The organism is Rhodococcus sp. BP-349 (genome assembly GCF_019835845.1).
GTDB lineage: Bacteria > Actinomycetota > Actinomycetes > Mycobacteriales > Mycobacteriaceae > Rhodococcoides.
In genome coordinates this window covers 747,115-804,785 of the sequence record NZ_JABUDR010000003.1, presented here as the reverse complement: position 1 = coordinate 804,785, position 57,671 = coordinate 747,115, and the positions used below count along the sequence as shown (strand labels likewise).

Genomic DNA, 57,671 nt, shown 5'->3' with positions numbered 1-57,671 from the left:
GCCGTACTGCCAGAACACGATTCCGCCGAAGATGATGGCGATCGTGATGTAGACGACGGACCACGTCGCCGACTCCTTGAAGGTCGGCTCGTGGGGTGTCTTCACGTGGGCGAAGAAGTCGAAGACGAAGAGTCCCAGGATCACCACGATGGTGACGATCCAGACGGTGGACGAGACATTCATGTGAGCAACTACCTCCGGTAGTCCATGGGCGGGCTCCGGAGGTCTCTCCCACAGATTCAGTGGTGATGTCTCGTGTGACCACTGTGTCTGCCGATGACCCGGATCGAGGCAGGGCTCGATCGTGCTGACGGGTCCTTCGCAAGCTGGGGATACTCCCCTCCTGTGGACAACCATGCCACAGCATCGGCCGTATCGAGACCCGCGAAGGGTAATGCACAGGTAAAACTCAGTTAGCGTGAGAGTCAATTCACAACGGGGCCACCGCTACTCGTCCGTATTGTCCGACTCTCCCGGATCCCCGCCCTTGATCGACCACAGCAGACCGTCCAACTCGTCGGGCTTGACCAGGACGTCCCTGGCCTTGGAGCCCTCGCTCGGGCCGACCACCCCGCGCGTCTCCATCAGATCCATGAGCCTGCCCGCCTTGGCGAAGCCGACGCGGAGTTTGCGCTGCAACATCGACGTGGAGCCGAACTGGCTGGTCACGACGAGCTCGACAGCCTGGAGCAGCACGTCGAGATCGTCGCCGATGTCGGCGTCGACGTCCTTCTTCTCCGCGGCCTTCTGCGCGGTGACACCCTCCTGGTACTCCGGCTCCGCCTGGTTCTTGGCGAAGTCGACGACCGCGGTGATCTCCTCGTCGGTGATGAAGGCGCCCTGCAGACGGGTGGGCTTGCCCGCGCCCATCGGCAGGAACAGGGCGTCGCCCATGCCGATCAACTTCTCCGCACCCTGCTGGTCCAGGATCACGCGCGAGTCGGTCAGCGACGACGTCGCGAACGCGAGCCTGGACGGGACGTTGGTCTTGATCAGTCCCGTGACGACGTCGACGGACGGTCGCTGGGTCGCGAGCACGAGGTGAATGCCGGCCGCGCGCGCCTTCTGCGTGATGCGGACGATCGCTTCCTCCACGTCCCGCGGTGCAGTCATCATCAGGTCGGCGAGCTCGTCGACGATCGCGAGGATGTACGGGTAGGGCTTGTAGACGCGCTCGCTGCCGAGCGGTGCGGTGATCTCTCCCGACCTCACCTTCTTGTTGAAGTCGTCGACATGGCGCACCCGGTTGGCCTGCATGTCCTGGTAACGCTGCTCCATCTCCTCGACCAGCCACGCGAGCGCCGCGGCAGCCTTCTTCGGCTGCGTGATGATCGGAGTGATGAGGTGGGGAATGCCCTCGTACGGCGTGAGCTCCACCATCTTCGGGTCGATGAGGATCATCCGGACCTCCTCCGGTGTCGCCCTCGCGAGCAGCGACACCAGCATGGAGTTGACGAAGCTCGACTTACCCGATCCCGTCGAGCCCGCGACCAGCAGGTGCGGCATCTTCGCCAGGTTCGCGCTGACGAAATTGCCCTCGATGTCCTTGCCGAGGCCGATGACCAGAGGGTGATGATCCTTGCGCGTCGAGGACGCGGTCAGCACATCCGCCAGGCGCACCATCTCGCGGTCCGAGTTGGGCACCTCGATGCCCACGGCGGACTTGCCGGGGATCGGGGCCAGCAGCCGGACGTTGTCGGTGGCCACGGCGTAGGCGATGTTACGAGCCAGGGCGGTGATCTTCTCGACCTTGACGCCGGGGCCGAGCTCGACCTCGTAGCGGGTGACCGTGGGTCCACGGGTGAAGCCGGTTACGGCGGCGTCGATCTTGAACTGTTCGAGGACCTCGGAGATGGCCTCGATCATCGCGTCGTTCGCCTGGCTCCGAGTCTTGGGCGGATCCCCGGCGATGAGCAACGACAACGACGGAAGGACGTAGTCACCGTCGACGACGCGGTCCACGACGAGCTTGTCGTCCTCCGCCGGCGTCGGCGGAGTCGCCGCGACGACCGGAGCGGGTTTCGGCGTCGGCTCGGCCACCGGTGCCTTCGCACGTGTGCGGACAGGCGGAGCCACCGGGACGTACTCGGTGGGAGCATCGCCGACCGGTGCCGACTCCTCCACCGGGTAGGCATCGGCCGGCGCGGACGACCGGCGGCGGCGCGGCGTCGTCGGCTTCTCGTCGACCGGGTACCCGTCGGCGTCGAACAGGGCGGGGTCGTACTCGTCGTACGAGGTGCCGTAGCCCGTGGAGTCGTACCCGTCCGGTGCGAAGTCACCGAGGTGCGACTCCTCCTCCCAGTCCTCGTAGTCGCTGTACTCGTCGCCGCGGTTCGCCGTGCCGAACAGGGTCCGCAGACGCGCGGGGATGTCGCGCACGGTCGTGCCGGTGAGGAGGAGGACGCCGAAGAGGACGGCGAGCAGCAGCAACGGCACGGCGAGCCAGACGGTGACACCGCTGCTGAGCGGACCGCCGACGACGAAACCGACGAAGCCACCGCCGGACGCACGCCCGGCAAGATCGTCCGGAGACCCGGAGCCCAGATGCCAGAGCCCGAGCATCGGCAGCCCGACGAGTAGCGATCCGAGGACGAGCCGGGGGCGATCGTCGGGAGCGGGTTCGGTCCGCATCAGGGCGACGGCGACCCCGATTCCGAGCAACGGCAGCAGGATGGCCGCGCTGCCGACGACGGCGCGCAGCCCGATCTCGATCCATTCCCCTACCGGTCCACCGGCCGAGAACCAGAGTCCGGCGGCGACGACGACGCTGATCGCCAGGCACCCGAGGGCGATGCCGTCGCGGCGGTGGCCGTGTTCGATGTCGGCGGCCTTGCCGACGGTGCGAGTGGTGGCACCGAGTCCCTTGGCGGCGAGGCCCCACCCCTTGCCGATGCCGCGACCGACGGAGTTCAGAGCGGCGCGGCCGGGCGAGATCGTGCGCTTGGGGGCGCTGCGAGGTCGGGCTCCGGACGACGACCGTGCGGTACCGGACGCGCGAGTCGCCGGGGTGCGCCCGGTGGACGATCGGGGGGCGGTGGGCTTGCGCGGCGTCGTGACCGTCCGCCCGCGTCCGGTGGAGGCACCACTCGTGCCGGTGCCTGCCTTGCTCGATCCGGCCGCGCCGGATCGGGACGCGCGCGTACTCGTCTTGCCTGCCATACCCGTCAGGCTAGTCGGTCGACCCCATCCGGACCATCCGCAACACCAGTAACAGCTCTACCGCTGTCACACGCCGCGGTCGAGGCCCTTCACCGCGGCGACGTCCGCCGGGTCGCCGTCGAACTCCAGCACCACGGCATCGCGACCGAACGCGTGCAGCACCAGCTCCGACGGCTCCCCGCGCAGCGCCACCCGGCGCGAGGCCGACTTCTTCCCGAACGTCCGCCGACGACCGTCCGGGGTCTCCACGTCCACGGCCACGGGGGCTCCCCGGTAGGCGACACGGCCGAGCAGACCCAGCAGACCCCACAGGGCGGTCTGCATCTCGGCGCTCAGTTCTCGCGGCGTCGGTGCGGATCCGTCGGCCCGCCGGACGTCCTCGTGGTGGACGAACATCTCCCCGAGGTTGATCTGCGCGTCGAGGAGCTTGTACGGCGACCACACCGGAGGTCCCGTGCGCACGTCGTCGACGAGGCCCACCCACTCCCCCGCGGCGACCGAATCCTGCACGCGGCGCGTGTACTCCGCCAGGGGCGGCAGGAAGATGCCCGGAGCCGCATCGAGGCGGCGTTCGCGGATCACCAGATGCGCCGCGAGATCCCGGACGGTCCAGTCACCGCACAGGGTGGGAGCGTCCGGACCGACCTTCGCCATCGTGTCGGCCAGTTCCAGACGTTCGTCGTGCGCAAGGCTCATGACACACGAATCTAGCCGTGTCGTACGGTCGCCGGTGTGCCCGTCTCCGAAATAGTCCTCGTGCTGCTCGCGGGGTTCGCCGCCGGTGGCATCAATGCCGTCGTCGGATCAGGAACGCTCATCACGTTCCCCACCCTCATCGCCTTCGGCTACCCGCCCGTCACGGCGACCATGAGCAACGCGATCGGGCTGGTGGCGGGAAGCGCGTCGGGTGCCTGGGGCTACCGACGCGAACTGCGCGGCCAGTGGTCGCGGTTGCGCTGGCAGCTACCGGGTTCGCTGCTCGGCGGCGTGCTCGGTGCCTGGCTCCTGCAGCACCTGCCCGAGAAGACCTTCACCGCGGTGGTTCCGGTGCTGCTGATCCTGGCGCTGGTCCTGGTGGTCACCGGCCCCCGCATCCAGGCCTGGGCCCAGAAGCGCTCCGAGCCGGACACCGCCGCCGGGATCGGCCGCGGACGCTTCGTGCTGCTGGTGATCGGCACCTTCGCCGTAGGTGTCTACGGCGGCTACTTCACCGCGGCCCAGGGCATTCTGCTCATGGGCGTCATGGGTGCCCTGCTGCCGGAGAACATCCAACGGATGAACGCCGCCAAGAACCTGCTGTCACTGGTGGTCAACATCGTGGCGGCGGCATCGTTCATCATCTTCGCCTTCGACCGGATCAGTTGGGCGGCAGCCGGTCTCATCGCCGTCAGCTCCCTGATCGGCGGCGCCGTGGGGGCACGGTACGGTCGGCGCCTGTCGCCACGGGTGCTGCGCGCCTGCATCGTCCTGCTCGGCCTCGTCGGTCTGTACAACCTGCTCGCGTAGCACCCCGACACGGCACGACAGGCCGGCGCCGGGGTGTCCCGGGGCCGGCCTGTCGAGTGCGACCGTGTCAGCTCGGCGTGACCTCGAGCACGGTGGGCACGATCATCGGCTTGCGGCGGTACTTGTCCGCCACCCAGCGACCGACGATGCGACGGACCGACTGCGCGATGCGGTGTGTGTCCCGCACACCCTCGCCGGCGAGACGCACCAGCTCCGCCTCGACGAGCTGAGCCGCTTCCTTGAGTGCCGCGGGATCGTCGGAGAAGCCACGACCCGAGACCTCGGGAGTACCGACGGACTTGCCGGTGGTGGTGTCCACGGCCATGGTGATGGCGATGAAGCCGCCCTCACCGAGCACGAGGCGGTCGGACAACGTCGAGTCGCCCACGTCGCCGACGGACAGTCCGTCGACGTACACGTGGCCCACCGGCACCTGGCCGACGATCTCGGCGAGACCGTCGACCATGTCCACGACGACGCCGTCCTCGGCCAGCACCACGCGCTCCTCCGGCACACCCGTCGACACCGCGAGGGCGGCGTTGGCGCGCAGGTGCCGCCACTCGCCGTGCACGGGCATCGCGTTGGTGGGACGGACCGCGTTGTAGAGGTACAGCAGCTCGCCGGCCGACGCGTGGCCGGAGACGTGCACCTTGGCGCTCTGCTGTGTGACCACTTTGGCGCCACGCTTCGCGAGCCCGTTGACGACGGCGAACACGGAGTTCTCGTTGCCGGGGATCAGCGACGACGCGAGGACGACCAGGTCGTCGGCGCGGATGTTGATCTGACGATGCTCACCACGCGCCATCCGGGACAGCGCCGAGAGCGGCTCGCCCTGCGATCCGGTGGAGACCAGGACCAGCTTGTCGTCCGCGAGTTTCGTCGCGGTGTCCATGTCGACCTCGACACCCGACGGCACCGTCAGGTACCCGAGCTCCTGGGCGATCGCCATGTTGCGCACCATCGACCGCCCGACGAAGGCGACCTTGCGGTTGTAGCGGTGTGCGACATCGATGACCTGCTGGATGCGGTGCACGTGGCTCGCGAACGACGCCACGATCACGCGGTTCTTCGCCTTGCCGATGACCGTGTCCAGGACACCGCCGATCTCACGCTCGGGCGTGACGAATCCGGGCACCTCGGCGTTGGTGGAGTCCACCAGGAAGAGGTCGACACCCTCGTCGCCGAGTCGCGAGAACCCGCCGAGATCGGTAAGGCGGCCGTCGAGCGGCAGCTGGTCGAGCTTGATGTCGCCAGTGTGCAGCGCGACACCGGCATCGGTACGGATGGCGACGGCGAGCGCGTCGGGGATCGAGTGGTTGACCGCGAAGTACTCGAGCTCGAACGGTCCGTGGTTCGTGCTCTCGCCCTCGCGCACCTCGACGAGCTTCGGCTTCTGGCGGTGCTCACGGCACTTCGCCGCCAGCAGCGCCAACGTGAACTTGGAGCCGATGACCGGGATGTCCGGGCGCAGGCGCAGCAGGAACGGCACGGCACCGATGTGGTCCTCGTGACCGTGGGTGAGCACCAGGGCGACCACGTCGTCCATCCGGTTCTCGATGTGCCGGAAGTCCGGGAGGATCAGGTCGACACCGGGCTGCGCGTCCTCGGGGAACAGAACGCCGCAGTCGACGATGAGCAGCTTGCCCTTGTGCTCGAAGACCGTCATGTTGCGGCCGATCTCGCCGATGCCGCCGAGGGCGACCACGCGGAGACCGTTCTTCGGCGCCTTGGGCGGTGCTCCGAGTCGCTGCGTCTTGTCCACGACGGTGCGCGCATCGGGCCGCTGGATGGCGGCGGAGTTCTGCGGGGTGCGCGCGGGACGCGACCGCGGACCGCGGCCCCCGCCCGAGCCCGAGTTACCGTTCGAGGAACGCGAGCCGCCCGACTGTCGATCGCGGCCGGTCGGCGCGTCCTTCACGGGCGCCTCCTTCGCGGGCGCGGCTCTCACCGGCGCTTGCTTCGCCGGGGCGTCCTGCACGGGCGCGACCTCGGCCTTCGGTGCGGGAGCAGCGGGCTGCTCTGCCTGCGGAGGAAGTTCCGCGGGCGGTCCGGCACTACGGGTGGCACTGCGCCGCCTGGGCGGTCGAGTCATCAAAGAACTCCTGCACGGTGGAGATCGGCTGCCAGAGCATCGATCTGGTCGGTGGACGGTGGAACTTGCGGCAGACGGGGCTCTCCCACGTCGATGCCGAGAAGACGAAGGCCCGCCTTGGAGCCCGTGACGCCGCCGAGTCGGGCGAACGACCGGACGATCGGGAGCAGACCGACATTGATGGCCTGCGCCGCGGCGATGTCGCCCGCAGCCCAGGCGGAGTGGAGATCGCGGAGCTTGCCGGGCACGAGGTGCCCGATGACGCTGACGAAGCCGACAGCTCCGACGGACAGCCAGGGCAGGTTGAGCGGATCGTCGCCCGAGAAGTACTCGAGGCCGGTCGAGGCGATGAGTTCGGCTCCCGCGGCGAGGTCGCCCTTCGCGTCCTTGACGGCGAGGATGCGCGGATGATCGGCGAGACGACGCAACGTCTCCGTCTCGATCGGCACGACCGAGCGGGGCGGGATGTCGTAGAGCATGACGGGCAGATCCGTCGAGTCGGCCACGGCGACGAAATGGGCGTACAGGCCGGCCTGCGGCGGACGCGAGTAGTACGGGGTGACGACGAGCAGTCCGTGCGCTCCGGCGTCGGCAGCGGCGCGGGCCAGCTCGATGCTGTGCGCGGTGTCGTTGGTACCCGCACCGGCGACGATCCGAGCGCGGTCTCCGACCGCGGCGACGACGGCGCGCAGCAGGTCGGCCTTCTCGCGGTCCGTCGTGGTCGGCGACTCGCCCGTCGTTCCCGAGATCACCAGACTGTCGCACCCGCTCGAGACCAGATGAACGGCCAGGGCGACGGAGGCGTCGATGTCGAGAGCGCCGGCCGGAGTGAACGGTGTCACCATCGCGACGGAGACGGCACCGAACGGCGAGGGCGTGCTGCTCGTCTGCACTCGTGCCGCAGTGTCGACAGTCCCCGCAGCGTCGACAGTCCTCGCGGTGTCACCGATGGTCATGGTCAGGAAGGTTACCCGGTCCCCGTCCGGTCGCCGGACCCCCACGACCCGCGCGGCCTATTCCCCCGCGTACGAGCTCCTGGCGACTTCCGTCCCGTCGGCCAGTGTCTCGATCTCGAAGTCCGCGAAGACGTCGGGGGCGACCTCGACGAGCCGCCGCAGACAGGCCACCGCGAGCCGTCGGATCTCGAGATCGGCGTGCTCCGAGGCCCGCATGGTGACGAAATGCCGCCACGACCGGTAGTTCCCGGTCATCACCAGTCGTGTCTCCACGGCGTTCGGGAGCACCGAGCGCGCGGCCTGCCGCGCCTGCTTCCCGGCGACGACCGCAGCCGAGTCCGCACCGGTCTCCGCTTCGAGTGCGGACAGCAGCGCGTCGTACGCGGCACGGGACGAGTCGGTCGCATTCTGGAACAACTCACGCAACGTCGCGTCGGACTCGAGGGCCGGGGGCACGACCATCGACGCGTCGCGCTCGGACACCGAACGCTGGGAGAGTTGCGAGAAGGAGAAATGTCGGTGCCGGATCAACTCGTGGCTACAGGAACGTGAGATACCGGTGATGTAGAAGCTCGCCGACGCGTGCTCGAACACCGACCAGTTCCCCACAGCCAGTAGATGGTTCAGGTACCCGGAGTTGGTCGCGGTGCGCGGATTGGGCTTCGACCAGCTCTGGTAGCAGGCCCGGCCGGCGAACTCGACCAGCGCCTGACCGCCGTCGGCGTCGGTCTCCCACGGCACGTCCGACGGCGCGGTGAAGGACGTGGCGGCCACCAGCTCGACGGACAACGGGGCACCGGCACGATGCTCGGACACTGGACGCTGGGACATTCGACACAGACTATGGGGTGGCGGCGTCATTCAGGGACGGCGCGTACCTCGCGGCGCAGGTCGGCCGCGAGATCACCACGGTCACCGACCACGACGTCCGCCACGTCCAGCCATCGCGCCATCTCCGTCACCGACGCGGCCAGCGCCGACGCCACCTCGCCGCGGCGACCACGGGCGTCGACGGATGCCTCGGTGAACGCACCGGGCACCGTGAGCACTCCCCCGGCGCGATCGACCCGGACGTCGACCCGGGCGACGAGCTCGTCGTGCAGCAGGAACGGGAAGACGTAGTACCCGAACGTCCGCTTCGGCTCCGGCGTGTAGATCTCGATGCGGTAGCGGAAGTCGAAGAGACGCTCGGTGCGCGGACGGCCGAAGATCAGCGGGTCGAACGGGCACAGCAGTGCGGCCGACTCGACGGACCGCGGTATCCGGGTGTCGCGATGCAGGAAGGCCTGATCCCGCCACCCGGTGACGGCCACGGGCACCAGCACGCCCGCGTCCACCAGGTCGGCCACGGCCCGAGTGGTCTGGGCCGCCGACAGTCGGTAGTGATCGCGCAGGTCGGCCGCGGTGGCGACCCCCATCGCCTCGGCGGACTTCTCGACGAGCTGACGCACCGCGTCCACCTCGTCCACCCGTCGCGACACGACGTCCGCGGGCAGTACGCGCTCGGCGAGGTCGTACAGCCTCGTGAACCGTTCCCGGCGCGGTACCGACAACACGCCACCGGCGAAGAGCTGTTCGCACACCACCTTGACGTCACTGTGGTCCCACCACGGCCCCTTCGGGCCGGGTCTGCGGCGATCCAGCAGAACTTCGAGATCGCGCGCGGTGACGGGCCCCTGGTCGCGGATCGCGTCGAGCACGTCCTCCACCAGTCCGGGACTGCGCGCGGCGACCCTCGCGGCGCCGCCCCACCGGCCGTGCTCGTACTGGTCCATCCGCCACCGCATCAGCGGCCAGTCGGCGACGGGCAGGAATGCCGCCTCGTGCGCCCAGTACTCGACGAGCAGGCGCGGCGATCGCGCCGTGTCGGTCCACGCCGCATCGTCCAGCGCCTGACGGTCGTAGGGGCCGACACGACTGAACACCGGCGCGTAGTGCGCACGCACTGCCGCGGAGACCGAATCGATCTGCAGCAGCTTCGTCGAGCGCACGACACCCGCCACCGCGCGCCTGCCGGAGACCGCGCCGGATCGCGCCCGACCGAACCCCTGGGCCGCGACGGCCGTGCGACGCGCTGCCGCAGCGGACAGCTCACGCACGGGCACCGCCTGCTTTCGTCCGGGCGTGGGTCACTCCGGCGTCGACGACGGACACCGGGAGCAGCACCGCACCGACGGCGCCCACCGCCGTGAGTCGTTCGTCCAGCAGGATCACTGCCAGGACGGTACCGGTGAGAGGTTCGAGGAGTGCGACGACCGCCGAGACGCCGGTGGACAGTGCGGCTCATTCCGGCGTAGCGTACTTAACAGTACGAGCGTACTGCTCACCGGTTCGTCGAAGGAGCCATCATGTGGAGCCCGTCCGACTACCTCACCTTCGCAGATCAGCGCACCCGCCCGTTCGCGGAACTGCTCGGGCGTATCGCTGCCGAGAGCCCCCGGCGAGTCGTCGATCTCGGCTGCGGCCCCGGCAACGCGACGGCGTTGCTCGCGCACCGCTGGCCGGACGCCGTCGTCGAGGCCTCGGACAACTCGCCGGCCATGGTCGAGGCCGCACGCGCCGCCGGTCTGGACGCCACGCTGCTCGACGTACGGGACTGGGTGCCGTCGCCCGACACCGACGTCGTCGTCTCCAACGCGACTCTGCAGTGGGTGCCCGAACACCGGGAACTGCTGGGACGCTGGCCCGGCCAGTTGCCGGACGGCGCCGTGATCGCCGTGCAGATGCCCGGCAACTTCGATGCGCCGTCGCACCGCATCATTCGGGACCTCGCGACATCGGACGCCTGGGCGCCGCGACTTCCCACCCTCGAGCTGCGGCACGCGGACGCCGTGGACGATCCCGAGCAGTACGCCGACCTGCTGGCCGCTCGGGGATGCACCGTGGACGCCTGGGAGACCACCTACGTACAGCAACTCCGGGGTGCCCGGCCCGTTCTCGACTGGGTCTCCGGTACCGCCCTCACGCCGATCTTCGACCTCCTCGACGAGGGGGGTCGGGACGAGTTCCGCGACGACCTCGCTCCGTTGTTGGCCGACGCCTACCCAGCACGTCCCGACGGGACCACCTTCTTCCCCTTCCGACGCGTCTTCGTCGTCGCGGTGGTGCGGAACGGCTGACGAGCAGGACGGTGCGGCCGGACGGATACTCTCGGGTCATGCATCGGTCGGCGCTCGTTCCCCTGATCCTGTCGGCCGCCCTCGTCGCCGGTGGCTGTGGCTCGGCTGTCGAGGGACGTCCGACGGCCGACGCGTGGGTGCCCACCGTCGACGATCCCGACCCCTCTCTCGCGCTCGACGGCATCGAGGTGGTCGACTATCCGCCCGCCTACCACGTACTGCCGAATTACCGTGTGGCGTACACCTTCTCGCCGCCGATGGGCGGTCGACACGACAACGCGTGGGCGACGTGCACCGGCGTGGTTTATCCGGAGGCCGTGCGCACCGAGAACATGGTGCACTCCCTCGAACACGGTGCCGTGTGGATCGCGTACGACCCCGCCGCGCTCGACGACGCCAAGATCGCGGCGCTGGCCGCACGGGTGGAGGGCGAGCCGTACCTGATGATGTCGCCGTATCCGGGCATGGACCGCCGGATCTCGCTGCAGTCGTGGGGGCATCGCCTGGCAGTGGAGAGCAGCGACGACGAGCGCATCGACCGCTTCGTGTCGGCACTGCGCCTGAACCCGAACACCTTCCCGGAGCCCGGCGCGACGTGTGCGACCCTGCCCACCACGTTCGACACCGCGAACCCGCCGGCATTCGTCGAGAGCGCACCGGATCCCGCGTCCCCCCTGACCCTTCCGGAGTGATCAGGCAGGCATGATCGTCGCGGCCAGCGTGCCGCCGAGTTCGACGAGGCGTTCGCGCGCAGCGGCGTCGAACCCCGTCACCTCGACGGGCGCCGCGGCCGGCTCGAGGCCCCATCCGCTCACGATGCTCGTCAGTGCGCGCGTCGCGCCCGCAGTGTCGTTGTTGCCGTACACCCAGGCGCCCCAGGGCTTTCCGTTCATCGACCCGAGCGTCGGGTAGTACACCGTGTCGAGGAAATGCTTGAGAGCACCGGACATGTACCCGAAGTTCGCGGGAGTCCCGAGGAGGATGCCGTCCGCGTCGACCACATCGGTGATCGTGGCACCCAGAGCCGGGCGCACCCGGACATCGACACCCTCGATGTCCGGATCCCGAGCGCCGGCCAGCACCGCCTCGAGCATCTCCGCCATGGGCGGTGACACCGTGTGGTGCACCACCAGCAGGACGGTCACGCGCTCTCGGTGCGCTCGAGTTCCACGGCGCGCCGCATGATCTCGCGCGCCCGGCCGCGATCGCCGGCGTAGTCGTACGCGCGGGCGAGACGGTAGTTCGCGCGCCAGTCGTCGGGCGACTCCTCGTACTCCGCCTTGACGTCCGCGAACAGCGAATCCGCCGCGGCGCGCTCGATGCGTCCCGACGGCATCCGCGGAAGGTCGTCGACGTCGAGTTCGAGATTCTCGTCGTGGATCCGGCGGGCGAGGTGCTGGTGCCGGAAGCCCGCCCGCAGCGTCGCCGCCACGATCCACAGGCCCAACAGCGGCAGGATCAGCACACCGATACCCAGGCCGATGTTCACCGGACCGCCGAGTTGGATGAAGTCGATGCCGCGCCCGCCCAGGATGACGAAGTAGACGCCGAGAACCAACACCATCACGGCGATGATCGCGACCACCCGCGAATACTTGCTCACTCCGACCGTCCTCCGGACTTCCCGCTGCTCATCACAGATCCATCAACGGTTCGATGCCCAGCGTCAACCCGGGCCGCGCCGCGATGGATCGAACACCCAGCAGCACACCGGGAGTGAACGAGGTGCGGTCGATCGAGTCGTGTCGGATGGTGAGAGTCTCGCCCTGTGTTCCCAGAAGCACCTCCTGGTGCGCCACCAGTCCGGCGAGGCGCACGGAGTGCACACGCACTCCGTCGACGTCGGCGCCGCGCGCACCGTCGAGTTCGGTGGTGGTGGCGTCGGGACTCGGACCCACGCCTGCAGCGCGCCGCGCGTCCGCGATGAGCGCCGCCGTGCGGTACGCGGTGCCGGACGGAGCGTCCGCCTTGTTCGGATGGTGCAGCTCGATCACCTCGACCGAGTCGAAGAAGCGCGCCGCCTGCTGCGCGAACGCCATCGAGAGCACGGCGCCGATGGCGAAGTTGGGAGCGATCAGCACTCCGGTCCCGGGCGAGCCCGCCAGCCAGGACCGCACCTGATCGAGTCGCTCGTCGTCGAACCCGGTGGTGCCCACGACGGCATGGATCCCGGCGCCGATCAGGTACTGCAGGTTGTCCATGACGACACTGGGGTGGGTGAAGTCGACCACGACCTGCGCGCCGTTCTCGGCGAACGTCTCGAGCCGGTCGTCCTTGTCCACGCGAGCGACGAGCTCCGTGTCGGCCGCAGCCTCGACGGCCTCGCACACCGCCTGGCCGACCTTGCCGGCCGCGCCGAGCACTCCGACACGTATCGCCTCTGTCACCTGTTCACCCCTCACCTGAATCCGTCGGGGACAGCCTAGTGGTCGAACTCGATGACCTGACGAATCGCCTTGCCGTCCGCCAGTTCGTCCATCGCCCGGTTGATCCCGTCGAGAGTGATGCGTGAGGACACCAGTTTCTCCACCGGGAAGCGGCCCTCGCGCCACATCTGCTCGTACGTCGGGATGTCCCGTTCGGGAACGGCGGATCCGAGGTAGCTTCCGACGATGGTCCGGGCCTCGGCCACCAGGGTGAGGGGTGAGATCGACGCTCGGGCGTCCGGTGACGGCAGGCCCACCGTCACGGTGGTGCCGCCGGGGGCAGTGGCGGCGAGAGCAGTCTCGAACGCGCGCGCGTTGCCGGCGGCCTCGACCACGATCTGAGCACGCACGCCGGACTCGGCCAACTCCTGCGGGGTGTACACGGCTGTCGCGCCCAACTCGCGCGCCGTCTCGAGCTTCTCCGGCATCGAGTCGACGCCGATGACGTCGCCCAACCCGAGCGAGGCCGCAGTGAGCACCGCCGCCATGCCCACTCCGCCGAGCCCGACCACCATGATGGTGTCTCCCTCGGCGGGTGACGCGGCGTTCAGCAGTGCGCCGCCGCCGGTGAGGACCGCGCACCCGAGCACCGCGGCGACGGCCGGCGGGACGTCGTCGCCCACGGGCACCACCGACCGGCGGTCCACGACCGTGTGTGTCGCGAAACCGGACACCCCGAGGTGGTGCTTGATCTCGACGCCGTCACGCCGCAGCCGCACGTCTCCGCCGAGCAGGGTGCCGGCGTTGTTGGACGCGCTGCCGGGGATGCACGGTGTACGTCCGTTCGACAGGCATCCCGAGCACTCCCCGCATCGAGGCAGGAAGGTCATCACCACGCGCGTGCCGAGAGCGAGGTCGACCCCGGGACCGACGCCTTCGACGATGCCGGCGGCCTCGTGCCCCAGCAGCATCGGGACGGGTCGTACCCGGTTGCCGTCGACCACCGACAGGTCCGAGTGGCACAGTCCCGCCGCCTCGATGCGGACGAGGATCTCCCCCTCGCCGGGAGGGTCGAGCTCGAGTTCGGACACCGTCAGGGGACGCGACTCCGCGAACGGCCGCGCACGGCCGATCTCTTCCAGGACAGCTCCGCGAATCTTCATGCCGTCACGTTAGCCCGGTGGTGTCGGCGGTTGCGGCACTCTCGGATTGAGAAGATGCGCGACCAGTGCCGTCCACCCTGTCTGATGGCTGGCGCCGAGCCCCTCCCCGGTGTCCCCGTCGAAGTACTCGCTGAAGGTCGGGTGCTGCGACCACAGCGGATCGTCCGAGGACTCGATGCGATCACCGTCCGACGGCCGCGAGGATCCGCGCACGCGGAAGAGGTCCGCGAGACCGTTCTCGATGATCGCGGCGGCCTCGACCAGGGTCTGCTGCACGCCGGACCCGGTGGGGATCTCGATGGTGAAGGTGTGACCGAAGTAGCGACCGTAAGCGCGGAGTTTGTCGGCGAGCAGCACGTTGACGGGGAACCACACCGGGCCTCGCCAGTTCGAGTTCCCGCCGAACATCGACGTGCGGGACTCCCCCGGCTCGTACTCGATGGACAGTGACCGGCCCTCGACCTCCATCGTGACGCCGTCGCGGTAGGACGCCGAGAGCGACCGGATGCCGAAGGACGACAGAAATTCCTCACTGTCGAACATGCGCTCGAGGATGCGGCGCAACCGGTCCGGATCCACGAGAGCGAGCAGCATGCGCCACGTTCCGTCGTCGTTGCGCGACATCATCGGGGACACCAGATCCGGCCGCCGGTGCTGCAGCCAGCGCAGCCGCGACGTCAGGTCCGGGCACTCCTTCGGCACCCACGACGGGATCTCGGTGGCCCCGAGGATCGGGAGGAGACCCACCATCGAGCGCACCCGCAGGGGTACCGCGTCACCGTGCGGTGGGGCGAGGACGTCGTAGAAGAAGCCGTCCTCCTCGTGCCACAGCGACATCTGCGCGGAACCGAACGATCCGACTGCCTCCGCGATGGACAGGAAGTGGGCGAAGAACTTCGTCGCGACGTCGTCCCACGCGGAGTCGTGTCGTGCCAGTTCGATCGCGATCTTGAACATCTGCTGGCAGTAGAACGCCATCCAGCTGGTCGCGTCGGACTGCTCGAGTCGGAATCCCGGCGGCAACGGTTCCGAGCGGTTGAACATCCCGATGTTGTCCATCCCGAGGAACCCGCCCTCGAAGATGTTGGAGCCGCCCGCGTCCTTGCGGTTGACCCACCAGGAGAAGTTCAGCAGGAGCTTGGTGAACACCCGCACCAGGAACTCGCGGTCGCGGTGTCCGTCGATGCGGTAGACCTGCCACACCGCCCAGGCGTGGACGGGCGGGTTGACGTCCCCGAACTCCCACTCGTACGCGGGCAGTTGGCCGTTGGGGTGCATCGCCCACTCGCGGCACATGAGAACGAGCTGTTCCTTGGCGAAGTCCGGGTCGACGTGCGCCAGCGGGATGGTGTGGAAGGCGAGATCCCAGGCGGCGAACCACGGGTACTCCCACTCGTCCGGCATGGAGACGACGTCCGCGAGCGAGAAGTGCGACCAGGCATGGTTGCGGGCGGACGCGTCGAGTCGCGACTGCGGCGCCGATGCTCCCACCGGATCACCCTGCGCCCACTCGCGTACGTCGTAGCGGTAGAGCTGTTTGCACCACAGCAGGCCGGCGTAGGCGCGCCGTGCGACGTGGCGGTCGGCCGCGGACAGATCCGGGCCGATGACGTGGTCGTAGAACTGGTCCGCCTCGTACCGTCGGTCGGCGAGCACCGCGTCGAACCCGGGTCCGAAGGTGAACGAGTCCGGCACCGCGGTGCTCAATCGGAGACGGATGCTGCGGGTCTCACCGGGCGCCACGTCGTCGAGCGAGTACCAGAACGCGCTCTTCGTCCCCGTGCCGTCCGGATTGACGGCCGACTCGTCGCCCTCGACGATGCGCCGCCCGATGCCGTCCTTCGTCCAGGCCGAGAGGTTCTCCGCAGCGCCGAACAGTTCCACCGCATTGGTCTCGTTGTCGCAGAACAGCACTCGCGCATCACCCTGAGCGGCGAGGTGGTACCGGCCGAGGAAACCGTGCTCCGCACGCACCACGGCCATGTCACCCGGAAGCGCGTCCGCCGTGACGTCGACGATGGAGGCGGTGCGATCGTCGCGTCCCCAGGACCACGTGTTGCGCAGCCACAGGTGCGGCACCACGTCCACGGATGCGGCCTCGGGCCCGTGATTGGTGACATCGACGACGATGCACACGTCGTCGGGCGACGCCTTGGCGTAGGTGACGACCACGTCGAAGAACCGGTTCTCGTCCAGCACCCCGGTGTCGGCCAGTTCGAACTCGCGGTCCATGCGCGTCCGCGCGCGGCTCGCCTCACGCAGTCCTTCGTAGGGGTACTCGGCCTGCGGGTACCGGTAGAGCCAGGTCATCCAGCTGTGGGTGGGCGTTCCGTCGAGCGCCCACCAGTACTCCTTGGCGTCCTCGCCGTGATTGCCCTCACCGTTGGTGAGTCCGAACAGCCGCTCCTTGAGGATGGGATCGCGCCGGTTCCACAGTGCCACCGAGAAATTCAGGAAGCCGAAACGGTCGCAGATACCCCCGAGTCCGTCCTCACCCCACCGATAGGCCCGCGAGCGGGCGTGATCGAAGGGGAAGGACTCCCAGGCGTTGCCGTCCTCGGAGTAGTCCTCGCGCACGGTGCCCCACTGACGGCCCGCGAGATAGGGCCCCCAGGTACGCCAGGCGCTCTGCGCTCCGGGCGATTCGGCGAGCCGAGAGTGCTCGACGGTGGGGTGTGCAGGCTGATCTGCGGCGTCGGTCACCGCCACAGTGTGCCCCGGCGGACGCGGACGTGCATCGCGCCGGACACCCGGGGCATCACACCGCCGCGGGAAATCCCCGTCCGGTCGCACTGACGGTGCAGCCGGTGACCAGACCGGCAAGAAGCCCCACGAGACCGGCGACCGAGGCGGACGGGTGAGACAGGTCGAACCGCGCGCCGGGTGTGAGTCCCGCACGGACGGCGAGATCGGACACCGACGCGGTCAACTCCTCGTGCGTGACGGTGACACGTCCGGTCGCTCCCGGACCGAGCGCGACCAGTGCGGGCCGCCACGCATCGAGGGCGGTGGGCCGACCTGCTTCGGTCATGCCCTGGTCCCAGGCGGGCGACTCCCACCAGACACCCTCGTGGTGCACGACGGCGTCGCGACGAGCATCGAACGTCACGGACGCAGCCGGCACGGCGCCGACCACTGTGGAGGCGTGCGCGCGGAGTACGTCCGGGAGGTCGGCGTCGACGGCGAAGAGAGGATGTCCGGAGGCGAGGACGGCCAGGACCGAGATGAGCGCGTCGACGGAACCGTCGGCGAGGACGGCGAGCGGGACGCGGTCGCCGTCGTGGACACGGCGCAATGCCGCGCCGCGGTTCCTGCTCGCCACGGCGAGCTCGCCGTAGGTGATCGACTCGGTGGACGACACCAGCGCGAGACTCGACGGTTTCCGCCGTGCCACCGCATCGATCGCGGCGACGACACCACTCTCGAGCGGCACCGAGGACGGCGGTGCATCGAGCACACCGCGCGAGTGGAGACCGGTCATACCGCAACACCGCCAACTGCCGAGAAAATCACCGGCGTTCAGGTCAAGGACGACGTAACCATACCTGAAGTATGTTTCTCCTCGTCACTGTCACCGCGAACGTGATGAACAGTCACGACGTCAGTCGCCGCCGTACCCCAGCTTGCGACCGATCTCGAGAGCCGCGCTCATCGCGTCGGCCGCGACGGACTCGAAGTCCTCGGGTTCGAGCCGATAGGCCGGACCCGAGACGCTGAGCGCGGCCACCACGGCCCCGGTGTGGTCACGGACAGGCGCGGACACCGCGTTCAGACCGATCTCGAGCTCCTCGCGCACCGAGGCCCAGCCTCGCGAGCGCACTGCCTCGAGTTCCTGCTCCAGCGCTGTCAACGAGGTCACGGTGGTCTCCGTGAAGGACTCCAACCGGGACGGGAGCCGCCGGCGTACCTCGTCCCGCGCCACTCCGCTGAGGAGGATCTTCCCGCTCGACGTGGCGTGGACCGGACTACCCTGGCCCACCCAGGTACGCAGCGCGACCTCGGACTCCGACCGAGCCTTGACGATGTTCACGGCGCGGTCCTCGTCGAGCACTGCGAGGTTGGTGGTCTCCCCCACCTTCTCGGCCAACATGTCGCAGATCCCCTGCGCTGCCTTCGCGAGGTCGCGTTCGGCCGTCGCGGACCCGGCGAGACGGACGATGGTGAACCCCAGCCGGTACTTGCCCCGTTCACCCACCTGCTCCACGAAGCCGCGGGCGTCCAACACCCCCAGCAGGCGCGAGACGGTGGACTTGTGCACCCCGAGTTCGTCGGCGATGGCCGTGACACCGGCTGTCCCGAGTCGAGCGACGATCTCGAGGACCTCGAGAGCGCGGTCGACCGACTGCACGGCGTTGCCGCGTGTCACGGCTCTTCCCGCGTCGTCGGTGCCGGACGTGCCGCGATCGGGAATCTCGGAAGAAGCCATGATGGTGTCCGATCGTATCGGGCACCGAATCTCAGCGGTCGCGCACCGCGCGCGGAACGGGCACACCGACGGTCGCGGCCACGTGGCCCACCCGTCGCTGTACCGAGGCGATCTCGCGGATCGCGTCCATCACCATGCTGCGCTCGAGGGGTGCCAGCTCACCGAGGGCCACGACGTCGGTCGGAGTGCGCCCGTCGCTCAGGCACTCCACCTGGTGGCCGAAGCGCAGGTGCTGCAGCCGCTCGAACACGTCGACGAGCACGCGTGCATCCGGTTCCGACAGCAACCCGTTGCCCGCCGCCGCGGTCAGCCGCGCGGGTGTCGACGCGCAGGCGACTCCGACGCTCATGCCGCCCCATCGCGCCAGGTTCACGATCGGCGACACCGCGTGCGACTTGAGATCCACCGTCGTCCCGCGCCGCGCGAGCACGTCCCGTACCGAGCGCACCCGTGCGCGGGTTGCCAGCGCATCGCGGAGCTGGAGCCGGAGAGCCTCGGGATGCTCGACGGCCATCTCCCGGTAGGCGTCCGGAACCGAGTGGAGATCGGGATCGCCCCACACCACCCGACCGTCGACCAGGAGCGAGGACATGACGATGCCGCGGTCGCCGAGGGGATCGTCGAGCCAGCCGCGCGCGGCCGCGCGCCAGGCGGGGGCCGACCGTGCGAAGCGAGGGCTGGACGCGATCGCGTTGTTGGTGTCGGCGGGCAGTCCGCAGGCGTCGAGCGTGCGGTGCACGGCGCGGGCGAGGTCGCGGAGCGCCTCCTCCCGGCCGACGAGACCGTCGCTCCAGGACAGTGCGCTGTCGACGTCGGACGACGGCATCGCCTCGCGCCGTCCGACGCTGCCCAGCGACAACCAGGCGAGGTCCCGGCCTCGCAGCGTCGTCGACGATGCGGCGATCGACAGCTCCACCGCACGACGGACGAGGGCGTCCACCACCACCGACAGGATCCCGGACGCGGCTGCCGCGGTGGTTCCGGTGCGCCACAGGTCCACGATCAGGGGACGCAGACCGGCACTCACCTCGATCAACGCGTCTGCCGACTCCGCGGACTCGACGTGCCGACGCAACGAGAAGCTCCGGGTGGTCGAGTTGGCCAGCAGATCCGCGCTCTCGAGCACGCCGATCAGCCCGCCACGGACATCGACGACCGGCATGTGTTGGACACCGAGCTCCAACATCTCGAACAGGACGCCGGTGGGGGTCCGGTCCGCGTCGACCACCGCCGCCGGCGCTGTCATGACGGATCCGATCCGTGTGTCCACCGGCACACCCGCCGCGACGACTCGGGTCCGCAGGTCCCGATCGGTGAAGATGCCGTACCGACCCCGCGTCGTCGGGATCACCACGCACGACGTCCCTCGCTCCGTCATCAGACAGACGGCGTCGCGGATCGAGGTGTGGGCGTCCACGGTCGCCGCCGCTCGACGCACCAGGGCGGCCACGGTGCCGCCGGGCGCCGATGACAGACCCGCGCCCTCGGGGCTCGGCGAGGCGATCGACCGTCCGCCGAAGGACTGCGCGATCGTGCGCGCCAGGTACGTCACACCCGCGGGGCTCGCGAACACCGGTCGCACCGACGGACCCGGCAGGCGCACGACGACCGACGGCCGCGCCGCCGTCGCCGTGAACGCCGTGCGCAGGCCGACGAGCATGGCCGAGAAGCCGAACAGCCCACCCGGCTCGATGGTGTCGAGCGGCGCGGCGCCGTCGACGTCGTCGGGATGCAGCAGGTCGACGCCGCCGGACCACACCACCCACACCGCGTCGATGTCGTCGACACCCGGTCCGACCACGACATCACCCGCCGCGTACTCCGCGGTGGACGCCGTCGCCGCCAGATCTGTGAGCTCGCTCCTGGTCAGCGAGTCGAACGGTGGGAGACCGGCGAGAAAGTCTGCGAACGTGTCAGCCGGTGACGAGGTCGGCACACCGTTCCGCCATCGTCATCACCGTGATGTTCGGGTTCACCGCCGGCAGTTTCGGCATCGCCGACGCGTCGACCACACGCAGATTGTGCACGCCCTTGACGCGCAACTCGGGGTCGAGCACCGCCATCGGGTCCGACGCGGCACCCATCTTCGCGGTGCCGGCCGGGTGGTACACGGTGTTGTGGGTGCGATGCACGTAGTCGAGGAGATCGTCGTCGGTGACGGCGTCCGGCCCCGGCGCCAACTCGCGGGCGATCCAGTCCTTCAGCTGCGGCTGGTCGGCGATGCGCCGAGCGAGCTTGAGGCCCGCGAGCATCACGCGGTCGTCGTGCCCCTCGCTGTCGGTGAAGTACCGCGGATCTACCTTGGCACGATCACGGAAATCGCGTGAGCGCAGTCGGACGGTTCCGCGTGAACGGCCCTGTGTCACATTGGGAGTCAGGCAGAAGCCGTTGTCCGTGGTGGGGTAGCCCCAGCGCAGGGTGTTCATGTCGAACGGCACGCTGCCGTAGTGCATCATCACGTCCGGATACGTCAGATCGTCCTCGGTCGTGGCGAACAGGCCGATCTCCCACCACTGCGACGACGTGGTGACCATCGGCTTCGATGCCTCCCAGAACACCAGGCCCTCGACGTGATCGTCGAGGTTCGCACCGACGCCCGCCGAGTCGACACGCACCGGAATCCCCATCTCGCGCAGGTGCACCGAGGGCCCGATTCCCGACAGCATCAACAGTTTCGGGGTATCGATCGCACCCGCGGTGACAATGACCTCACGGCGTGCGGAGACGACGTCGTGCCCCGTCAGATCAGGACGCTGGTACCGCACTCCGGTGGCGGTGAGTGAGTCGTCGATGACGATCTCACTGACCCAGCACCCCGTGCGGACCTCGAGGTTGGGGCGCGTGGCCATGATCGGATGCAGGTACGCGTGCGAGGTGGACATGCGCACACCGTCGTCCGACGAGTTGATCTGGAACCAGCCGGCCCCGTTGAGCACCGTCTCACCGCGATTGAACTGCACGGTCGGCAGTCCCACGCCGGCCGCGGACTCGAGGACGGCGGCACCGCACGGATCGAGTGGCGGAACGTCCCGCAGCGTCACCGGTCCGGTGACCCGCGAGACGTACGGGAGGATCGACTCCGCGTTCCAGCCCACGGCGCCCATGGCCTCCCAGTCGTCCAGGATCCCGGCAGGTGGGTGGAACGCGATGCACGAGTTGTGAGACGAGCAGCCGCCCAACACCTTTGCCCGGGCGTGGCGCATGAAGCTGTTGCCGCGTTCCTGCGGCTCGACGGGATAGTCCCAGTCGTAGCCGGAGTCGAGCAGGTGCATCCACCGGTCGAGCACCAGGATGTCGTCGTTCCCGACATCCGTGGGTCCCGCCTCGACCAGACACACGGTCACGCTGGGGTCCTCGCTGAGGCGTGCGGCGAGAACACATCCCGCGGTACCGCCGCCCGCGATGACGTAGTCGAAGATCGCGTCCGTCATACCTTCTCGCCTTCCGCCGTACCCGCCGTGCTGGTCGCTGCGTGCGACTCCAACGTACCGATGTGTCCGCGTCCGACGGTGAAGTACCACAGATACCCGAGCCCGAGGATGACACCGATGTAGACGAACGCTCCCCAGGTGTTGTACCAGGGCGTTCCGTAGACGGCCTCGCGCGGCCACGCCAGATTCAACGCCATGCCGACGCCCCACACGACCGCGACGATGTTCACGGGCAGACCCCAGCGACCCATGGTGAAGTAGCCACCCTCCTTCAGGTCCTTCGGCGGCCATTCACCCTTCAGTCGCTTCTTCAGCAGCGGTCCCGTGACCATGAGATACGCCAGATAGATCATGATGATCGCGATCGACGTGAGCACCGTGAAGATCTTGGGCTGCCCCACGTTGATCACCAGGATCAGGATCGAGAGCAGACCGATCACGACGGCGGGCACCACGGGCGTCTGATACTTCGGATGCACGGTGGCCAGCCGCTCGCCGAACGGCAGCGCGTTGTCGCGCGCCATCGCGAAGGTGAGGCGGATCGCCGCCGTGTGCACCGCGAGCGAGCACACCGTGACGGCCACCAGGATGCAGATCAGGAACACCGTTCCCAGCGGTCCGGACAGCACCGACGTGACGATGGACTGCAGTCCACCCTGCGGCGTGCCGAGCTCGGGATCGTTCAGATCCGGCGCCGCCATGACGGCGAACACGAGGATGGCACCGCCGATGACGAACGACGCGAGAATGGCCCGCAGGATCGCCTTGGGGGCGGTCCGCCGCGGTTCGACGGTCTCCTCGCCGAGCGAGCTCGCCGTGTCGAAGCCGTACATCACGTAGCCCGACGCCAGCGACGCCACGAGGAACGCGCCCAGGTACCCGGCACTCTCCTCGGTTCCGTACCCGTTGGTGGAGAAGAAGATCTCCGGCCCGCGCTGGATGTTGAACGCCAGAATCACGGCGATGAGCACCGCTGCGACGAGTTCGATGAAGACGCCGGCGCTGTTGATCCGCGCCATCAGCCGGATGCCCGCGGCGTTCACCAGAGTCGTGAACGCGATCATGATGGTACCGAGTACGACGGCATTGGTGGCGTAGTCGTACTCCCCCGTGCCGTCCCCGATCAACTGGAACCCGGACCACAGCCGAGGCAGGTTCACCTGCAGTGCGAGCACCACCGCCGACAACGTGACGATCGACGCGGTGAGCATGAGCCATCCCGACGACCAACCGACGATGCGGCTGCCGAGCAGCTTCGCCCAGTTGTAGACCGATCCCGCCACCGGATACTTCGCCGCGAGTTCCATGAAACACAGCGCGACGGCCATCTGCCCGACGAAGACGATGGGCCAGGACCACAGATAGGCCGGGCCCGCGGACCCGAATCCGAAGTAGAACAGCTGGAACGTGCCGGTCAGGATCGAGATGTAACTGACGCCCGCCGCGAAGCTCGCGAACTTGCCCAGACTGCGGTCGAGCGATTCCTTGTACCCGAAATCGCCGAGACCGCCGTCCTCGACGTCGGAAGTGGAAGACACCATGTCGCCTCGCTGACGTGAGAAGGGAAGAAACTAGCTCGTCGGACCCCGGCCGGCCTCCGGCCTACCCGTCGACCCCGGCCGGCCTCCGGCCTACCCGCCGATCCTCGACCGGCCTCCGGCCTACCCGTCGACCCCGGCCGGCCTCCGGCCTACCCGCCGGTGCCGAACCACTCCGCCCGAGGTGCTGCGGTGTTGTTCCAGATGTGCTTGGTCTCCTGGTACTCGTGAAGCCCCGCGGGCCCGAGTTCGCGCCCGTTGCCCGACTTCTTGAAACCGCCCCACTCGGCCGCGGCCGTGTAGTACCCGAAGTCGTTGAGCCACACGGTTCCGTGTCGCAGCCCGCGCACCATGCGTTCGCCGCGTTCGGGATCGGTGGTGCGCACACCGGCCGCGAGACCGTACTCCGTGTCGTTGCCCAGTCGCAGCGCCTCCGCCTCGGTGGTGAACCGTTCGACGGTCAGTATGGGCCCGAACGTCTCGAGCTTCACGATGTCCATCTCACGAGAGCAGTGATCGAACACCGTGGGCAGGAAGTAACTTCCGTCCGCCAGAGCCGGATCGGACGGTGCGCGGCCGCCCGTGCGCAGGACTGCACCCTCCGCGAGGGCGGTCTCGACGAACGCCTCCATCTTGTCGCGCTGAGTCGTGGAGACCAGTGGCCCCGTCTCGCTGGCCGGGTCCGTTCCCGGTCCCATCCGGATGGCTTCGGCGCGGCGCACGATCTCGTCGACGAACCGATCCGCCACCGAGTCCTCGACGATGAGACGTGTTCCGGCCGAACACACCTGGCCGGAGTGCAGGAAGACGCCGGTGAGCACCTGGTCGACGGAGGCGTCGAACGTGTCCTCGTCGGCGGCGTCCGCGAACACGATGTGCGGATTCTTGCCCCCGAGTTCCACCGCCACCTTGGTCACGTGCGGCGCGGCACTCGCGAGGATCGCGCTGCCGGTCGCCAGTCCACCGGTGAACGACACGAAGTCGACGTCCGGATTGTCCGTGAGCGCCGGCCCGATGGTCGCGCCGCTGCCCTGCAGCAGATTGACGACACCGTCCGGCACCCCCGCTTCCTCCAGCAGACGGGTGAACGCGATGGTGCTCAGCGGGGTGACCTCGCTCGGCTTGAGCACCATCGTGCAGCCGGCAGCCAGCGCAGGCGCGATCTTCCACGAGATCTGCAGCAGAGGGTAGTTCCAGGGCGCGATCATCACGCAGACACCGATCGGCTCGTGCACCACGCGCGAGATGACCGCAGGATTGCCCACGTCGACGAGACGATCGCTCGAGACGGCGGCGAGCTGAGCGTAGTACCGGAACACCGAGGTGACGTCGTCGATGTCGATGCGGCTCTCCGCCAACGTCTTCCCGGTGTCGAGGGTCTCGATGACCGACAGTCGCTCCTTGTCGCGCTGCAAAAGATCCGCCACGCGGTCGAGCACCGCACAGCGTTCCGCGACCGGGGTGGCGGGCCAGTCGCCGCTGTCGAAGGTGGCACGGGCCGCGGCGACGGCGGCGCGGGCGTCGTCCGGCGAGGCCTCGTCGACCGACACCAGGACGCGACCGTTCGCGGGGTCGATGCAGTCTCGGGTCTCCCCCGAGGTGGCGGGGACCCACTCACCCCCGATGAGGAGAACTCGCTCGAACAGTGTCGGATCGACGTCGTGCCCGGTCTGTTGATTCACTGCCCCACCCTCTCACCGATCGGTCACCCCTGCAGGCGCCCGTCCTCCCGCAGGCGTTCCGCCAGCCAGTCGTGGAAGAGCCCGATGTGATGCTCGGCCGGCACCAGAACGCCACCGTCACGGTATGCCCGCGAGCTCATCGCCGGTTGGGTTCGCTCACATGCGTCGAAATCCTGCACGTTGACGCGATGGAACAACTCGACCGATCGGCTGACGTCGCGGCCGGACGCGACGACGTCCCGCGTGTACAGCCAGTCGCACTCGACGACGGTGCGGTCCGCGGACACCGGGTACATGCGGTGCAGGATCACGTGGTCGGGAACCAGGTTGACGAAGACGGTCGGCTTGATCGTGATGGCGTAGTACCGCCGGTCCTGATCCTCCGAGAGCGTCGGCAGGGCGCCGAACCCCGCGGACCCGTCCACGGTGAATCCGTCGATCTCCGCGCCGAACTCCGCACCGTGGCCGACGAAGTACTGGGCCGCGAGCCCGTCCGCGAACTCGGGGAGGACCTCGGTCAGCTCCGGGTGGATCGTGGCGCAGTGATAGCACTCCATGAAGTTCTCGACGATCAGCTTCCAGTTGGCCGCCACGTCGTAGACCTCGCGGCGACCGAGTTCGAGAGACGGCATGTCGTACCGGTCGATGGCCGTCGGGTCGCCGAGCCGCTCGGTGACCGCGCCGATCACCTCGTCCTCGAAGGACGGCGGCTCGTCCGCAAGGCACAGCCACGCATAGCCGAGCCACTCCCGGAGCGCGACGGGGATCAGACCCCACTCCGTCCGGTCGAGCGGGGCACCGGACCCGTCCGACAACGCGGACAGATCGGGAGCGGCCACGAGCTTCCCGTCCAGCCCGTACGTCCAGGCGTGGTACGGACACTGAAGATTACGCTTGACCTGGCCCGACTCCTCAGTACAGATCTGTGCGCCGCGGTGACGGCACACGTTGAGGAACGCGCGCAGAGCCCCGTCACGCCCGCGCACCACCAGCACGCTCTCGCGGCCCACGTCGACGCGGCGGAAAGCGCCGGGTGCCGCGAGATCGGCACTGCGGACGGCGCAGAACCACATTGTCTCGAACACGTGCTCCTGCTCGGCCAGAAACGTCTCCGCGCTGGTGTACCAGGATCCGGGAAGAGTGGGGATCAACGACTGAGTGCGGGGCGCGGTGCTGGTCATACGGTCACCAATCGGCGGGGATCGAAGAGGGTGATGGGGTGCGCGGTCGTCCCGGTGGTCGCGAGGTCGGCCAGGATCTCACCGACGACGGGGACGAACTTGAAGCCGTGGCCGGAGAACCCGCACGCGACGGTGACCTTGGTGGCGTCGGGGTGCCGCGCGATGACGAAGTGCTCGTCCGGAGTGTTGGAGTACATGCACGTCGCGGAGTGCACGCTCGGCCCGTCGAGGCCGGGCACCGTCTGCCGCACCCGGGTCTGCATCGCCTCGATCTCGTGCGCGTGCACCGTACGGTCGATGGTGTCCGGCGTGCACTCGATGCCCTTGCGGAAGAAGGCCACCTTGACGCCGCCGTCGGGACCGTCGATCGCCGGGAAACCGTAGTCCTGCATACCGTCCGCGGCCTCGTGGATGAAGATCGGGTTGTTCTCGTACGCGGCGGTACCGGCGCTCGCGCCGAACCAGTGCAGTACCTGGCGCTCGACGACGATCGGTACCGCGAACTGCTCGAGCAGCTGCGGCGCCCAGGCACCGGGGCAGATCACCACCTGGCCCGCCGTGTAGGTCCCCTTGTCGGTGGTGACGGTGACGCCGTCCCCCGCCTCCTCCCAGCCGAGCACCGTCTCACCGAACTGCAGTGTCGCACCGCGATTCTCGGCGAGGTCGAGATGAGCCTGAACGGTGAGTTCGGGCCGCGCGAAACCGGCGGCGGCCTCGAACAGCGCCACCTCGTCGGGGTCGGGATCGACGGTGGGAAACGCCTCGCGCACCTGCGCGGCGTCCAGGATCTCGTGCGGCAGCGACCATTGCCGTGACGCCAGCAGCGAGCCCGAGAACGTCATCGAGCTCTCGCGGCCGAGGAACAGTCCTCCGGTGATCCGATGCACCTCCTTCCCGGACATGCTCCTCAGTTCGTCCCACAGTTCGTAGGACCGCAGGAGGAGCGGGACGTAGGCCGGGTCCTCGAAGTAGGACTGCCGGATGATCCGCGATCCGCCGTGGCTCGATCCCCTGTCGTGCGCGGGGGTGAACCTCTCGAGCCCCAGCACCCGCTGTCCGCGGTCCGCCAGATGGAAGGCGGCGGCGCTGCCCATGCCGCCGAGTCCGATGACGATGACGTCGTAGCTCACGTGGCTCATCTCCTGATCAGCTGTCCGGCGGGATCGACGACCGCGTCGTCGGACACCGTCGCACCCAGTGCGGCGGCGAAGTAGGTCACCGACACCGCGGCGCCGAGTGGGGTGTCCAGCGGAAGCCAGGCGTACGCGACGCACCGCCCGAGGGTCGCCGACCATCCCGCGCTCGTGACGTACCCGACGACGGTGCCGTCGATCGAGACCGGCTCCTTCCCGAGCACCACGGCGTCCGGGTCGTCGAACACGAGGGTCCGCAGCCGTCGCGTCGCGGGCCGAGCGGCCAGGGCCGACCGACCGACGAAGTCCGTGGCGTCCTTGACGGCGAACTCGACGCCCGCGTCGGCCGGGGTGTCCTCGGAGGTCATGTCGTGCCCCCACGCGCGGTACCCCTTCTCGAGTCGCAGGCTGTCGAACGCGAGCCGGCCGGCAGCGATCACCCCGTGGTCGGACCCGGCCTCCCACAACAGGTCCCACAGGGCGCCGCCGTACTCGGCGTCGGTGTAGATCTCCCACCCGAGTTCGCCGACGTACGACACCCGCATCATGATCACGGGGATCGCACCGAGGTACGTCCGCACCGCGCGGAAGTAGCCGAAGGCCTTGTGTCCCAGGTCCGCGTCGGCCAGCGGTGCCACCATCGCGCGGGCACGGGGGCCCCACACTCCGACACAACACGTCGCTCCGGTGACGTCCCGCACCGTCACCGGACCGTCGGGCGTTCCCGACCTGGCGCGGCGCAGCATCGCATCGAGGTCGAGTGGACCGTTCGCTCCGACGCGATAGTGATCGGCGCCGAGTCGCGCGACCGTGAGGTCGCTGCGGATCCCGCCTCTCTCGTCGAGCATCAGCGTGTAGGTGACACGGCCGATCGCGGTGTCCACGTCGTTGGTGGTGAGGTGCTGCAGGAAATGGGCTGCGCCGGGTCCCTCCACGTCGTACCGGGTGAGCGGTGTCATGTCGTACATCGCGACCCGGCTCCGCGTCACCGCGGCCTCGGCCACGGCGATGTCGGAGAAGTGACGCGTGGACCACTCGTCGCGGACCGGGAGATGGAACCCGGTCTCGAGGAGCGCCGCGAGTTCCCCCGCGTTGCTCTCGTACCAGGCGGGGCGTTCCCAGCCTCCGCCCTGGACGAAGCGGGCGTCCAGGGCGACCTCCGCGGCGTGGAACGGGCTGCGCCGCAGTCCTCGCAACGCCGTGCGCTGCTGGCGGGGGTGCACGATGTCGTACACCTCCACGAACGCCTGCGCGCTGGTCGCGGCGATGAAGGCGGGACTGCGCTCGACCGATTCGAAGCGATAAAGATCGGACTCGTGGAGGTCGATCTCCGAGGCGCCGTCGATCAGCGTCTGGGCGAGGGCGCGCGCGATACCGGCGGAGTGCGTCACCCACACCGCCTCCGCCACCCAGAAGCCGGCGAGATCCCGGTGCTCCCCGACGATCGAGTGACCGTCGGGGGTGAAGGAGAAGATGCCGTTGAACCCGGATTCGACCTTCGAGTCCCGCAGCGCCGGGAGCACTCTCGCGGACTCCCGCCAGGCCGGTGCAAAATCGTCCTCGGTGAACGGCAGCATCGACGGCATCGGTGCGGGCGCCACGGACGACGCGTCACCGTCCGCGTCCCACGACAGCGCGCCCATGTCCGCGGGCATCGGGTCGTGGCCGTAGTAACCGATGCCGAGGCGATCCCCGTGCTCCCGGTAGTAGAGGTCGCCGTCCTGATGACGGAGAATCGGCAGACTCGCGTCCGATGCTCCGGCGTTCCGGCCGACCAGCGCCTCGATCTGTCCGGTGTAGGCGTACTGGTGCGCCATCGGGACCAGAGGAACCGTGAGTCCGACTGTGCGTCCGAGCTCGGCACCCCAGAAGCCCGCGGCCGAGACGACGATGTCCGCCGGCACGTCGCCGTGCGGGGTCCGCACTCCGGTCACGCGCCCACCCGAATGGAGAATCTCGGTCACCGGGCTGTCCCCCCGGAACACCGCCCCGCGCGCCTGCGCCGCACGAGCCTGCATCTCCGCGGCTCGCACCGCACGGGCGAGACCGTCGGTCCGAGTGTGGAACGCGCCGAGCACGACGTCCGGATCCACGAGCGGGTGCAGCGCGGCCGCGGCGGCGGCATCGACGAGCCGCCCGTCGACGCCCCACGAGCGCGCCCACCCGGCCTTGCGTTGCAGATCCGTCCACCGGGCCTCGGTCGTCGCGATCTCGAGACCCCCGAGGGTGTCGAAGCACGGCCCGTCGTCGTGTGTGAGTGCGCGGAACTTGTCGGCCGTGTACGCGGCGAAGTGGGCCATGGAGCGGGAGGGGTTGGTCTGGAACACCAGCCCGGGGGCATGTGAGGTGGATCCGCCGGTGGAGAACAGCGGCCCCTGGTCCAGCACGACGACGTCCGTCCACCCGCGGGCGGTCAGTTCGTCCGCCAGGGAGGTGCCGACGATGCCGGCACCGATGACGACGATGCGAGGTGTCACGAGCGTCCCCTCGAGATTGTTGCGATCAGCGCAACGACGGGTGGATTACGCAACACAGACTCGGCGCCTGGGGCCGGGCTGTCAACCCGGCACGCGGTGGTCCGACACACCGGTTCAGCGATTGACGTCGTACGTCGTCTGGTGCATCCTGTTGCGCAGATCGATCATCGTTGCGATCGACGCAACACCGTCACACTTGCGGGAGGCATCATGCCGGACACCGTTCATCGCGTCGCCGTCTGTTCCGCATCGGCACTCCCCCTCGGCGAGGTCGCCACCGTGACACCGCCGGGTCATACCGCGATCTCCGTCTTCCACACCGAGGAGGGCCTGTTCGCGATCGACGACACGTGTACGCACCAGGACGCCTCGCTCGCCGACGGATGGGTGGAGAATTGTGCGGTCGAGTGTCCGCTCCACGAGTCGTGCTTCGATCTGCGGACCGGCGCCCCCTCCGGCACACCGGCGAAGACCCCCGTTCGGACGTATGCGGTCCATGTCGTCGACGGCGCGGTCGTGCTCGACCTCCCCGGCTCGTGACGACCCTCGACGGGTCGGACCGGGAGACAGTGGACTCCGTCCTGGTGGTCGGGGCGTCCCTCGCGGGCTCGACCGTCGCGACCGCTCTCCGGGAGGACGGGTTCACGGGACGGGTCACCGTCGTCGGCGACGAGCCCCATCCGCCGTACGACCGCCCGCCCCTCTCCAAAGCCTTCCTGCAGGGGTCGGCCCCGGACCCGTGGCTCGTTCCCGAACCCGATGCGCTCGACGTCGACTGGCTTCTCGGGACACCGGCCGTCGGGATGACCGGTCGGAGTGTGGAACTCGCGGACGGGCGAGAGCTGACCGCCGACGTCGTCGTCATCGCGACCGGCGCGCGTGCCAGGACCCTGCTGGGCGCCGACGACCTCCGCGGCGTCCACACGCTGCGCACGTTGGACGACGCCGCTGCTCTGCGCTCGTCTCTGGCCACGGCGACCACCATGGTGGTGATCGGTGCGGGCTTCATCGGAGCCGAGGTGGCATCCACGGCAGCCGGCCTCGGTATAGCGGTCACCATCGTCGAGGCGTCCACCGCTCCCCTGTCCGGCCCGCTCGGTCTGACCATGGCGGAGGTCTGCGTCGATCTGCATCGTGCGAACGGCGTGGCCCTCCTCCTCGGCGCGGCCGTCGACTCTCTCGAGGGACGCGACGGGGCCGTCACCTCCGTCCTGCTCGGGGACGGCAGCGTCCTGCCCGCCGACGTGGTGGTGATCGGGATCGGTTCGATCCCCAACACGGAGTGGGCGGCCGCGTCCGGTCTCGCCATCGACGGTGGTTTCGTCACCGACGCCCACTGCCGCACCACCGTGCCGGGCGTCTACGCCATCGGGGACTGCGCTCGCGCGTTCGACGAGGTGTTGCAGGACCACCATCGCAGCGAGCACTGGTCGCACGCGGTCACCCAGGCTCGGCGAGTGGCACGGTCCGTCGTGGGGGCGCAGCCCGTACCGTCCGGCGTACCGTATTTCTGGTCGGACCAGTACGGTTCCCGCATCCAGTTCGCCGGCCGTCGACAGTCCACCGACTCGGTACGCGTCGTGGAGGGTGGTCCGGAGTCCGGCTCCTTCGTCGCCGTGTACGAGCGGGCCGACGAGGTTGTCGCCGTCCTGGCCGTGAACAACGCCCGGTCGTTCACCAGAATGAGGAAGAGCCTCGGACCCTGATTCTCCGGATGCCGATCAGCATTGGGTGCGTATAACAATCTCATGGTCGCTTTTCTGTGATCGACCCGGAGAACGTCGTTGCCACTGCACAGCGCTCGTCGCCGGGGATAGGTTGCGGTCATGACTGCCGAGATTCTGGCCACCGACGCCGTCGCGAACGATCCGACGTTCGACCCGGCACAGCACGCGCTGGACATGGTGGGCTACCACTACCGCGCCGACGACTACTACGAGGTCGGTCGCGAGAAGGTACGTGAGTACGCCAAGGCGGTCCGTGACTTCCACCCGGTGCACTGGACCGAGGAGGGCGCGCAGGAGGTGGGCTACCCGGCACTGATGGCACCGCCGACGTTCTTCTCGCTCGTCGGCATCATCGCCCAGCAGAAGCTGCTCGAGCGTATCGCCACCGGATACGACCTCAGTCGGATGCTGCAGACCGATCAGCACGCGGAGTACTACGCGCCCATCCTGGCCGGGGACCAGCTCACGTGCGACGTCTCGCTCGACTCGTTCCGCAAGGTCGTCGGCCGCGACATGATGGTGACCAAGACCGTCATCACCAACCAGCGCAACGAGCTGGCCCAGATCACCTACACCACCCTGCTCATCGGCCGCGCCGACGACGGGGACGGCGACGGCACCATCGCGGACGTCGCGCGCGGCATGGTCATGAACGGCATGTTCACGCTGTCCACGTCCGACGAGGTGGTCGACGTCAATCCCGGCGGGGACGACCTCGAGACGGTCTACGCCCCGCCCGTCGTCGTACCGCACACCGGTCATGCCCGGCGGCGCTTCGAGGACGTGGCGGTGGGCGACGCGTTGCCCACCAGGACGGTGCTGCTCTCGCGCGGCGATCTCGTGAATTACGCGGGCGTGGTCGGCGACAACAACCCCGTGCACTGGAGCGACCACTTCGCCTCGTTGCTCGATCTCGACACCGTCGTCGCGCACGGCATGCTCACCATGGGCCTCGGGACCGGTTTCGTGTCCGAGTGGCTCGGCGATCCGGGTGCCCTGAAGGACTGCACCGTGCGCTTCACCAGCCCTGTCATGGTGAACCCGGTGACCAAGTCGGAGATCGTGATCAACGGCGCCGTGAAGTCGAAGGACGAGGCCACCCGTACCGCCGTGGTCTCGATCGACGCCCGCTACAACGGCAAACGAATCCTCGGCCACAAGGCGATGGCCACCGTTCACCTGGCCTGAGACGCCTCAGCTCCCGGCCACGGCTCCGCGTACGGAGGCCGGGAGCTTCGTCACCTTCGAGAACGGCCCGACCACCGCAGCCGCCATGGGCCGCGCCAGCAGGGTCCGGGCTACGTCGCGGACCTCGTCGTTGGTCACCTGATCGATGCGCGCGAGTGTCTCCTCGACCGACCTGTGGTCGCCGTAGTTGAGCTCGCTGCGACCGATCCGGTTCATCCTCGAACCCGAATCCTCCAGTCCCAGAACCAGTCCGCCGCGCATGGATCCTTTGGCGCGAGCGCACTCCGCGTCGGTGATGCCATCGGTGGCCACGGACGCGAGCACGTCGCGGATCACCGAGGTGACCTCCCCGAGATTCTCGGGCTGGCATCCGGCGTACACCGAGAACGCGCCCGTGTCGGAGAACGTGTCGACGGACGAGTAGACCGAGTAGGCGAGACCGCGTTCTTCCCGGATCTCCTGGAACAGGCGTGAACTGAGCCCACCACCGATGGCGGTGTTGAGGACCGAGAGTGCCCAGCGGTGACCCTCGTGGCGTCCGAACGCCCGCACCCCCAGGCACAGGTGCGCCTGTTCACTGTCCCGCGTCGTCAGGCTCAGAGCCGGACGCGTGGTGATGCGACCGGCTCCCCCGCGCCGCGGTGCCGGTTCTGCGGCACCGGCGATGCGGTCGGCGAAACTGCGGCGGACCCCCGCCACCACGTCGTCGTGGTCGACGTTGCCGGCGACCGCCACCACCATGCGCGGCGGGGTGTAGCGCCGAGTGTGGAACGAGTGCAGTTGATTCCGCGTCATGGCCTCGATGGACTCCACCGAGCCGATGACGGGACGGCCGATCGGATGATCGCCGAACAGCGCGGTCAGGAACGCGTCACCGAGCAGATCCTCGGGATCGTCGTCGCGCATCGAGATCTCCTCGAGCACCACCTGCCGCTCGACATCGACGTCCTCGGCACGGCAGCGACCGCGGAGCACCACGTCCGCCACCAGGTCGAGTCCGAGGTGCAGGTCCTCGTCGAGCACGTGCGCGTAGAAGCACGTGTGCTCCTTGGACGTGAAGGCGTTGAGCTCACCGCCGACACCGTCCATGACCTGCGCGATGTCCAGAGCCGTGCGGGTGGGCGTGGCCTTGAACAGCAGGTGCTCGAGGAAGTGCGCGGCACCGGCGACCGTGCGGCCCTCGTCGCGCGAACCGACAGCGACCCAGACGCCGACCGAGGCGGACCGCACGCCGGGAACGAACTCCGTGACGACGCGGACGCCGCCCGGCAACACCGTGCGGCGGACGCCGGACGGTTCGGGTGTACGCACACGGCGGCGCGGCCGGGAGCCCGAGAGCTCCGCAGACCGCGCCGCCGCGTTCGTGTACTTCTTACTCAGCGCTGACCTCGTCGGAGGTGGCGACCTGATCGTCGGCCGGCGCGGCGGCTGCCGCGTCGTCCTCGACCGGGACGAGGCTGATCTTGCCGCGGTTGTCGATGTCGGCGATCTCCACGCGGAGCTTCGATCCGACGCTGACGACGTCCTCGACCTTGTTGATGCGCTTGCCGCTGCCCAGCTTGGAGATGTGCACCAGGCCGTCGCGGCCCGGGAGCAGCGAGACGAACGCGCCGAATGCCGTGGTCTTGACGACGGTTCCGAGGAACCGCTCGCCGACCTTGGGCAGCTGCGGGTTCGCGATGGCGTTGATCATGTCGATCGCGGCCTGTGCGGACGGGCCGTCCGCAGCACCGACGTAGACGGTGCCGTCATCCTCGATCGAGATGTTGGCGCCGGTCTGCTCGGTGATCGAGTTGATCATCTTGCCCTTGGGCCCGATGACCTCGCCGATCTTGTCCACGGGGACCTTGATCGCGGTGACGCGCGGCGCGTACGGGCTCATCTCGTCCGGGGCGTCGATGGCCTCGGCCATGACGTCGAGGATCGTGACGCGCGCGTCCTTGGCCTGCGACAGCGCACCGGCCAGAACCTGCGACGGGATGCCGTCGAGCTTCGTGTCCAGCTGCAGAGCGGTGACGAACTCGCGGGTGCCGGCGACCTTGAAGTCCATGTCGCCGAACGCGTCCTCCGCACCGAGGATGTCGGTGAGGGCGACGTAGCGGGTCTCGCCGTCGACCTGGTCGGAGACCAGACCCATGGCGATGCCGGCGACCGGTGCCTTCAGCGGCACACCGGCGTTGAGCATGCCCAGGGTCGACGCACAGACCGAGCCCATCGACGTGGAGCCGTTCGAGCTGAGCGCCTCCGAGACCTGACGGATGGCGTAGGGGAACTCCTCCTGGCTGGGCAGCACGGGGAGCAACGCGCGCTCCGCGAGGGCTCCGTGGCCGATCTCGCGACGCTTCGGCGACCCGACGCGTCCGGTCTCGCCGGTGGAGTACGGCGGGAAGTTGTAGTGATGCATGTAGCGCTTACTGGTCTCGGGTCCGAGCGAGTCGATCTGCTGGGCCATCTTGACCATGTCGAGAGTGGTGACGCCCAGGATCTGGGTCTCGCCGCGCTCGAACAACGCGCTGCCGTGGGCGCGGGGGATGACGGCGACCTCGGCGGAGAGCTCACGGATGTCCGTGATGCCGCGGCCGTCGATGCGGAACTGGTCGCGCAGGATGCGCTGACGCACGAGCTTCTTGGTCAACGAGCGGAACGCTGCGCCGATCTCCTTCTCGCGGCCCTCGAACCGGTCGCCCACGCTCGTCAGGATCTGGTTCTTGACCTCGTCGAGCTTGCTCTCACGCTCGGTCTTGCCGGCGATGGTGAGTGCCTCGTTCAGCGGGATCTGCGCCGCACCCTCGACAGCCTCGAACACGTCGGACTGGTACGCGGGGAAGAGCGGGAAGTCGCCGGTGGGCTTGGCGGCCGCCGTGGCGAGCTGCTTCTGCGCCTCGCACAGCGATGCGATGAACGGCTTGGCGGCCTCGAGGCCCTCGGCCACGATGGCCTCGGTGGGCGCCTGCGCGCCGTCCTCGATGAGGGCGATGACCTTCTCGGTCGCCTCGGCCTCGACCATCATGATCGCGACGTCGGCGTCCGCGCCGGTGCCCGAGACGACGCGGCCGGCGACGACCATGTTGAACACGGCCTTCTCGAGCTGCTCGTTGGTGGGGAACGCGACCCACTGCTTGTCGATCAGAGCGACACGGACGCCGCCGATGGGGCCGGAGAACGGCAGGCCCGCGAGCTGGGTGGACGCCGACGCGGCGTTGATGGCCACGACGTCGTACAGGTCCTTGGGATCGAGGCTCATCACGGTGATGACGACCTGGATCTCGTTGCGCAGTCCGTCCACGAACGTCGGACGCAGCGGCCGGTCGATCAGGCGACAGGTCAGGATGGCGTCGGTGCTGGGGCGTCCCTCACGACGGAAGAACGATCCGGGGATACGGCCGGCGGCGTACATCCGCTCCTCGACGTCCACCGTGAGCGGGAAGAAGTCGAAGTGATCCTTGGGGTGCTTCGAGGCGCTGGTGGCCGAGAGCAGCATGGTCTCGTCGTCCAGGTACGCGACGACGGCGCCGGCGGCCTGCTTGGCCAGCCGGCCGGTCTCGAAGCGGATGGTGCGGGTGCCGTACGACCCGTTGTCGATGACGGCGGTGGTCTCGAACACGCCTTCGTCGACCTCGGTGGCCGCTGCGGTGTTCGTGGTGGTCTCTGACATGGAAGTCTTCTCGTCCTCTCGTCTTCGCCGTGCCCACCCGGGCGCGCACCCGAACCCGGTGGTTCGGTGCGGCGTCCCCGAGTCGACGTGCGAGCGGAGGCGGCCCACGATCGAAGTCCCCCGGGCCGGGTCGCGTTCGCGCGTCCGGAAACCGAGAGACCACTACCGAAGACCGACACCGCGACGTGTGTCGGGGACGAACGGCTGATGGTGCTCACCGCCGAGTCGGCGGCCTACCTGTGGTGCTCCGTACTCCCGGAAAGGGAGTACTGGTGTGACACTACCGGTCCACGACGAACGGCCGACGAGGAACAGCCGTGGGCTGCCTCGCCGGCGCGATCGCGTGAACCATGACGGAAATTATCGACGCAGTCCCAGACGCTCGATCAGCGAGCGGTACCGCGCGACGTCGACCTTCTGCACGTACTTGAGCAGACGACGACGACGACCCACGAGCAGCAGCAGGCCGCGACGCGAGTGGTGATCGTGCTTGTGCACCTTGAGGTGCTCGGTGAGATCCTGGATGCGCTTGGTGAGCATGGCCACCTGCGCTTCCGGCGATCCGGTGTCCGTCTCGTGGACGCCGTACTCGCCGAGGATCTGCTTCTTCTGTTCGGTGGTCAAAGCCACAGTGAAACTCCTGATGCAGTGCCGTCCGCGCGTGGATGGTGCCGCACCCGAGGGCGCGGTGTTGCAGCCGCCGCGGACCGCAGCGAACAACAGTCGTCGATCCTACCTCAGCGTCGTACTTGCGAACGACACGTCGGATTCAGGCCTCCAGGGCAGCGAGGATGTCACGGGCGCGGTCGACGTCGAGATCCATCTGCGCGATCAGCTCGTCCACCGAGGCGAACGTCTCCATGCCGCGCAGACGCTCGACGAAGTCCACCGCGACGTGCTGCCCGTAGAGATCGGCGTCGCCGTCCAGGACGAACGCCTCCACGGTGCGGGTGCGTCCGGAGAAGGTCGGGTTCGTCCCCACCGACACCGCTGCGCGGCAACGCTTTCCGGGAGTCACGGTACCCATGATCGGACCGGGACCGAGCACCGTGAACCACGATGCGTACACCCCGTCCGCCGGGATGGCGGCGTGCATGGGCGGCTTGACGTTGGCCGTGGGGTAGCCGATGGTGCGGCCACGGCCGTCACCGTGCACCACCACGCCCTCGACTCGGTGGGGTCGCCCGAGCGCGTCGGCGGCGGCCGCGACGTCACCGGCGTCGACGCACGCGCGAATGTAGGTGGAGGAGAACGTGACCGACTCCTCGGCCAGGAGCGTGACACCGTCGACCGCGAACCCGAACCGCGTGCCGGCGGACCGGAGCATGTCGACGTTGCCGGCGGCCTTCTTGCCGAACGTGAAGTTCTCCCCCACCACCACCTCGGCGGCGTGCAGCCGTTCGACGAGAATGTCGTGGATGTAGCGATCGGGGGTGAGCTTCATGAACTCGGGTGTGAAGGGCATGACGCAGAAGACGTCGATGCCCAGCTCCTCCGCCAGTTCGGCGCGCCGGGTGAGGGTGGTCAGCTGGGCCGGGTGACTACCCGGACGCACCACTTCCATCGGGTGGGGATCGAAGGTCATGAGCACGCTCGGCACTCCGCGTGCCGCAGCCGATGTCACGGCGCGGTCGATCAATTGGGCGTGGCCGCGGTGTACGCCGTCGAACACGCCGATCGTCAGAACACATCTGCCCCAGTCGGCCGGGACATCGTCGAGACCTCGCCATCTCTCCACGACCTGGAGCCTACGGGCCGACGATCGACCGGTCACGTCGGGCGCACCGACGGCTAAGCTGTCGGCGTGCCAGCCCCTGCCCTCTCCACCGTCGCGCAGGACTACCTCAAGGTCATCTGGACCGCGAGCGAGTACTCCGACGAGCCGGTGAGCACCAAGATGCTCGCCTCCCGGATGTGCGTCTCGCCGTCCACGGTCTCCGAGGCGGTACGCAAACTCGCCGATCAGGGCCTGGTCGACCACGCCCGCTACGGGTCCATCACGCTCACCGAGGCCGGGCGCCGCGCCGCCATCGGCATGGTCCGCAGGCATCGGCTGATCGAGACCTGGCTGGTCGAGGAGATGGGCTACGGCTGGGACGAGGTGCACGACGAGGCCGAGGTGCTCGAACACGCGGTGTCGGACCTGCTCGTCGAGCGCATCGACGCCAAGCTCGGTCGACCGTCGCGCGACCCGCACGGTGATCCCATTCCCACCATCGACGGCACCATTCCGGCGCCGCCGGCGGTGCCTCTCAGCGATTTCGTCGCGGGCCAGAGGGGCCACGTCACCCGCATCTCCGACTCGGATCCGGACATGTTGCGGTACTTCGATTCCCTCGGCATCACCCTCGACCTGTCGATCACGATGGTCGAGCGCCGTGACTTCGCCGGGACCGTGTCCGTGCAGGTGGCCGACACGGTCCTGGACCTCGGTCACGTTGCCGCGGAGGCGATCTGGATGACGACGGACTGACGTCCGAGCTCAGGGTCGCAGCGTGGCCGGCCGCACGACCATCACGGTGCTCGCCCGCTTGCCGCGTTCCTGCACCAGGGCGATGGTGTGGCCGTCCTCGTCCAGTGCCGCATAGATGCCGGGCAACCCGATCGGGTCGAGCCAGCGTCCCTGGCTCAACGACTCGGCCTCGTCCGACGTGACCGTCCGGTGCGGGAACGCCGTGCGGGCGGCGGCATCGATGTCGAGGCTCACGCGCGGGTCGTCCCGCAGCTCGTCGAGGGTGCGGGCGTGTTCCAGCGTGAACGGTCCGACTCGGGTGCGCCGCAACGCGGTCAGGTGACCGCCGACGCCCAGGGCCGCGCCGAGGTCGCGCGCGAGCGCCCGCACGTAGGTTCCGGACGAGCACTCCACGTGCACGTCCAGATCGATCACATCGCTCCCCCGGCGACGCTCCAGGACGTCGAAGCGGGAGACGGTGACAGTGCGCGGTTCGAGCACGACGTCCTCGCCCTCCCGAACGAGAGCGTGGGCACGCTTGCCGTCCACCTTGATGGCGCTGACACTCGACGGGACCTGACTGATCTTCCCGGTCAGCGCGGCGACGGCGTCGTCGATCCCGGAGTCCGTCACCCCACTCGCGTCCGCCGTCGACACCGTGTCGCCCTCGGCGTCGTCGGTGGTGGTGGCGGCACCGAGGCGGATGGTCGCGGTGTACTCCTTGGTGGTCAGCGACAGCAGACCCAGCATCTTGGTCGCCCGCTCGACACCGAGTACCAGCACCCCCGTCGCCATGGGATCGAGCGTGCCGGCGTGTCCTACGCGGCGCGTCTTCAAGGCCTTGCGACAGGCGGAGACCACGTCGTGGCTGGTGACTCCGCCACTCTTGTCCACCACCAGAAGTCCGGCGCCGTCGAGTCCTGTGGGGGGTTTGGGGTGAGCTGGCACGAGGGAGAAGTCTGTCAGATGCGCGCAAAGGCCGGAGGCCGGCCGTCCGAAAGGCGGGAAGGCCGGAGGCCGGCCGTCCGAAAGGCGGGAAGGCCGGAGGCCGGCCGTCAGAAAGGCGGGTAGGCCGGAGGCCGGCCGTCAGAAGACCGTGATCGCAGTGACGACGAGGCCGTCGGAGACGGCCCAGCGCCCGTCGAAGGACGTGAGCGGTGCGCCGCTGGTGGTGTCGCCGGGGACCAGCAGCCGGGAGCGGAAGGTACCGGTGATGGTCGAGCGTCCCGCCGAGTCGGGATCACGCTCGAAGGTGATGTGCGCGTCCTCGAATCCGAGCCACCGCCCTGTCAGCGGGTACCAGGCCTTGTACGTCGCCTCCTTCGCGCAGAACAGCAGTTTGTCCCACTGCACCTCGTCGTCGGTGCGGGTGGCCAGGACCTCACGCTCGGCCTCGATGCTCACGGCTTTCAGCACGCCGTCCGGCAGCGGTTCGTGCGGTTCCGCGTCGATGCCCACCGAGCGGACCTGCAACGCGTAGCCCACGGCGGCGGCGCGATAGCCGTCGCAGTGCGTGAGCGAGCCGACGACGCCGCCCGGCCACACCGGCGATCCCATCTCGCCGCGCAGGATCGGACCGGGCTCGAGTCCGAGCCGACCCATCGCGAGTCGGGCGCAGTGCCGCGCCGAGGTGAACTCGCGCTTGCGCTTGTCGACGGCCTTCTCCACGAGATGCGCCTCGCGGGGGTGCGGGGTGAGACCGGGCGGATCCTCGAACAGCTCCTCGGCGACGACGCCGCGCGCGAGCAGCCCGCCGAGCAGGGAGGTCTCTCGTGCCGTCGTCACAGTCGCTTCTCCGCTCGCATCTTCTCCACTTCCGCTTCCATCTCCGGCGTGACCGTGAAGTGGCCGCCGAACTTGTTCAACGATCCCGGCGGGTACTCGGGGACCGGAAGGATCTGTCGCAGCACCTGATCCGGGAGTCCGCGGCGTTTCCACTCGCGCGGGTAGCCCACCGACACCTCCTCGAACCGGACGCCGTCGTAGTACGTCGTCCGTGGGATGTGGAGGTGGCCGTAGACCGCACACAGGGCGTTGTAGCGGGTGTGCCAGTCCTTGGTCGCCGTGGTTCCGCACCAGAGGGCGAACTCGGGATAGAACAGCACCTCGGTGGGCTGCCGCACCAGCGGCCAGTGGTTGATCAGCACCGTCGGGATCGAGGTGTCCACCTCGGCCAACCGCTTCTCGGTGATCGCCAGCCGCGCCGCGCACCACGCGTCGAGGGACGCGTAGGGCGTCGGGGTGATGAGGAACTCGTCGGTGGCCACCACGTTGCGGCTGCGCGCCAGCGCCAGACCGTCGAGCTTGTTCGTGGTGCCCGCGGGCAGGAACGAGTAGTCGTACAACACGAACATCGGCACCAGCGTGACAGGGCCCGAATATCCCGACCGGCCTCCGGCCTGCCCGACCTCCCCCTCCCACACCGGGAACGGGTCCTCGGGCGTCAGCACACCCAGTTCGCGGCACATCGTGACCAGGTAGTCGTAGCGCGCCTCACCGTGCATCTGCACGGGATCCTTGACCGTGGTCCACAGCTCGTGGTTTCCCGGCACCCAGATCACGGTGTCGAACTTGGACTTCAGCTCGGCGAGCGCCCAGCGGATGTCGTCCGTCTTCTCCGACACGTCTCCGGCGACGATCAGCCAGTCCTCGGGGCTCTCCGGTTCGATGGCCTCGGTGACGGGCCGGTTGCCCTTGTGACCGACGTGGATGTCGCTGACGGCCCACAACTTGGCTGGCACACTCACGACCCTTCTGCGGTTGATGTTCGGCTCCCGACGGTATCGGTCCCCGTTCTGATCCAGGCGCCCGACGCGGTCCGCCAGACCACGGAGACCGCTCTCAGGCTGACGAACACCATCAGGCCCACCCAGATTCCCGGCAACCCCCAGTCGAGGATCGCCGCGAGCCAGATCAGCGGCAGGAATCCGACGACGGCGCTCGCGAGAGTTGCGTTCCGCAGGAAGGCGGCATCACCGGCCCCGAGCAGCACACCGTCGAGAGCGAACACGATGCCGGCGACGGGGATGAGCGCGACGAACAACCACCAGATCCCGTCGATGCTCGTGAGGGTCGACGAGTCGGACGTGAAGAGCGGCGGGATCACCGTGTGGGTAGCGGCGAACAGTCCGGCGAGCACCACGGCGAAACCGACGGACCACGCGGTCACCCGCGAGGCCAGCATCGACGCGGCGCGGCCACGGCCGGCTCCCAGCGCGGCGCCGACCAGGGACTGCGCGGCGATGGCCAACGAGTCCAGCATCAACGCGACGAGATTCCACAACTGCAGGACCACCTGGTGAGCCCCGACCGCACCGGCGCCGAAGCGGGACGCCACGGTCACCGCGGAGAGGAAGCAGGCCTGGAAGGCGAACGAGCGGAGCACGAGATCCCGGCCGAGGACGAGTTGGCGGCGGATGATCGCGAGATCCGGCCGGAGCGAGCGGGTCCGCGGCCCGCGCATCAGGGCGGAGACGAACAGCGTCGCCGCAACCGCCTGACCGATCACGTTGGCCACGGCGGATCCGACGAGGCCCAATGCCGGAACGCCGATCAGACCGTGCACGAGGACGGGGCACAGCACGGCCGACAGCGCGAGCCCCGCCACCACGTACCGCAACGGCCGCACGGTGTCCTGCACGCCGCGCATCCACCCGTTCCCGGCGAGCGTGACGAGGATCAACGGGGTGCCGAGCACGCCGACCCGGAGCCACGTGGTGGCCTCGGCGGTGATCTCTCCCCCGCCGCCCAACACCGACAGGATCGGGTTCGCGAAGAGCTGGACCACCAGGATCAGCAGGAGGCCCAGCACCACTGCGAGCCACGTGGCCTGGACACCCTCGTTGCGAGCGTCGTCGTCCCGGCCGGCACCGTGCAACCGGGCCGCGCGAGCGGTCGTCCCGTAGGAGAGGAACGTCAGCTGCGTGCTGACCTGGGCGAGAACGAGGCCACCGACGGCCAGACCCGCGAGCGGGAGCGCACCGAGTCGACCCACGACGGCGGAGTCGAAGAGCAGGTACAGCGGCTCGGCCACGAGGACGCCGAGCGCGGGGAACGCGAGGCCGAACAGGGTGCGGGCGGACACCCGCCCGTCCACGGCGGAGCGGTCGGTCACCCGAGCGCGGCGACCAGGGCGTCGACGTTGTCCTCGATCGCGCCCGTCGCGGTGTAGCCGGCGGAGAACTTGTGGCCGCCCCCACCGAGCGCGGAGGCCACGACGGAGACGTCGACGGCGCTCTTCGCGCGCAACGACACGGCCCAGCCCGCCTCGTTCTGCTTGAACACTGCGGCCACCTCGGCCTCCGCAGTGGTGCGCACGATGTCCACGACGCTCTCGATCTCCTCGGGACGCAGTCCGCGCGAGTCCTCGAGTCGCACGATCGCGTAGACGAGCCCACGGGAACCGGCCGCGTCCGGCACCAGGCGGGCCGAGCCCAGGACGGCACCCAGCATCGGCAACCAGGCGAAGGGATGCGTGTCGAGCAGGCGACGCGAGATGGCGGCGCCGTCGATCCCGGTCGCGAGAAGTCGCTCGGCCAGCAGGTGGGAGCCCGGCCGGACCCAGCGGAACGATCCGGTGTCGGTCACGAGGCCGGCGAACAGGCAGTGCGCGAGGTCCCGGTCGATCTCGACGCCCCACTCGTCGAACAGCACGGCGACCACCGCGGTGGTGGACTCCGCGCTCGCGTCGATCACGTGATGCGTGCCGTAGAAGGTGTTGGACCGGTGATGGTCGACGACCAGGGACACGGCGCCGTCCAACCGGTCACCGAGTGACCCGAGCCTGCCTCGACTGCCGGCGTCCACGGTGACCACCAGATCCGCGTCCGTCGGGACCTCGGCGGGCGGCACCAGGAACTCTGCTCCCGGCAGGCCGATCATCGATTCGGGCAACGAGGCGGGCGCCGCGAACGACACGGTCGGCTGCGCGCCGCGTCGCGAGAGCGCGATGGCCAGGGCGAGCGCGCTGCCGATGGTGTCGGCGTCGGGTTGCACGTGGCACAGCAGAGTCACCGTCCGGGCGTCCTCGAGAAGACGGACGGCCTTCTGCATGTCTGCGCGCAGCGTGTCGGTCACCGGGGTCTCAGAGCTCGTCGGTGTCGCTTCGGGGCACCTTGTACGGATCCGGATCACCGGCGGGCTGCGCCCCCGCAGCGGCCTGAGCCACCTTGTCGTCGATCTGGCGGGCACGCTCGAGCAGTTCCTCCATGTGGCGCGCGGTGTCGGGCACCGTGTCCGCACGGAAGGTCAGCGTCGGGGTGAAGCGCACACCGGTACCGGCACCGACCTTGGTGCGCAGAGCGCCCTTGGCCTTCTCCAGACCCAGTGCGGCGGCCTGGAAATCGGGTTCCGCGTCGAGTGTCTCGCCGCGCACGGTGTAGTAGACGGTGGCGTCGTGCAGGTCCGGGGTCACCTTGGTGTCGGTGACCGTCACGAACGACAGCCGCGGATCCTTGATCTCGTGATCGATGGCCGTCGCGACGATCGCACCGATGCGCTTGGCCAGTTTACGAGCGCGGGCTTGGTCCACCACGATGCGTCTCCTTCGTCCATCAGTCCTCGGGCCCGAACACTCGGCGCCGAACTGCGAGTAGTTGTAGTTCCGGCCTCTCGGCCACGTGTCGCTCGCACGAGTCGAGTACCTCGTGCAGGTGGGCGACGTCCCCGGTGGCGATGGCGACACCCACCATCGAACGACGGTAACGCTCCTGTTCCCCGGTCTCGGCGGCCGACACACCGAAGCGCTGCAGGGCAGCGACGACGGGCTTGATCACCGAACGTTTCTCCTTCAGCGAATGTACGTCGCCGAGCAGGATGTCGAGTTCGAGAGCACCGAGAAACACGAGCACCTCATCGATAGCAGGGTCGGACACCGTCTTCGACGAACGGGTGTGGCCCGCGGACATGCCGCGGGCCACACCCGTACGTTCTCGTCGATCAGTCGCGCGGCTTCTCGCGAAGCTCGTACGCCTCCACGACGTCTCCGACCTTGATGTCGGAGTACGTCACCGTCAGACCACACTCGTAGCCCTCGCGGACCTCGGTGGCGTCCTCCTTCTCGCGCCGGAGCGACGAGATGGTGACGAGCTCGGCGACCACGTTGTTGTCACGCAGCAGTCGAGCCTTCGCGTTGCGGCGCACCAGACCCGAGGTGACGAGGCAACCGGCGATGTTTCCGACCTTCGAGGAACGGAACAGAGCGCGGATCTCGGCCTGGCCCAGCGTGACCTCTTCGTAGACCGGCTTGAGCAGACCCTTGAGGGCCTTCTCGATCTCGTCGATCGCCTGGTAGATCACCGAGTAGTACCGGATGTCCACGCCCTCGCGGTTCGCCAGTTCCGTCGCCTTGCCCTCGGCACGGACGTTGAAGCCGATGATGATCGCGTTGGACGCCGACGCCAGGTTGACGTTGGTCTCGGTGACACCACCGACGCCGCGGTCGATGACGCGCAGTTCGACCTCGTCGTCGATCGCGATACCGACGAGCGCCTCTTCCAAGGCCTCCACGGTGCCGGAGTTGTCGCCCTTCAGGATCAGGTTGAGCTGCGACGTCTCCTTCAGTGCGGCGTCGAGATCGTCGAGGCTGATCCGCTTGCGCGACTTCGCTGCCAGCGCGTTGCGCTTGCGAGCGTTGCGGCGGTCCGCGATCTGACGGGCGATGCGGTCCTCGTCGACGACGAGCAGGTTGTCACCGGCACCCGGCACCGACGTGAAGCCGATGACCTGGACGGGACGCGACGGGAGCGCCTCGATGACGTCCTCGCCGTGCTCGTCGACCATGCGACGGACGCGGCCGTAGGCATCGCCGGCGACGATCGAGTCGCCGACACGCAGGGTTCCGCGAGCGATGAGCACGGTGGCCACCGGTCCGCGACCACGGTCGAGGTGCGCCTCGATGGCGACACCCTGTGCGTCCATGTCCGGGTTGGCGCGCAGGTCGAGCGCCGCGTCGGCCGTCAACAGCACTGCCTCGAGAAGGGCATCGATGTTGGTGCCCTGCTTGGCCGAGATGTCGACGAACATCGTGTCGCCGCCGTACTCCTCGGCGATGAGGCCGTACTCGGTCAGCTGCTGCCGGATCTTGTCCGGGTTCGCGCCTTCCTTGTCGATCTTGTTGACCGCGACCACGATCGGCACGTCTGCTGCCTGGGCGTGGTTGATCGCCTCGACCGTCTGCGGCATGACGCCGTCGTCGGCCGCGACCACGAGGATCGCGAGGTCGGTGGCCTTCGCACCACGGGCACGCATGGCCGTGAAGGCCTCGTGACCGGGGGTGTCGATGAAGGTGACCAGACGCTCGTTGCCCTCGAGCTCCGTGAGGACCTGGTAGGCACCGATGTGCTGCGTGATGCCACCGGCCTCGCCCTCACGCACGGTGGCGTTACGGATCGAGTCCAGCAGTCGCGTCTTGCCGTGGTCGACGTGACCCATGACGGTGACCACGGGGGGACGCTGTTCGAGCTCGTCCTCGCCGCCCTCGTCCTCGCCGTAGGTGAGGTCGAACGAGTTCAGCAGTTCGCGGTCCTCGTCCTCGGGGCTCACGACCTGGACGACGTAGTTCATCTCGCCGCCGAGCAGTTCGAGCGTCTCGTCGTTGACCGACTGAGTCGCTGTCACCATCTCGCCGAGGTTGAACAGCGCCTGGACCAGAGCCGCGGGATTGGCATCGATCTTGTCCGCGAAATCCGAGAGCGACGCGCCGCGGGCGAGACGGATGGTCTCACCGTTGCCACGGGGCAACCGCACGCCACCGACTGCGGGGGCCTGCATCGATTCGTACTCGGCGCGCTTCGCCCGCTTCGACTTGCGGCCACGACGGACGGCGCCGCCGGGACGACCGAACGCGCCTGCCGCGGCACCGCGCTGGCCCGGACGGCCACCGCCGCCGGGACGACCACGGAAGCCGCCACCGGCAGGTGCGCCGGCACCGGGAGCCCCGGGAGCTCCGCCGCCGCCACCGCGGTAGCCGCCGCCACCGGCACCACCGGGACGACCGCCCGGTGCGCCGCCGGGGCGACCCGGACGGCCACCCGCTGCGGGAGCCGGACGAGCCGAACGGCTCGGCATGGCGCCGGGGTTCGGGCGAGGAGGCATCGAGCCGGGATTGGGACGCGGCCCACCGGGACGCGGTCCACCCTGACCTGCGGGGGGACGACCTGCTCCGCCCTGAGCGGGTGCGCCGCCGGCCGGACGCGGTCCGCCCTGGCCCGGAGCCGGGCGCGGGGCACCGGGTCGAGGACCCGCCTGTCCCGGTGCGGGACGCGGCGCGGGGCGCTCGACAGGTGCGGACGAGTAGGGGTTGTTGCCGACGCGCGGTGCCTTCGGTCCCGGCTTGGGGCCGGGAGCGGCGGGCGCGGCGGGTGCCGACGCTGCGGGTGCCTCGGGGGCGGGGGCCGCAGGAGCAGCCGGTGCCGCGGGAGCGGCCGGTGCTGCGGGTGTCGGAGCCGGGGCAGCGGGTGCCGGGGCGGCGGGCGCCGACGGGGCCGGAGCCTGCGCGGCGGGCGCCTCGGGTGCTGCTGCAGCCGGTGCCTCGGGGGCGGCCGGAGCGGGCTTCGGACCGGGGCGGGGGCCGCCCGGCTTCGGGCCTGCGCCGTTTCCGGACGGACGGGTGCCGGTGGACGGTGCCGCGTCGCCGGACGCGGACGGGTACGACTCACGGAGACGTCGCGCGACCGGTGCTTCCACGGTCGACGACGCCGACTTCACGAACTCGCCCTGCTCTTTCAGCCGAGCGAGTAGATCCTTGCTGGTGACACCGAGTTCTTTAGCCAACTCGTGCACGCGGGCCTTGCCTGCCACTGCTCTCCTCACTGAGAGGTCGAGCGCGGCTCCTATGGCAGGCGCCCGCACGACCTCGGGTTATCTCGAAACGATGTTCATCGTCGGTGCTTCACGGTGTGCTCATGAATTCGTGTACCTGTTCTCCTCGTGGCGCGGCGAGGTGCCGCGACCGTTCGGCCGGTCGATCGAGGGTGGCTCGCACCGTCACGGTGCGAGCTCCCGGGCAAGCGCGGACAGGTCCAGCGGACCGGTCACACGCAAGGCACGCCCGAAGGCTCGACGTCGCTCCGCCTGCTGCAGACAGTTCGCGTCGGGATGCAACCATGCACCCCGGCCGGGCAGTCTGCGGCGATGATCGACCACGGCGCTGATCGTGCCGGTGTCGGAGACGCCGGCGACGATCCGCACCAAGGCGGAAGGCGACTCGCGCTGTCTGCATCCTACGCACGTACGCACCGGTCCAGCAGGTGCGGACGCGGTGTCGTCGGACAACGCGTGTCGAGCCGTGTCACAGTCTAACGCGGATTCGGTCCGGTTCGGAACGTCGCCCGCTCGCGCACGCCGACTCAGTGATCGTCCTCGGTCGGCGCGGCGTCGCTCCGGATGTCGATACGCCACCCGGTCAGGCGCGCGGCGAGCCGTGCGTTCTGACCTTCCTTGCCGATCGCGAGCGACAACTGGTAGTCGGGCACCACCACGCGCGCTGCACGTGCGGCCGCATCGACGACCGTGACGGAGACAACCTTCGACGGTGACAACGCATTCCCCACGAACGCGGCGGGGTCGTCGTCGTAGTCGATGATGTCGATCTTCTCGCCGGCCAGCTCGCTCATGACGTTGCGGACACGCTGGCCCATCGGACCGATGCACGCACCCTTGGCATTGAGACCCGATACCGAGGTGCGCACGGCGATCTTCGACCGGTGTCCCGCCTCGCGGGCCACCGACACGATCTCGACGGACTCGTCGGCGATCTCCGGCACCTCGAGCGCGAACACCTTGCGGACCAGATTGGGGTGCGTCCGCGACAGGGTGACCTGCGGGCCGCGATTACCGCGGGTGACGCCCACGACGTAGCACTTGATGCGATCGCCGTGCTCGTACGTCTCACCGGGCACCTGCTCCGCCGGCGGGATGGTCGCGTCCACGCCCTCGGAGTCGCTGCCGATCCGCACCACGACCGTGCCGCGTGCGTTCAGTCGTGCGTCGGCCTGGATGACACCGCCGACGATCTCGCCCTCGTGCGTCGAGTACTCGCCGAACGACTTCTCGTTCTCGGCGTCCCGGAGTCGCTGCAGGATGACCTGACGCGCGGTGGTCGCGGCTATGCGGCCGAAACCCTCGGGAGTGTCGTCCCACTCGGAGACGAAGTTCCCGTTCTCGTCGGTCTCGCGTGCCATGACGCGGACCTCGCCACTCTTGCGATTCACGTCGATGTAGGCGTCGGACCGGTGACCGGCCGTGTGCTTGTACGCGGTGAGCAGCGCACTCTGCAGCGTCTCGATCACCGCGTCGATGGTGATGCCCTTCTCCGCCTCGATCGCGCGGAGGGCAGTCATGTCGATGTTCACGTCGTTATCGGCTTTCGTCGTCTGTGTCGTCGTCTTCGTCACCGGAGACGGGCTCCTCCGGCGGGTCGAGCGGGTCGAAGCGTCCGGGCGTGACGCCGCCCGCCATCTCGAGCTCCGCAGGGTTCGGCTTCTTGAACTCCACCTGCACCGTGGCCGACGTGACCGCGTCGAGCGGCACGGTGCGCAGCGTAGGACCGGTGCGCGAGCGGAGCACGAGGTCCAGTTCGACTGTCCCGTCCTCCGGGGTCCTGAGCTCCCCGACACGGGCGTCGATCGTCTCGTCCCCGAGCGCGACGGTGACCATCCGACCGCGCGCACGACGCCAGTGGCGAGGGTCGGTGAGGGGTCGGTCGACACCCGGGGTGGTCACCTCGAGGTTGTACGCCGTGTCCCCGAATTCGGTTGCCGCATCCAGGATGTCGGAGATCTCGTGGCTCAGTCGCGCGAGCGCGTCGAGCTCGAACCCGGAATCCCGGTCGACGATCACCTTCACGACACTGTGTGCCCCGGCCTTCGAGACGGTGACGTCCTCGAGGTCGAGGTCGCCGTCCGTGAATCCCGGGCCCGCCACGTGTGCCGAGAGCAGTGCGACGACCCTCTCCCTGGATGGAACCGGCATCGCTCGACCACTCCTCGCTGAAGTTGTACAACTCGCCACCGGCGAACTGGGAAGGTGCAACGATACCGCGATCGGGGCGCGTCGGACGACACGCTGTGTCCTCGCATCGAGCGCCCTCGTGTCCGGCGCGGCGACCATGCCCGTGTCTGGCACGATGACCGAGTGCCACCGACAGTTCCGCACCGACCGGTCGTCCTGCACGGCCGCACCCTCTCGACGCTCTCGCGGCGCACCGTCCTGCGCGGCGCCGGAGCAGCCGTCGTCGGCACCGCGATCCTCGCCTCGACGGTCGCGTGCTCGGACGGGGCGCAGGACGACGACGCGGCGCAGCCCGATCCGCTCGCGGCACACGCCACGCGGGCTCGCCGGGACGCCGCCGCCGCGACGGCCGCGATCGCCCAGAACCCGACGGCAGTCGACACGCTCACCGTGATCGCCGATCAGCGAACCGCCCATGCCGAGGCACTCGACACCGAGGTCGCACGTCTCACTCCCCCGCCCACGGTGTCCGGTACCGCCGCGGCGGCGACCCGCACCGCCGAGCCGGAGCAGGTGCCCGCCCCGGCACTCACCGACTTGTCCGCGTCCCTGTCGGACGCCGGCCGCAGCGCCGCCGACGACGCGCGCGCACTGTCCGGCTACCGCGCGGGCCTGCTCGGGTCGATCAGTGCCGCCTGCACACTGGCGTCCGCGGCGGTGGCCGGATGAGTGATCTCGGCCCCGAACAGCAGGCCCTCGTGGACGCGCTGAACGTCGAGTTCGCCGCCGTCTTCGCGTACGGACTCATCGCTGCATTCTCGAACCCCACCCGCGACCCGATGGTCGCGCAGTACGCCGCCGATCACCGTGCACGACGCGACGGCACGATCGATGCCCTGACCGCGGCCAGCGTCACCGCACCGGAGCCCGCAGCCGGCTACACGGTGCCGTTCCCGGTGACGGACGCGGTGGCGGCCGCCCAACTCGCCGCGCAGGTCGAGGACGATGCCGCGATCGCCTGGCGGTCGGTGATCGAACGCGCCCAGTCCGGACACACTCGTGACATCGGCATCGTCGCCCTCACGGACTCCGCACGGCGCGCCTCGGCGTGGAAGGCCATCCTCGGCATCTTCCCGTCGACGGTGGCGTTCCCCGGAACACCGGCCGTCTGACCCCTCCGCGGGCCGGGTCGCCGGTCAGCGCTGGTCGGTCACCGCGGCGACGATCACGGCATCGCCGCCGGTCCACGACGCCGCCGCCAGCCGTGGGTGACCGTCGACCATGTCGTGCACCGCAGTCCACGTGGCGCCGTCGGCATCCCCGGTGACCACCACGGCCGTCCCGGGTCGACCGAGCACCAGCGCCCACTCCAGGTACTGCACCGCCTCGGCCGCGCTCACCTGCGAGACGTCGGCGGACACCACTCCGAAGGTCGTGTCGTCGTCCGTGCGGAGCTGTGGCAACGATCCCGCGGGTTCCCCGGCGACGATCTCCACCCGACCTCGCGCCACGTTCGTGTCGGCCCGGACGGCCGCGACACTCTCGTCCGCGGCGAGCACCACGACAGATCCGCGCTCGCCGACCGCATCGGCCGCGAGAGCGGCCGACCGGCCGTGCGTCGGCGCGATCAGCAGGACGCGCCGAGCGTCGACGAGCCTGGCCAGGACAGCAGGGAGAGACTCGCTCGACGACGAGGTGCTCACACGGGTCGCCCGACCGCGCGCAGGACCTCCCGGCCCGCCGACTCGGCCGGAACGTCACGCGCCTCACCGGTGAATCGGTCCTTCAACTCGACGGTACCGTCGGCCCAGCCGCGACCGAGGACGACGACGAGCGGAACACCGATGAGCTCGGAATCCTTGAACTTCACACCGGGCGACACCTTGGGACGGTCGTCCAGGATCACCTCGAGACCGTGCGCGTCGAGTTCGACGGCGAGTGCCTCCGCACCCTCGCGCGCGCCCACGTCCTTGTTGGCGATGACGATGTGCACGTCGGCGGGTGCGACGGACGCGGGCCACCGCAGACCCTTGTCGTCGTGCATCTGCTCGGCGATGACAGCCACCAGGCGGGAGACACCCACGCCGTACGAACCCTGGAGCAGGCGGGTCGGCTTGCCGTTCTCACCGAGGACGTCGACCGCGAAGGCGTCGGTGTACTTGGTGCCGAGTTGGAAGATGTGGCCGATCTCGATGCCGCGAGCGGACACCAGGGCACCGCGGCCGTCCGGCGAAGGATCACCGTCGCGCACCTCGGCGGCCTCGATGGTGCCGTCCGCGACGAAATCGCGGCCCGCGACCAGATCGACGACGTGCTTGCCCTTCTCGTTCGCCCCGGTGATCCACGCCGTGCCGTCGACGACGCGCGGGTCGACGAGGTAACGCACGCCGTTGTCCTGCAATGCCTTCGGGCCGATGTACCCCTTGACGAGGAACGGATTGGCCGCGAAGTCGGCGTCGCCCAGCATGACGAACTCGGCGGGGGCGAGAGATGCCTCGAGGCGCTTCTCGTCCACGTCGCGATCACCGGGAACGCCGATGGCCAGCAGTTCCCATTCGCCACCGGGGATGCGCGTCTTGAGCAGCACGTTCTTGAGCGTGTCCGCCGCGGTGACCGTGCGGCCGAGATCGGCGCCGTTCGCCCAGTCGACGAGCGTCGCGATGGTCGGGGTGTCGCCGGTCTCGTACACCGTCGGCTGCGGGAGGCCCTCGAGGGGGATCGACGGCGGAGCCGGCGTCGTGACGGCCTCGACGTTCGCGGCGTACCCGGACTCGACACACCGCACGTACGTGTCCTCGCCGACGACCGATTCCGCGAGGAATTCCTCGGACGCGCTCCCGCCCATCGCCCCGGACGTGGCCGCGACGATGACGTAGCTGACACCGAGGCGCTCGAAGATTCGCTGGTACGCCTCGCGGTGGGCCTCGTAGGACGTCTTCAGACCCGCCTCGTCCAGATCGAACGAGTACGAGTCCTTCATGACGAACTCACGGCCGCGCAGGATGCCGGCCCGCGGACGCTCCTCGTCGCGGTACTTGGTCTGGATCTGGTACAGCGTGACCGGCAGGTCCTTGTAGGAGCTGTACTCCCCCTTGACCGTCAGCGCGAAGAGCTCCTCGTGCGTCGGCCCGAGCAGCATGTCGACGCCCTTGCGATCCTTGAGCCGGAACAGCCCGTCGCCGTACTCGGTCCAGCGGTTGGTCACCTCGTACGGTTCGCGCGGCAGCAGCGCCGGCAGCGAGATCTCCTGGCCACCGATCGCGTTCATCTCCTCGCGCACCACCTGCTCGACGCGGCGCAGCACCCGGAGCCCGAGCGGCAGCCACGAGTACACACCGGGAGCGATGCGGCGGACGTAGCCGGCGCGCACCAGGAGCTTGTGGCTCGGTACCTCGGCATCGGCGGGATCGTCGCGGAGCGTGCGCAGGAACAGGTGGGACAGACGGGTGATCACAGGCGCACAGCCTAGTCCGTGGGTGTGTCGGTACCGTTCCTGCCGTGCTCGTTCTTCTGCCACCGTCCGAAACCAAGTCCGCGGGCGGCCGCGGTGATCCGCTCGATCTCGACCGGCTGTGGCTTCCGCAGCTCACCGACGTCCGATCGACGCTGGTGAACGCTCTCGTGTCCCTCGCCGACGATCCCGCGGCCTCCCGCACGGCCCTGGGACTCTCGCCGAAGCAGGACGACGAGATCGAGCGCAATGCGGCCCTGACGGTCTCGGCGACGAGACCGGCTCTCGAGCGCTACACCGGAGTGTTGTTCGACGCGTTGGACGCGGCATCGTTCACCCGGGCGCAGAAGGCCAAGGCTCGGCAGCGCCTCGCGATCGGGTCCGCCCTCTTCGGTGCGGTGCGAGCGGACGATCCGGTTCCGGCGTACCGGCTCTCGGGCGGGTCCGCACTGCCCGGGCTCCCCACGCTCCGCGCCCTGTGGAAGCCGGTGCTGCCCGCGGCGGTCACCGCCGCGGCCGACGGTCTCGTCGTCGATCTGCGCTCGGGAATCTACCGCGACCTGGGTCCCGTACCCGGTGCGGTCACCGCCACCGTGCTCACCGAGCAACCCGACGGATCCCGCACCGTCGTCAGCCATTTCAACAAGCATCACAAGGGACTGCTGGCACGGGCGCTGACCGTCACCCGCGCGGAACCCACGAGCGCACGGGCCGTCGCCGCGGTCGCCGTCCGTGCAGGACTCCGAGCCGAGGTCGCATCGCCGACCGAGGTGATCGTGCTGACCGAATGAACCCGGTCCCGGAACTGCTGCAGCGCGGCGCCGATGCCGCCGTCGGTCGCACCGCCTCGCAACGCGTGGTGGACGACGTCGCGGACCAGTTGGTCGCCTGCACCGACGCGGATCCCCTCGCTCAGGGATCCGTCACGCTCCTGTCCACGATCACGGCGCTGTACGAGGAGGGGTGGCAACCGCTCGACCTGCTGCACGTCGTCCGCCGCCACTGCACGGCCGAAGTCACCGGACTCGCAGCCGCCGCGCTCCTGCACGAGGCCGAGCTCTCCGACGCCACCTCGCGCGCGCCCGAGAGCTGGGTGCGCCAGGTCGAGGCGATCCGGGCGCTGCGCCCGGACGTCGAGTCGCCCGTCGACGCGTCTCCGAGCCTGCTCGCCGCGCGTCTGCGCCTCGGCGGTGCGTCCGACTACATCGCCGTCAGTGACCAGTGGATCGCCGTGCTCACGCTGCTCGGGCGGTGGCAGAGCCTGCCCCGACTCACCCGGATCGGCGCGCTGCCGTCGCAGTGGCCGTCGGCCCGGACTGCACGCCTGCTGCCGCCCGACACCGTCGTCGGGTCCGGCATGCTCGGGCGCATCAGGGGGCTTCTCGCCAAGGCGGACTCGACCGAATTCGAGGAGGAGGCCGATGCGTTCACCGCGAAGGCGCAGGAACTGATGACGAAGTACTCCGTCGACACCCTCGTGCTCGCCGAGGGCCGGACCGACGTCGTGAGCAGGCGTGTGCACGTCGACAATCCGCACGCGGATGCGCGTGCACAGTTGCTGCACGTGGTGGCGACGGTCAACCGCACCCGGGTGGTCTGGGACAACGATCACGCCCTCGCGACGGTGGTGGGTGCACCCGTCGACGTGGAGCAGACCGAGATGCTCTTCACCTCCCTCTCGGTGCAGGCGGCGCGCGCTCTGGCTCGCGCTCCCCGACCGGCTCGGCGGAAGAAGGCGGCATCCGGGTTCGACACCGCGTTCCTGTGGGCCTACGCCGTGCGGCTGGGTGAACGCCTCGCCGAGTCGGACGCGCTGGCCCTCGAGGAGGCGAGTCGGCGGTCCGGCGATCTGCTGCCGATGCTGGCGACGCAGACGGTGGCCGTCGAGGCCGAGGTCGAGCGACTGTTCCCGGCCACCCGGTCGGTCCGTGGGCCCCGGCTGGACCTCGCGGGATGGGAGTCCGGGCGCGCGGCGGCGAACGAGGCGGACCTGCCCGCAGACCGTCAGCGGTGAACCGCGTCCTGGGCTGCCTTGGCCTGGGCGACGTCGGCCGCGCTGTAGCGGATGAACAACGCCGAGACGGCGGCGACCGCGGCGAGAACGGCGCAGCCGAGAAGAGCGAACGTGTAGCCCTCTCCGAGTGCGACGATCTCCGGACGGGTCATCCCGACGGCAGAGCCCGTCCGACCGCCCAGTGAGAGCGTCTTCGACGCTGCGATGGCGCTGACCACGGCGAGGCCGAGCGGGCCGCCCAGGTTCTGCGCGACGAGCGAGATGGCGGTGAGGGGCCCGATGTTCTTCTGGTCGACATTGGCGATCGCACACAGCGGGAGAGCGATGACGGCCAGTCCGACACCGAAACCGATGCCACCGATGGGCAGGAACAGGTTCTTCCAGTACGTCGACTCCACCGTGATGGTCGACGCGAAGATCAGGTACCCGACGGTGAGAACCGCGCCGGTCGCGATGATCCAGCGTGGTGCGACCCGCGGCGCCAGCCACGACGACGCGACGGCGGCGAGCGCCATGCCGCCACCGAACGGGATGAACGAGATGCCGGCGCGCAGCGGGCTGTAGTCCAACACGTCCTGGACGAACACCGCGACGATCACGGTCATCGCGAACAGGGCGCCACCGGAGAAGAAGATGGCGACGAAGGTGGCGACGCGGTCCCGGTCGCGGAAGAGCTCGAACGGCAGCAGGGGGTTCCTGGCACGCCGCTCGACGGTGAGGAACGCGAGCAGCAGGAACAGACCGAGGACGATCGCGGTGAGGGTGACGACGTCCGTCCAGCCTCGCTCCGGACCCTCGACGATGCCGAACACGACACCGGTGGATCCGAGCGTCGCAAGGATCGCCCCCGGCACGTCGAGGGGCGCCCGCTCGCCGGCGGTCTCGGTGAGCGCGCGCCATCCCAGTGCCAGGATCGCGAGTCCGATCGGCACGTTGATGAGGAAGATCCACCGCCACGAGACCTCGGTGAGCGCGCCGCCGATGATGAGACCGGAGAAGGAGCCGACGCCGGTCATGGCCGCGTAGATGGCGATGGCCTGATTACGGACGGGACCGGGCGCGAAGGTGGTGGCCACCAGCGCGAACGCGGTGGGTGACGCGACCGCGGCGCCGGCGCCCTGGATCACGCGGGCCAGCACCAGCATCGCCTCGTTCTGCGCGAGGCCGCAGGCCGCGGACGCCACCGTGAACAGCGCGACTCCCACCAGGAACATGCGCTTGCGCCCGAAGGCGTCGCCCATGCGACCGCCGAGGAGCATGAGCCCGCCGAAGGCCAGGACGTACGACGAGACGACCCAGTTGCGACCGGCATCGCTGAGGCCGAGTTCGGCCTGCAGCGGAGCGAGAGCAAGGTTGACCACGGTGCCGTCGAGCACGGCCATCAGCTGCATACCGCTGAGCGCGATGATCGCGAGCCCGAAGGCCCGCTCGGTGACGGGATAGGTCATGGGCCGGGTCACGAGGCTGCCCCGATCACGGCCGCGGCGTCGAACCCCGCCACCGGTCCGATGACGATGATGGCCGGTGGCCGCACGTTCTCTGCGCGCACCCGCTCGGCGACGGAGGTCAGATCTGCCCGCACCACCCGCTGCGACCGCGTCGTGCCCTCCTGGACCACCACGACCGGCGTGTCAGCGGCGCGCCCGTTCTCGACGAGCACGTCCGCGAAGGCTCCGATGCGCTCGACCGCCATGAGCAGCACGATGGTGCCGCGCAGCCGGCCCAGGGACGGCCAGTCGATCAGCGAGTCCGGGTGATCCGGGCGCAGATGACCGCTGACGACGACGAACTCGTGCGTGACGCCACGATGGGTGACCGGGATACCGGCGGCGGACGGCACCGAGATGGCGCTGGTGATGCCGGGAACGACGGTGACGGGAATGCCCGCTGCGGTGCACGCCTCGAGTTCCTCGTATCCGCGGCCGAAGACGTAGGGATCGCCGCCCTTGAGTCGGACCACGAACCGGCCGGCGCGGGCATGCGTGATCAACGCGTCGTTGATGGC

At 69.1% G+C, this 57,671-nt stretch carries 52 protein-coding genes (2 of these 52 only partly in view); 11 read left to right on the top strand and 41 right to left on the bottom strand.

Going from position 1 to position 57,671, the window contains the following annotated elements; all coding sequences use genetic code 11:
• The 3 genes from HQ325_RS20130 to HQ325_RS20120 form a co-directional block, all read right to left on the bottom strand.
• Positions 1 to 183: the 5' end (the start) of a TerC family protein gene (locus HQ325_RS20130; RefSeq protein WP_222632017.1), read on the bottom strand. It extends 921 nt beyond the left edge of the window; only the first 183 of its 1,104 coding nucleotides appear in the window; its start codon is at positions 181 to 183; the stop codon falls past the left edge of the window.
• A gap of 264 nt (positions 184 to 447) precedes the next feature.
• Positions 448 to 3,159 carry a DNA translocase FtsK gene (locus HQ325_RS20125; RefSeq protein WP_222632015.1) on the bottom strand — a complete coding sequence of 904 codons (2,712 nt, stop codon included), beginning with the start codon at positions 3,157 to 3,159 and terminating at the stop codon, positions 448 to 450.
• 66 nt (positions 3,160 to 3,225) lie between these two features.
• Positions 3,226 to 3,855: a TIGR03085 family metal-binding protein gene (locus HQ325_RS20120; RefSeq protein WP_222632013.1), complete on the bottom strand. Its 630-nt coding sequence runs from the start codon at positions 3,853 to 3,855 to the stop codon at positions 3,226 to 3,228.
• A gap of 36 nt (positions 3,856 to 3,891) precedes the next feature.
• Here HQ325_RS20120 and HQ325_RS20115 point away from each other — a divergent pair, with 36 nt between their 5' ends.
• Positions 3,892 to 4,665 (top strand): sulfite exporter TauE/SafE family protein, encoded by a 774-nt coding sequence (locus HQ325_RS20115; protein WP_222632011.1) that lies wholly within the window; start codon positions 3,892 to 3,894, stop codon positions 4,663 to 4,665.
• A 67-nt stretch (positions 4,666 to 4,732) separates the two neighbouring features.
• Here the strand turns inward: HQ325_RS20115 and HQ325_RS20110 are convergent, their stop codons facing one another.
• Genes HQ325_RS20110 through HQ325_RS22685 form a run of 5 tightly spaced genes read right to left on the bottom strand, consistent with a single transcriptional unit; the run spans position 4,733 to position 9,927 of the window.
• On the bottom strand, positions 4,733 to 6,757 hold the full coding sequence (locus HQ325_RS20110; protein ID WP_222632009.1) for a ribonuclease J: 2,025 nt from the start codon (positions 6,755 to 6,757) through the stop codon (positions 4,733 to 4,735).
• Entirely contained in the window at positions 6,757 to 7,713 is a 957-nt protein-coding gene (dapA, locus tag HQ325_RS20105; RefSeq protein ID WP_222632007.1) for a 4-hydroxy-tetrahydrodipicolinate synthase, read from the bottom strand. Before dapA ends, HQ325_RS20110 begins: the two co-directional genes overlap by 1 nt.
• A 57-nt stretch (positions 7,714 to 7,770) precedes the next feature.
• Entirely contained in the window at positions 7,771 to 8,544 is a 774-nt protein-coding gene (gene thyX / locus HQ325_RS20100) for an FAD-dependent thymidylate synthase (RefSeq protein WP_222632005.1), read from the bottom strand.
• Between the two features lie 26 nt (positions 8,545 to 8,570).
• The gene (locus HQ325_RS20095; RefSeq protein ID WP_222632003.1) at positions 8,571 to 9,812 is read right to left on the bottom strand and encodes a winged helix-turn-helix domain-containing protein; all 1,242 of its coding nucleotides are present in this window, start codon (positions 9,810 to 9,812) and stop codon (positions 8,571 to 8,573) included.
• The gene (locus tag HQ325_RS22685) at positions 9,805 to 9,927 is read right to left on the bottom strand and encodes a hypothetical protein (protein WP_261778552.1); all 123 of its coding nucleotides are present in this window, start codon (positions 9,925 to 9,927) and stop codon (positions 9,805 to 9,807) included. The genes HQ325_RS20095 and HQ325_RS22685 overlap by 8 nt, the downstream gene beginning before the upstream one ends.
• A gap of 134 nt (positions 9,928 to 10,061) precedes the next feature.
• Between HQ325_RS22685 and HQ325_RS20090 the strand changes: the two genes are divergently transcribed.
• Both HQ325_RS20090 and HQ325_RS20085 read left to right on the top strand, forming a co-directional pair.
• On the top strand, positions 10,062 to 10,832 hold the full coding sequence (locus HQ325_RS20090) for a trans-aconitate 2-methyltransferase (RefSeq protein ID WP_222632002.1): 771 nt from the start codon (positions 10,062 to 10,064) through the stop codon (positions 10,830 to 10,832).
• 38 nt (positions 10,833 to 10,870) lie between these two features.
• Positions 10,871 to 11,524, top strand: a complete 654-nt coding sequence (locus HQ325_RS20085) for a DUF3105 domain-containing protein (protein WP_222632000.1) — start codon at positions 10,871 to 10,873, stop codon at positions 11,522 to 11,524.
• On the opposite strand, the gene HQ325_RS20080 is transcribed toward HQ325_RS20085, so the two are convergent.
• From HQ325_RS20080 to HQ325_RS20015, 14 genes are all read right to left on the bottom strand, one after another.
• Positions 11,525 to 11,977, bottom strand: coding sequence for an NAD(P)H-dependent oxidoreductase (locus tag HQ325_RS20080; protein WP_308014634.1), 453 nt, complete (start codon positions 11,975 to 11,977; stop codon positions 11,525 to 11,527). It lies immediately after the preceding gene.
• Entirely contained in the window at positions 11,974 to 12,396 is a 423-nt protein-coding gene (locus HQ325_RS20075) for a tetratricopeptide repeat protein (protein WP_261778772.1), read from the bottom strand. Before HQ325_RS20075 ends, HQ325_RS20080 begins: the two co-directional genes overlap by 4 nt.
• 70 nt (positions 12,397 to 12,466) lie before the next feature.
• Complete coding sequence (dapB, locus tag HQ325_RS20070; protein ID WP_222631996.1) at positions 12,467 to 13,219, bottom strand: 4-hydroxy-tetrahydrodipicolinate reductase; 753 nt, start codon at positions 13,217 to 13,219, stop codon at positions 12,467 to 12,469.
• A 35-nt stretch (positions 13,220 to 13,254) separates the two neighbouring features.
• Positions 13,255 to 14,361, bottom strand: a complete 1,107-nt coding sequence (locus HQ325_RS20065; protein ID WP_222631995.1) for a zinc-binding dehydrogenase — start codon at positions 14,359 to 14,361, stop codon at positions 13,255 to 13,257.
• 9 nt (positions 14,362 to 14,370) lie between these two features.
• Positions 14,371 to 17,064 (bottom strand): glucosidase, encoded by a 2,694-nt coding sequence (locus tag HQ325_RS20060; RefSeq protein ID WP_222631993.1) that lies wholly within the window; start codon positions 17,062 to 17,064, stop codon positions 14,371 to 14,373.
• Between the two features lie 55 nt (positions 17,065 to 17,119).
• Positions 17,120 to 17,842 (bottom strand): AMP-binding protein, encoded by a 723-nt coding sequence (locus HQ325_RS20055; protein WP_222631991.1) that lies wholly within the window; start codon positions 17,840 to 17,842, stop codon positions 17,120 to 17,122.
• A 120-nt stretch (positions 17,843 to 17,962) separates the two neighbouring features.
• The gene (locus HQ325_RS20050; RefSeq protein ID WP_222631989.1) at positions 17,963 to 18,787 is read right to left on the bottom strand and encodes an IclR family transcriptional regulator; all 825 of its coding nucleotides are present in this window, start codon (positions 18,785 to 18,787) and stop codon (positions 17,963 to 17,965) included.
• Positions 18,788 to 18,818: 31 nt separating this feature from the next.
• Positions 18,819 to 20,723 (bottom strand): putative nucleotidyltransferase substrate binding domain-containing protein, encoded by a 1,905-nt coding sequence (locus HQ325_RS20045; RefSeq protein WP_308014636.1) that lies wholly within the window; start codon positions 20,721 to 20,723, stop codon positions 18,819 to 18,821.
• Complete coding sequence (locus HQ325_RS20040) at positions 20,701 to 22,218, bottom strand: GMC family oxidoreductase (protein WP_222631987.1); 1,518 nt, start codon at positions 22,216 to 22,218, stop codon at positions 20,701 to 20,703. Before HQ325_RS20040 ends, HQ325_RS20045 begins: the two co-directional genes overlap by 23 nt.
• The gene (locus HQ325_RS20035; RefSeq protein WP_222631985.1) at positions 22,215 to 23,759 is read right to left on the bottom strand and encodes an APC family permease; all 1,545 of its coding nucleotides are present in this window, start codon (positions 23,757 to 23,759) and stop codon (positions 22,215 to 22,217) included. Before HQ325_RS20035 ends, HQ325_RS20040 begins: the two co-directional genes overlap by 4 nt.
• A gap of 149 nt (positions 23,760 to 23,908) precedes the next feature.
• On the bottom strand, positions 23,909 to 25,402 hold the full coding sequence (locus HQ325_RS20030) for an aldehyde dehydrogenase family protein (RefSeq protein WP_261778771.1): 1,494 nt from the start codon (positions 25,400 to 25,402) through the stop codon (positions 23,909 to 23,911).
• A 59-nt stretch (positions 25,403 to 25,461) separates the two neighbouring features.
• Positions 25,462 to 26,619, bottom strand: coding sequence for an aromatic ring-hydroxylating dioxygenase subunit alpha (locus HQ325_RS20025; RefSeq protein ID WP_222631981.1), 1,158 nt, complete (start codon positions 26,617 to 26,619; stop codon positions 25,462 to 25,464).
• Positions 26,616 to 27,758 carry an N-methyl-L-tryptophan oxidase gene (solA, locus tag HQ325_RS20020; RefSeq protein ID WP_222631980.1) on the bottom strand — a complete coding sequence of 381 codons (1,143 nt, stop codon included), beginning with the start codon at positions 27,756 to 27,758 and terminating at the stop codon, positions 26,616 to 26,618. The genes HQ325_RS20025 and solA overlap by 4 nt, the downstream gene beginning before the upstream one ends.
• Complete coding sequence (locus HQ325_RS20015; RefSeq protein ID WP_222631979.1) at positions 27,755 to 30,229, bottom strand: FAD-dependent oxidoreductase; 2,475 nt, start codon at positions 30,227 to 30,229, stop codon at positions 27,755 to 27,757. The genes solA and HQ325_RS20015 overlap by 4 nt, the downstream gene beginning before the upstream one ends.
• 210 nt (positions 30,230 to 30,439) lie before the next feature.
• Between HQ325_RS20015 and HQ325_RS20010 the strand changes: the two genes are divergently transcribed.
• From HQ325_RS20010 to HQ325_RS20000, 3 genes are all read left to right on the top strand, one after another.
• Positions 30,440 to 30,769 carry a bifunctional 3-phenylpropionate/cinnamic acid dioxygenase ferredoxin subunit gene (locus tag HQ325_RS20010; RefSeq protein WP_204867777.1) on the top strand — a complete coding sequence of 110 codons (330 nt, stop codon included), beginning with the start codon at positions 30,440 to 30,442 and terminating at the stop codon, positions 30,767 to 30,769.
• Positions 30,766 to 31,935, top strand: a complete 1,170-nt coding sequence (locus HQ325_RS20005; RefSeq protein WP_308014637.1) for an FAD-dependent oxidoreductase — start codon at positions 30,766 to 30,768, stop codon at positions 31,933 to 31,935. Before HQ325_RS20010 ends, HQ325_RS20005 begins: the two co-directional genes overlap by 4 nt.
• A gap of 120 nt (positions 31,936 to 32,055) precedes the next feature.
• Complete coding sequence (locus HQ325_RS20000) at positions 32,056 to 33,144, top strand: fused (3R)-hydroxyacyl-ACP dehydratase subunits HadA/HadB (protein WP_222631978.1); 1,089 nt, start codon at positions 32,056 to 32,058, stop codon at positions 33,142 to 33,144.
• 6 nt (positions 33,145 to 33,150) lie between these two features.
• Here the strand turns inward: HQ325_RS20000 and HQ325_RS19995 are convergent, their stop codons facing one another.
• The 4 genes from HQ325_RS19995 to HQ325_RS19980 all read right to left on the bottom strand — a co-directional run bounded on the left by HQ325_RS19995 (position 33,151) and on the right by HQ325_RS19980 (position 38,537).
• Positions 33,151 to 34,455, bottom strand: coding sequence for a pitrilysin family protein (locus tag HQ325_RS19995; protein ID WP_222631977.1), 1,305 nt, complete (start codon positions 34,453 to 34,455; stop codon positions 33,151 to 33,153).
• 61 nt (positions 34,456 to 34,516) lie between these two features.
• Positions 34,517 to 36,799, bottom strand: coding sequence for a polyribonucleotide nucleotidyltransferase (locus HQ325_RS19990; protein WP_056445309.1), 2,283 nt, complete (start codon positions 36,797 to 36,799; stop codon positions 34,517 to 34,519).
• A 360-nt stretch (positions 36,800 to 37,159) separates the two neighbouring features.
• Positions 37,160 to 37,429, bottom strand: a complete 270-nt coding sequence (rpsO, locus tag HQ325_RS19985; RefSeq protein ID WP_027505086.1) for a 30S ribosomal protein S15 — start codon at positions 37,427 to 37,429, stop codon at positions 37,160 to 37,162.
• A gap of 139 nt (positions 37,430 to 37,568) precedes the next feature.
• On the bottom strand, positions 37,569 to 38,537 hold the full coding sequence (locus tag HQ325_RS19980; RefSeq protein ID WP_222631976.1) for a bifunctional riboflavin kinase/FAD synthetase: 969 nt from the start codon (positions 38,535 to 38,537) through the stop codon (positions 37,569 to 37,571).
• A 66-nt stretch (positions 38,538 to 38,603) separates the two neighbouring features.
• Here HQ325_RS19980 and HQ325_RS19975 point away from each other — a divergent pair, with 66 nt between their 5' ends.
• On the top strand, positions 38,604 to 39,272 hold the full coding sequence (locus HQ325_RS19975; protein ID WP_308014639.1) for a metal-dependent transcriptional regulator: 669 nt from the start codon (positions 38,604 to 38,606) through the stop codon (positions 39,270 to 39,272).
• A gap of 9 nt (positions 39,273 to 39,281) precedes the next feature.
• Here the strand turns inward: HQ325_RS19975 and truB are convergent, their stop codons facing one another.
• The 11 genes from truB to rimP form a co-directional block, all read right to left on the bottom strand.
• Positions 39,282 to 40,199 carry a tRNA pseudouridine(55) synthase TruB gene (gene truB / locus HQ325_RS19970; RefSeq protein ID WP_222631975.1) on the bottom strand — a complete coding sequence of 306 codons (918 nt, stop codon included), beginning with the start codon at positions 40,197 to 40,199 and terminating at the stop codon, positions 39,282 to 39,284.
• A 138-nt stretch (positions 40,200 to 40,337) separates the two neighbouring features.
• Entirely contained in the window at positions 40,338 to 41,012 is a 675-nt protein-coding gene (locus tag HQ325_RS19965; RefSeq protein ID WP_222632627.1) for a 4'-phosphopantetheinyl transferase, read from the bottom strand.
• A 20-nt stretch (positions 41,013 to 41,032) separates the two neighbouring features.
• Positions 41,033 to 41,992, bottom strand: a complete 960-nt coding sequence (locus HQ325_RS19960; protein ID WP_222631973.1) for a metallophosphoesterase — start codon at positions 41,990 to 41,992, stop codon at positions 41,033 to 41,035.
• A 2-nt stretch (positions 41,993 to 41,994) separates the two neighbouring features.
• Positions 41,995 to 43,365, bottom strand: coding sequence for an MATE family efflux transporter (locus HQ325_RS19955; RefSeq protein ID WP_308014640.1), 1,371 nt, complete (start codon positions 43,363 to 43,365; stop codon positions 41,995 to 41,997).
• Positions 43,362 to 44,303, bottom strand: a complete 942-nt coding sequence (locus tag HQ325_RS19950) for a bifunctional oligoribonuclease/PAP phosphatase NrnA (RefSeq protein ID WP_222632624.1) — start codon at positions 44,301 to 44,303, stop codon at positions 43,362 to 43,364. The genes HQ325_RS19955 and HQ325_RS19950 overlap by 4 nt, the downstream gene beginning before the upstream one ends.
• 31 nt (positions 44,304 to 44,334) lie before the next feature.
• Positions 44,335 to 44,784, bottom strand: a complete 450-nt coding sequence (gene rbfA, locus HQ325_RS19945) for a 30S ribosome-binding factor RbfA (protein ID WP_027505079.1) — start codon at positions 44,782 to 44,784, stop codon at positions 44,335 to 44,337.
• 19 nt (positions 44,785 to 44,803) lie between these two features.
• A complete protein-coding gene (locus HQ325_RS19940; protein WP_027505078.1) occupies positions 44,804 to 45,094 on the bottom strand; it encodes a DUF503 domain-containing protein in 291 nt (96 codons plus the stop codon).
• Positions 45,095 to 45,188: 94 nt separating this feature from the next.
• Positions 45,189 to 48,050, bottom strand: coding sequence for a translation initiation factor IF-2 (gene infB, locus HQ325_RS19935; protein WP_222631970.1), 2,862 nt, complete (start codon positions 48,048 to 48,050; stop codon positions 45,189 to 45,191).
• Between the two features lie 186 nt (positions 48,051 to 48,236).
• Positions 48,237 to 48,440: a YlxR family protein gene (locus tag HQ325_RS19930; RefSeq protein WP_374107260.1), complete on the bottom strand. Its 204-nt coding sequence runs from the start codon at positions 48,438 to 48,440 to the stop codon at positions 48,237 to 48,239.
• A gap of 158 nt (positions 48,441 to 48,598) precedes the next feature.
• Positions 48,599 to 49,603: a transcription termination factor NusA gene (nusA, locus tag HQ325_RS19925; RefSeq protein ID WP_222632622.1), complete on the bottom strand. Its 1,005-nt coding sequence runs from the start codon at positions 49,601 to 49,603 to the stop codon at positions 48,599 to 48,601.
• Positions 49,604 to 49,607: 4 nt separating this feature from the next.
• Complete coding sequence (rimP, locus tag HQ325_RS19920) at positions 49,608 to 50,222, bottom strand: ribosome maturation factor RimP (RefSeq protein WP_222631966.1); 615 nt, start codon at positions 50,220 to 50,222, stop codon at positions 49,608 to 49,610.
• 162 nt (positions 50,223 to 50,384) lie between these two features.
• On the opposite strand from rimP, the gene HQ325_RS19915 reads away from it, so the two are divergent.
• Positions 50,385 to 50,930 (top strand): hypothetical protein, encoded by a 546-nt coding sequence (locus tag HQ325_RS19915; protein ID WP_308014641.1) that lies wholly within the window; start codon positions 50,385 to 50,387, stop codon positions 50,928 to 50,930.
• Positions 50,927 to 51,373 carry a ferritin-like domain-containing protein gene (locus HQ325_RS19910; RefSeq protein ID WP_222631964.1) on the top strand — a complete coding sequence of 149 codons (447 nt, stop codon included), beginning with the start codon at positions 50,927 to 50,929 and terminating at the stop codon, positions 51,371 to 51,373. The genes HQ325_RS19915 and HQ325_RS19910 overlap by 4 nt, the downstream gene beginning before the upstream one ends.
• A gap of 24 nt (positions 51,374 to 51,397) precedes the next feature.
• Here HQ325_RS19910 and HQ325_RS19905 read toward each other — a convergent pair whose 3' ends face one another.
• On the bottom strand, positions 51,398 to 51,904 hold the full coding sequence (locus tag HQ325_RS19905; protein WP_222631962.1) for a hypothetical protein: 507 nt from the start codon (positions 51,902 to 51,904) through the stop codon (positions 51,398 to 51,400).
• Positions 51,901 to 53,655, bottom strand: a complete 1,755-nt coding sequence (locus tag HQ325_RS19900) for a proline--tRNA ligase (RefSeq protein ID WP_222631960.1) — start codon at positions 53,653 to 53,655, stop codon at positions 51,901 to 51,903. The genes HQ325_RS19905 and HQ325_RS19900 overlap by 4 nt, the downstream gene beginning before the upstream one ends.
• 44 nt (positions 53,656 to 53,699) lie before the next feature.
• On the opposite strand from HQ325_RS19900, the gene yaaA reads away from it, so the two are divergent.
• Together yaaA and HQ325_RS19890 are read left to right on the top strand one after the other, a co-directional pair.
• Positions 53,700 to 54,443, top strand: a complete 744-nt coding sequence (gene yaaA / locus HQ325_RS19895) for a peroxide stress protein YaaA (RefSeq protein WP_222631958.1) — start codon at positions 53,700 to 53,702, stop codon at positions 54,441 to 54,443.
• Positions 54,440 to 55,666, top strand: coding sequence for a DUF2786 domain-containing protein (locus HQ325_RS19890; RefSeq protein WP_222631956.1), 1,227 nt, complete (start codon positions 54,440 to 54,442; stop codon positions 55,664 to 55,666). The genes yaaA and HQ325_RS19890 overlap by 4 nt, the downstream gene beginning before the upstream one ends.
• On the opposite strand, the gene HQ325_RS19885 is transcribed toward HQ325_RS19890, so the two are convergent.
• The gene (locus tag HQ325_RS19885; RefSeq protein ID WP_222631955.1) at positions 55,657 to 57,114 is read right to left on the bottom strand and encodes an MFS transporter; all 1,458 of its coding nucleotides are present in this window, start codon (positions 57,112 to 57,114) and stop codon (positions 55,657 to 55,659) included. The genes HQ325_RS19890 and HQ325_RS19885 overlap by 10 nt on opposite strands.
• 8 nt (positions 57,115 to 57,122) lie before the next feature.
• A protein-coding gene (gene cobA, locus HQ325_RS19880; protein WP_222631954.1) for a uroporphyrinogen-III C-methyltransferase crosses the window boundary here: on the bottom strand, positions 57,123 to 57,671 show its final stretch. It continues 684 nt past the right edge of the window; the window shows 549 of its 1,233 coding nt (coding positions 685-1,233); its start codon lies off the right edge, out of view — the gene reads right to left on this strand; it ends in the stop codon at positions 57,123 to 57,125.

Bases quoted from the DNA above. Each gene is read 5' to 3' on its own strand.
- HQ325_RS20050 (WP_222631989.1), bottom strand. From the start codon at position 18,787: ATGGCTTCTTCCGAGATTCCCGATCGCGGCACGTCCGGCACCGACGAC.
- HQ325_RS20035 (WP_222631985.1), bottom strand. From the start codon at position 23,759: ATGGTGTCTTCCACTTCCGACGTCGAGGACGGCGGTCTCGGCGATTTC.
- HQ325_RS20125 (WP_222632015.1), bottom strand. From the start codon at position 3,159: ATGGCAGGCAAGACGAGTACGCGCGCGTCCCGATCCGGCGCGGCCGGA.
- HQ325_RS20000 (WP_222631978.1), top strand. From the start codon at position 32,056: ATGACTGCCGAGATTCTGGCCACCGACGCCGTCGCGAACGATCCGACG.
- HQ325_RS20075 (WP_261778772.1), bottom strand. From the start codon at position 12,396: ATGGTGTTGGTTCTCGGCGTCTACTTCGTCATCCTGGGCGGGCGCGGC.
- HQ325_RS20055 (WP_222631991.1), bottom strand. From the start codon at position 17,842: ATGACCGGTCTCCACTCGCGCGGTGTGCTCGATGCACCGCCGTCCTCG.
- HQ325_RS19910 (WP_222631964.1), top strand. From the start codon at position 50,927: ATGAGTGATCTCGGCCCCGAACAGCAGGCCCTCGTGGACGCGCTGAAC.
- HQ325_RS20110 (WP_222632009.1), bottom strand. From the start codon at position 6,757: ATGACTCGACCGCCCAGGCGGCGCAGTGCCACCCGTAGTGCCGGACCG.
- rimP (WP_222631966.1), bottom strand. From the start codon at position 50,222: ATGCCGGTTCCATCCAGGGAGAGGGTCGTCGCACTGCTCTCGGCACAC.
- HQ325_RS20085 (WP_222632000.1), top strand. From the start codon at position 10,871: ATGCATCGGTCGGCGCTCGTTCCCCTGATCCTGTCGGCCGCCCTCGTC.
- HQ325_RS19990 (WP_056445309.1), bottom strand. From the start codon at position 36,799: ATGTCAGAGACCACCACGAACACCGCAGCGGCCACCGAGGTCGACGAA.
- thyX (WP_222632005.1), bottom strand. From the start codon at position 8,544: ATGTCCCAGCGTCCAGTGTCCGAGCATCGTGCCGGTGCCCCGTTGTCC.
- HQ325_RS19950 (WP_222632624.1), bottom strand. From the start codon at position 44,303: ATGCAGAAGGCCGTCCGTCTTCTCGAGGACGCCCGGACGGTGACTCTG.
- HQ325_RS19890 (WP_222631956.1), top strand. From the start codon at position 54,440: ATGAACCCGGTCCCGGAACTGCTGCAGCGCGGCGCCGATGCCGCCGTC.
- HQ325_RS19885 (WP_222631955.1), bottom strand. From the start codon at position 57,114: ATGACCTATCCCGTCACCGAGCGGGCCTTCGGGCTCGCGATCATCGCG.
- HQ325_RS20065 (WP_222631995.1), bottom strand. From the start codon at position 14,361: ATGAAGATTCGCGGAGCTGTCCTGGAAGAGATCGGCCGTGCGCGGCCG.
- HQ325_RS20120 (WP_222632013.1), bottom strand. From the start codon at position 3,855: ATGAGCCTTGCGCACGACGAACGTCTGGAACTGGCCGACACGATGGCG.
- solA (WP_222631980.1), bottom strand. From the start codon at position 27,758: ATGAGCCACGTGAGCTACGACGTCATCGTCATCGGACTCGGCGGCATG.
- HQ325_RS20025 (WP_222631981.1), bottom strand. From the start codon at position 26,619: ATGACCAGCACCGCGCCCCGCACTCAGTCGTTGATCCCCACTCTTCCC.
- HQ325_RS20040 (WP_222631987.1), bottom strand. From the start codon at position 22,218: ATGACGGACGCGATCTTCGACTACGTCATCGCGGGCGGCGGTACCGCG.
- HQ325_RS20090 (WP_222632002.1), top strand. From the start codon at position 10,062: ATGTGGAGCCCGTCCGACTACCTCACCTTCGCAGATCAGCGCACCCGC.
- HQ325_RS20010 (WP_204867777.1), top strand. From the start codon at position 30,440: ATGCCGGACACCGTTCATCGCGTCGCCGTCTGTTCCGCATCGGCACTC.
- dapA (WP_222632007.1), bottom strand. From the start codon at position 7,713: ATGACCATCGGTGACACCGCGAGGACTGTCGACGCTGCGGGGACTGTC.